At 43.6% G+C, this 57,671-nt stretch carries 48 protein-coding genes and 1 tRNA gene (2 of these 49 running past the window's edge); 28 read left to right on the plus strand and 21 right to left on the minus strand.

Going from position 1 to position 57,671, the window contains the following annotated elements; genetic code table 11:
* The 4 genes from VEJY3_RS19005 to VEJY3_RS19020 form a co-directional block, all read left to right on the plus strand.
* Positions 1 to 159 carry the end of an RnfABCDGE type electron transport complex subunit G gene (locus VEJY3_RS19005; RefSeq protein WP_014234042.1) on the plus strand. It extends 450 nt beyond the left edge of the window, so 159 of the gene's 609 nt are visible here — the last part of the coding sequence; the start codon falls outside the window, past its left edge; its stop codon occupies positions 157 to 159.
* Positions 152 to 832: an electron transport complex subunit E gene (locus VEJY3_RS19010; RefSeq protein WP_014234043.1), complete on the plus strand. Its 681-nt coding sequence runs from the start codon at positions 152 to 154 to the stop codon at positions 830 to 832. Before VEJY3_RS19005 ends, VEJY3_RS19010 begins: the two co-directional genes overlap by 8 nt.
* 2 nt (positions 833 to 834) lie before the next feature.
* Positions 835 to 1,098, plus strand: coding sequence for an RnfH family protein (locus tag VEJY3_RS19015; RefSeq protein WP_014234044.1), 264 nt, complete (start codon positions 835 to 837; stop codon positions 1,096 to 1,098).
* A 136-nt stretch (positions 1,099 to 1,234) separates the two neighbouring features.
* Positions 1,235 to 1,771, plus strand: coding sequence for a flavodoxin (locus VEJY3_RS19020; protein ID WP_014234045.1), 537 nt, complete (start codon positions 1,235 to 1,237; stop codon positions 1,769 to 1,771).
* A 262-nt stretch (positions 1,772 to 2,033) separates the two neighbouring features.
* Here the strand turns inward: VEJY3_RS19020 and VEJY3_RS19025 are convergent.
* A tRNA-Gly gene (locus tag VEJY3_RS19025) sits at positions 2,034 to 2,108 on the minus strand.
* A gap of 403 nt (positions 2,109 to 2,511) precedes the next feature.
* On the opposite strand from VEJY3_RS19025, the gene VEJY3_RS19030 reads away from it, so the two are divergent.
* A complete protein-coding gene (locus VEJY3_RS19030) occupies positions 2,512 to 3,030 on the plus strand; it encodes a DUF4136 domain-containing protein (RefSeq protein WP_014234046.1) in 519 nt (172 codons plus the stop codon).
* 70 nt (positions 3,031 to 3,100) lie between these two features.
* Here the strand turns inward: VEJY3_RS19030 and VEJY3_RS19035 are convergent, their stop codons facing one another.
* From VEJY3_RS19035 to VEJY3_RS19040, 3 genes are all read right to left on the minus strand, one after another.
* Positions 3,101 to 3,424 carry a hypothetical protein gene (locus tag VEJY3_RS19035; RefSeq protein WP_014234047.1) on the minus strand — a complete coding sequence of 108 codons (324 nt, stop codon included), beginning with the start codon at positions 3,422 to 3,424 and terminating at the stop codon, positions 3,101 to 3,103.
* Between the two features lie 20 nt (positions 3,425 to 3,444).
* A complete protein-coding gene (locus VEJY3_RS25040; protein ID WP_237708199.1) occupies positions 3,445 to 3,993 on the minus strand; it encodes a hypothetical protein in 549 nt (182 codons plus the stop codon).
* Positions 3,994 to 4,330: 337 nt separating this feature from the next.
* The gene (locus VEJY3_RS19040; protein ID WP_014234049.1) at positions 4,331 to 4,978 is read right to left on the minus strand and encodes a murein L,D-transpeptidase catalytic domain family protein; all 648 of its coding nucleotides are present in this window, start codon (positions 4,976 to 4,978) and stop codon (positions 4,331 to 4,333) included.
* Positions 4,979 to 5,438: 460 nt separating this feature from the next.
* Here VEJY3_RS19040 and VEJY3_RS19045 point away from each other — a divergent pair, with 460 nt between their 5' ends.
* Complete coding sequence (locus VEJY3_RS19045) at positions 5,439 to 5,840, plus strand: NUDIX hydrolase (RefSeq protein ID WP_014234050.1); 402 nt, start codon at positions 5,439 to 5,441, stop codon at positions 5,838 to 5,840.
* Positions 5,841 to 6,293: 453 nt separating this feature from the next.
* On the opposite strand, the gene VEJY3_RS19050 is transcribed toward VEJY3_RS19045, so the two are convergent.
* Positions 6,294 to 8,666, minus strand: coding sequence for an EAL domain-containing protein (locus VEJY3_RS19050; RefSeq protein ID WP_014234051.1), 2,373 nt, complete (start codon positions 8,664 to 8,666; stop codon positions 6,294 to 6,296).
* A gap of 476 nt (positions 8,667 to 9,142) precedes the next feature.
* Between VEJY3_RS19050 and rbsD the strand changes: the two genes are divergently transcribed.
* The 6 genes from rbsD (at position 9,143) to VEJY3_RS19080 (ending at position 15,163) form a co-directional block, all read left to right on the plus strand.
* A complete protein-coding gene (gene rbsD, locus VEJY3_RS19055; RefSeq protein WP_014234052.1) occupies positions 9,143 to 9,562 on the plus strand; it encodes a D-ribose pyranase in 420 nt (139 codons plus the stop codon).
* Between the two features lie 23 nt (positions 9,563 to 9,585).
* Entirely contained in the window at positions 9,586 to 11,091 is a 1,506-nt protein-coding gene (gene rbsA / locus VEJY3_RS19060; protein WP_014234053.1) for a ribose ABC transporter ATP-binding protein RbsA, read from the plus strand.
* Complete coding sequence (rbsC, locus tag VEJY3_RS19065; protein WP_014234054.1) at positions 11,088 to 12,071, plus strand: ribose ABC transporter permease; 984 nt, start codon at positions 11,088 to 11,090, stop codon at positions 12,069 to 12,071. The genes rbsA and rbsC overlap by 4 nt, the downstream gene beginning before the upstream one ends.
* A 79-nt stretch (positions 12,072 to 12,150) precedes the next feature.
* Complete coding sequence (gene rbsB, locus VEJY3_RS19070) at positions 12,151 to 13,029, plus strand: ribose ABC transporter substrate-binding protein RbsB (protein WP_014234055.1); 879 nt, start codon at positions 12,151 to 12,153, stop codon at positions 13,027 to 13,029.
* 189 nt (positions 13,030 to 13,218) lie between these two features.
* The gene (rbsK, locus tag VEJY3_RS19075; RefSeq protein WP_014234056.1) at positions 13,219 to 14,139 is read left to right on the plus strand and encodes a ribokinase; all 921 of its coding nucleotides are present in this window, start codon (positions 13,219 to 13,221) and stop codon (positions 14,137 to 14,139) included.
* A 16-nt stretch (positions 14,140 to 14,155) separates the two neighbouring features.
* Positions 14,156 to 15,163 (plus strand): substrate-binding domain-containing protein, encoded by a 1,008-nt coding sequence (locus VEJY3_RS19080; protein ID WP_014234057.1) that lies wholly within the window; start codon positions 14,156 to 14,158, stop codon positions 15,161 to 15,163.
* A 513-nt stretch (positions 15,164 to 15,676) separates the two neighbouring features.
* On the opposite strand, the gene cueR is transcribed toward VEJY3_RS19080, so the two are convergent.
* From cueR to yccS, 4 genes are all read right to left on the minus strand, one after another.
* Positions 15,677 to 16,063, minus strand: coding sequence for a Cu(I)-responsive transcriptional regulator (cueR, locus tag VEJY3_RS19085; RefSeq protein ID WP_014234058.1), 387 nt, complete (start codon positions 16,061 to 16,063; stop codon positions 15,677 to 15,679).
* A gap of 312 nt (positions 16,064 to 16,375) precedes the next feature.
* Positions 16,376 to 16,627, minus strand: a complete 252-nt coding sequence (locus tag VEJY3_RS19090) for a YgjV family protein (protein ID WP_014234059.1) — start codon at positions 16,625 to 16,627, stop codon at positions 16,376 to 16,378.
* An 836-nt stretch (positions 16,628 to 17,463) separates the two neighbouring features.
* The gene (locus tag VEJY3_RS25870; RefSeq protein ID WP_014234060.1) at positions 17,464 to 17,625 is read right to left on the minus strand and encodes a hypothetical protein; all 162 of its coding nucleotides are present in this window, start codon (positions 17,623 to 17,625) and stop codon (positions 17,464 to 17,466) included.
* Positions 17,626 to 17,972: 347 nt separating this feature from the next.
* Positions 17,973 to 20,126: a YccS family putative transporter gene (gene yccS / locus VEJY3_RS19095; RefSeq protein WP_014234061.1), complete on the minus strand. Its 2,154-nt coding sequence runs from the start codon at positions 20,124 to 20,126 to the stop codon at positions 17,973 to 17,975.
* Positions 20,127 to 20,514: 388 nt separating this feature from the next.
* Between yccS and helD the strand changes: the two genes are divergently transcribed.
* On the plus strand, positions 20,515 to 22,584 hold the full coding sequence (gene helD / locus VEJY3_RS19100) for a DNA helicase IV (protein WP_014234062.1): 2,070 nt from the start codon (positions 20,515 to 20,517) through the stop codon (positions 22,582 to 22,584).
* A gap of 77 nt (positions 22,585 to 22,661) precedes the next feature.
* Here the strand turns inward: helD and VEJY3_RS19105 are convergent, their stop codons facing one another.
* Positions 22,662 to 23,117 carry a methylglyoxal synthase gene (locus VEJY3_RS19105; protein ID WP_014234063.1) on the minus strand — a complete coding sequence of 152 codons (456 nt, stop codon included), beginning with the start codon at positions 23,115 to 23,117 and terminating at the stop codon, positions 22,662 to 22,664.
* A gap of 71 nt (positions 23,118 to 23,188) precedes the next feature.
* Positions 23,189 to 24,193: a TMAO reductase system periplasmic protein TorT gene (torT, locus tag VEJY3_RS19110; protein WP_014234064.1), complete on the minus strand. Its 1,005-nt coding sequence runs from the start codon at positions 24,191 to 24,193 to the stop codon at positions 23,189 to 23,191.
* 161 nt (positions 24,194 to 24,354) lie between these two features.
* Here torT and torS point away from each other — a divergent pair, with 161 nt between their 5' ends.
* The gene (gene torS / locus VEJY3_RS19115) at positions 24,355 to 27,315 is read left to right on the plus strand and encodes a TMAO reductase system sensor histidine kinase/response regulator TorS (RefSeq protein ID WP_014234065.1); all 2,961 of its coding nucleotides are present in this window, start codon (positions 24,355 to 24,357) and stop codon (positions 27,313 to 27,315) included.
* A 38-nt stretch (positions 27,316 to 27,353) separates the two neighbouring features.
* Here torS and VEJY3_RS19120 read toward each other — a convergent pair whose 3' ends face one another.
* From VEJY3_RS19120 to VEJY3_RS19130, 3 genes are all read right to left on the minus strand, one after another.
* Positions 27,354 to 27,545 carry a hypothetical protein gene (locus VEJY3_RS19120; RefSeq protein ID WP_014234066.1) on the minus strand — a complete coding sequence of 64 codons (192 nt, stop codon included), beginning with the start codon at positions 27,543 to 27,545 and terminating at the stop codon, positions 27,354 to 27,356.
* 18 nt (positions 27,546 to 27,563) lie between these two features.
* Positions 27,564 to 29,924 (minus strand): fatty acid cis/trans isomerase, encoded by a 2,361-nt coding sequence (locus tag VEJY3_RS19125; protein WP_014234067.1) that lies wholly within the window; start codon positions 29,922 to 29,924, stop codon positions 27,564 to 27,566.
* A gap of 323 nt (positions 29,925 to 30,247) precedes the next feature.
* The gene (locus VEJY3_RS19130) at positions 30,248 to 31,105 is read right to left on the minus strand and encodes a LysR family transcriptional regulator (RefSeq protein WP_014234068.1); all 858 of its coding nucleotides are present in this window, start codon (positions 31,103 to 31,105) and stop codon (positions 30,248 to 30,250) included.
* 140 nt (positions 31,106 to 31,245) lie between these two features.
* Here VEJY3_RS19130 and VEJY3_RS19135 point away from each other — a divergent pair, with 140 nt between their 5' ends.
* From VEJY3_RS19135 to yegS, 10 genes are all read left to right on the plus strand, one after another.
* Positions 31,246 to 32,763, plus strand: a complete 1,518-nt coding sequence (locus VEJY3_RS19135) for an arylsulfatase (protein ID WP_014234069.1) — start codon at positions 31,246 to 31,248, stop codon at positions 32,761 to 32,763.
* A gap of 102 nt (positions 32,764 to 32,865) precedes the next feature.
* A complete protein-coding gene (locus VEJY3_RS19140) occupies positions 32,866 to 34,158 on the plus strand; it encodes an anaerobic sulfatase maturase (protein ID WP_014234070.1) in 1,293 nt (430 codons plus the stop codon).
* A gap of 9 nt (positions 34,159 to 34,167) precedes the next feature.
* Positions 34,168 to 35,151, plus strand: coding sequence for a MoxR family ATPase (locus VEJY3_RS19145; RefSeq protein ID WP_014234071.1), 984 nt, complete (start codon positions 34,168 to 34,170; stop codon positions 35,149 to 35,151).
* An 11-nt stretch (positions 35,152 to 35,162) separates the two neighbouring features.
* Positions 35,163 to 36,125: a DUF58 domain-containing protein gene (locus tag VEJY3_RS19150; protein WP_014234072.1), complete on the plus strand. Its 963-nt coding sequence runs from the start codon at positions 35,163 to 35,165 to the stop codon at positions 36,123 to 36,125.
* Positions 36,126 to 36,668: a DUF4381 domain-containing protein gene (locus VEJY3_RS19155; RefSeq protein ID WP_014234073.1), complete on the plus strand. Its 543-nt coding sequence runs from the start codon at positions 36,126 to 36,128 to the stop codon at positions 36,666 to 36,668. It abuts the gene before it with no gap.
* Complete coding sequence (locus VEJY3_RS19160) at positions 36,661 to 37,743, plus strand: VWA domain-containing protein (RefSeq protein WP_014234074.1); 1,083 nt, start codon at positions 36,661 to 36,663, stop codon at positions 37,741 to 37,743. Before VEJY3_RS19155 ends, VEJY3_RS19160 begins: the two co-directional genes overlap by 8 nt.
* Positions 37,736 to 39,466 (plus strand): VWA domain-containing protein, encoded by a 1,731-nt coding sequence (locus tag VEJY3_RS19165; protein ID WP_014234075.1) that lies wholly within the window; start codon positions 37,736 to 37,738, stop codon positions 39,464 to 39,466. Before VEJY3_RS19160 ends, VEJY3_RS19165 begins: the two co-directional genes overlap by 8 nt.
* Positions 39,463 to 40,767: a BatD family protein gene (locus VEJY3_RS19170; protein WP_014234076.1), complete on the plus strand. Its 1,305-nt coding sequence runs from the start codon at positions 39,463 to 39,465 to the stop codon at positions 40,765 to 40,767. The genes VEJY3_RS19165 and VEJY3_RS19170 overlap by 4 nt, the downstream gene beginning before the upstream one ends.
* 50 nt (positions 40,768 to 40,817) lie before the next feature.
* Positions 40,818 to 41,243 carry a bifunctional diaminohydroxyphosphoribosylaminopyrimidine deaminase/5-amino-6-(5-phosphoribosylamino)uracil reductase RibD gene (locus VEJY3_RS19175; RefSeq protein WP_014234077.1) on the plus strand — a complete coding sequence of 142 codons (426 nt, stop codon included), beginning with the start codon at positions 40,818 to 40,820 and terminating at the stop codon, positions 41,241 to 41,243.
* Between the two features lie 109 nt (positions 41,244 to 41,352).
* On the plus strand, positions 41,353 to 42,258 hold the full coding sequence (gene yegS, locus VEJY3_RS19180; protein ID WP_041170397.1) for a lipid kinase YegS: 906 nt from the start codon (positions 41,353 to 41,355) through the stop codon (positions 42,256 to 42,258).
* 17 nt (positions 42,259 to 42,275) lie between these two features.
* Here the strand turns inward: yegS and VEJY3_RS19185 are convergent, their stop codons facing one another.
* A complete protein-coding gene (locus VEJY3_RS19185; RefSeq protein WP_014234079.1) occupies positions 42,276 to 43,898 on the minus strand; it encodes a VRR-NUC domain-containing protein in 1,623 nt (540 codons plus the stop codon).
* An 81-nt stretch (positions 43,899 to 43,979) separates the two neighbouring features.
* Complete coding sequence (locus VEJY3_RS19190) at positions 43,980 to 45,212, minus strand: OFA family MFS transporter (protein WP_014234080.1); 1,233 nt, start codon at positions 45,210 to 45,212, stop codon at positions 43,980 to 43,982.
* A 622-nt stretch (positions 45,213 to 45,834) separates the two neighbouring features.
* On the opposite strand from VEJY3_RS19190, the gene VEJY3_RS19195 reads away from it, so the two are divergent.
* On the plus strand, positions 45,835 to 46,191 hold the full coding sequence (locus VEJY3_RS19195) for a hypothetical protein (RefSeq protein ID WP_014234081.1): 357 nt from the start codon (positions 45,835 to 45,837) through the stop codon (positions 46,189 to 46,191).
* Between the two features lie 83 nt (positions 46,192 to 46,274).
* Here VEJY3_RS19195 and VEJY3_RS19200 read toward each other — a convergent pair whose 3' ends face one another.
* From VEJY3_RS19200 to VEJY3_RS19215, 4 genes are all read right to left on the minus strand, one after another.
* A complete protein-coding gene (locus VEJY3_RS19200) occupies positions 46,275 to 48,131 on the minus strand; it encodes a M48 family metallopeptidase (protein ID WP_014234082.1) in 1,857 nt (618 codons plus the stop codon).
* Positions 48,131 to 48,721: a LemA family protein gene (locus VEJY3_RS19205; protein ID WP_014234083.1), complete on the minus strand. Its 591-nt coding sequence runs from the start codon at positions 48,719 to 48,721 to the stop codon at positions 48,131 to 48,133. The genes VEJY3_RS19200 and VEJY3_RS19205 overlap by 1 nt, the downstream gene beginning before the upstream one ends.
* Before the next feature lie 252 nt (positions 48,722 to 48,973).
* Positions 48,974 to 50,341, minus strand: coding sequence for an anaerobic C4-dicarboxylate transporter DcuC (dcuC, locus tag VEJY3_RS19210; protein ID WP_014234084.1), 1,368 nt, complete (start codon positions 50,339 to 50,341; stop codon positions 48,974 to 48,976).
* A 358-nt stretch (positions 50,342 to 50,699) separates the two neighbouring features.
* Entirely contained in the window at positions 50,700 to 51,824 is a 1,125-nt protein-coding gene (locus VEJY3_RS19215) for a fatty acid desaturase (RefSeq protein ID WP_014234085.1), read from the minus strand.
* A gap of 271 nt (positions 51,825 to 52,095) precedes the next feature.
* On the opposite strand from VEJY3_RS19215, the gene VEJY3_RS19220 reads away from it, so the two are divergent.
* Positions 52,096 to 52,644 carry a GNAT family N-acetyltransferase gene (locus VEJY3_RS19220; RefSeq protein WP_014234086.1) on the plus strand — a complete coding sequence of 183 codons (549 nt, stop codon included), beginning with the start codon at positions 52,096 to 52,098 and terminating at the stop codon, positions 52,642 to 52,644.
* 209 nt (positions 52,645 to 52,853) lie between these two features.
* Positions 52,854 to 54,908 (plus strand): hybrid sensor histidine kinase/response regulator, encoded by a 2,055-nt coding sequence (locus tag VEJY3_RS19225; RefSeq protein ID WP_041170476.1) that lies wholly within the window; start codon positions 52,854 to 52,856, stop codon positions 54,906 to 54,908.
* 214 nt (positions 54,909 to 55,122) lie between these two features.
* Here VEJY3_RS19225 and ylqF read toward each other — a convergent pair whose 3' ends face one another.
* Complete coding sequence (gene ylqF / locus VEJY3_RS19230; RefSeq protein ID WP_014234088.1) at positions 55,123 to 56,067, minus strand: ribosome biogenesis GTPase YlqF; 945 nt, start codon at positions 56,065 to 56,067, stop codon at positions 55,123 to 55,125.
* A 469-nt stretch (positions 56,068 to 56,536) separates the two neighbouring features.
* Between ylqF and VEJY3_RS19235 the strand changes: the two genes are divergently transcribed.
* A protein-coding gene (locus VEJY3_RS19235; RefSeq protein WP_014234089.1) for an ATP-binding protein crosses the window boundary here: on the plus strand, positions 56,537 to 57,671 show its start. Its footprint extends 2,546 nt past the window's final position; 1,135 of the gene's 3,681 nt are visible here — the first part of the coding sequence; it begins with the start codon at positions 56,537 to 56,539; the stop codon falls past the right edge of the window.

Below are 57,671 nucleotides of genomic sequence, written 5' to 3' on the forward strand. Positions count from 1 at the left end.
AAGCGCACTTTAGAGAATACAGGTGTGTGGGCGGTGATAAAGGACGGGGGTGATTTTGACCAATTTAGCGGCGCAACAATTACACCCAGAGCCGTAGTAAAAGGCGTGCATCAGGCGTTGTTAGCGCTTGAATCTTACCAAGGAGCGAACAATGAGTGAATCAAACCAGTACAAAAGCATTATGTCACAAGGTTTATGGGGCAATAACATTGTACTCAAGCAGTCCCTTGCGCTTTGTCCTTTACTCGCCGTAACCAGCAGTGCGACGAACGGCCTTGGACTTGGCCTGGCTACTATGGTCGTGATGGTTGCGGCAAATACGCTTAACTCGATGGCGAAAGGTGTCATCAGCAAAACCGTACGTATTCCGGTGAATGTTATCATCATCGCCACACTGGTCACGCTGACCGATGCATTGCTGAACGCCTACCTCCATTCTCTGCACAAAGTTCTCGGTCTATTTATACCGTTGATTGTTACAAACTGCGCCATCCTCGGGCGTGTCGAATCGTTTGCCAGTAGAAGCGCAGTCATGCCCTCTATAGTGGATGGTCTGTTTATGGGGTTAGGCTTCACTTGGGTACTGACTATGCTCGGCGCGATACGAGAAATTCTTGGCAGTGGAACCCTGTTTAGCAATGCGCATCTACTTTTGGGCGAACGTTTTGCGTTTCTGGAAATGGTCATTATTGATGATTACCAAGGGGTGTTGTTGGTTATTTTGCCGCCGGGAGGCTTTCTGGTTTTGGGCTTGGTTCTGGCGTTAAAACAGAAATACGAATCCATGGTGGCAAACCCAACGCCAGCGTTAGCACATAGCACTAGGGGGTAACTATGAAAGTAAGTGTGGTCTACGCCTTACCGGATGAACAGGTATGGTTGTCGGTCGATGTTGACCATAGCGCAACCGTACTTAGCGCTATTCAGGTTTCGAATATTTTAGATATGTTTCCCGCTATCGATCTCGACAAACAAAAAGTGGGTATTTTTGGCAAATCCACAAAGTTGGATAGTGAGCTAAAAGAAGGTGACCGTGTGGAAATATACCGCCCGTTAATTTGGCAGCCTGACGACGAAGATGAGGATGATGACGATTAATTGTCACCTTTGCGACATTAGGTCAGACATTGTTTGAAAGGAAGTTTTTAACTTATTGAAAATATTTAACTAAATGTGTGGTAGATATTTTGCAGGATATACCTGCCATGACAAAAATTTAAGCAAGGAGCTAATTATGAGCAAAGTGGGAATTTTCTTTGGTACTGATATGGGCAGCACTCGCAAAATGGCCAAATTGATCCAAAAACAACTTGGTGACGAGGTTGCGGATAAACCGAAAAACATTAATCGCGTCGACGCCGATGAATTTGTCAGTTATGACTATCTGATTCTCGGTACGCCAACGTTAGGAGAGGGACAACTTCCAGGACTATCAGCAGATTGCCAAGAAGAGAGCTGGGAAGAGTTTCTACCCAACTTCTCGGACATGGATCTATCGGGAAAAAAAGTTGCGCTATATGGATTGGGCGATCAGGTTGGTTACAGCAACGAATTTGTGGATGCACTTGGTGAGCTATATGATCATGTCGCCAACTGCGGTGCAGAGATGGTTGGGTTTTGGCCCACAGAAGGGTACGAGTTTACGGCCTCTAATGCGGTTGACGGCGATGACTTTGTCGGGTTAGTGATCGACAAAGATAATCAATCAAGTCTGACTGAGCAGCGTATTGCAGGTTGGGTTGAGCAGATTAAAGCTGAAATGGAGCTATGAATAAAAATAAAGCTATTAACCCAATATCAGTAATTAACTGATAGCTTGTGGTTTTTTGTTATTTTGCCGAACTTAACTGTCATAGGCACAACGCCATTCTTGTCGTGAGAGTGGCTTTTTTTATGCAATTTTGTTCTATAGAGCGTATCGGTTTTGGATAATGTGATTAAAGCTAGATTGTCATGATGACGTTACTGACAGTAAATCAATTGCTTTGTTGGGGATGGTGAACAAAAGGATTTAAAACTTAAGCAAGAACGCTTGGAGCGGGCAGCGGGAATCGAACCCGCATCATCAGCTTGGAAGGCTGAGGTAATAGCCATTATACGATGCCCGCGCATCGAAAGGACTCATCTAATATGCCACATTAATTCGAAAAGAAAAGTCTTTTCTCTTCAATTGTTTGTCGATTGCGTAAAAATCACTCAAGATGATGCTAAGGTACTCAATTCGAGTGCTGGTGGGTAATTCTCTTGAGAAAATCAGCACCCAATTGGCTACGACTTTGTGAAACAAGACCTCAGATATTGAACACTTGGCGTTCTTAGTTAAGACTCAATAATGTCTATCTAATTATTTTAAAGTGCGTGATTCAGTAAAAGAGAGATGGCTTACGAATTTGGAAATGTACTGAGTTGGACATCTTGTCGTAGCATAATGATTCATTTTTGTTTTCAGCCGTACAAATGACAACAAAGAAGGCGACGCTGATACTGTCGATAAATCAGAGGAGAATATCTATGTGGAAAGGGTTCTTGTTAGGCGCATTGGGGCTGTTTATGGTCGCATGCACTACGGTAACAACGGATGTCGACAAACAGGCTGACTTTTCATCGTATAGAACGTTCGATTTTGGAGATCAGAATGGTGCGCCCGCAAGCATCGATGCGAGGCGTATTGAACAAAGTATTGCCTCTCAATTAGGAACTAATGGACTGTCACAAGTTTCGAGTGATGGTGATATCTATGTCCATCATGACATTGTTGAGAACACAGAGTTTGTTTCTTCTGGGTCGAACATCAGTTTTGGTTACGGATGGAATCGATTTGGCGTGATTACTTCCAGTCCAGAGCGATATAGAGAGCGTAAATACGGTAATTTGGTTATCGAATTAGTTGATATGAAGGCAAACCAAGTTGTTTGGAAAGGGATATCTAGCCGTAAATTAACGACGTCAATGGACAGTGAGAAAAGGGAAGAGCTAATTGCAGAAGAAATTGCGAAGATGTTTGAACACTTTCCTTACGGCGCTAAGTAGCGAGATTTAAATGTTCATATCGAAAAAGGCGCAGAGAATGCGCCTTTTTGTTTTGGGACGATAACTTCAATTAGTACCCGATGCTATAGAGCTGCTCGCCTAGGTCACGACACTTGCTCTGATACACTTTTAACACATCTGTTGTGTTTTTGTTTGCTGCTTTAAACTCCAGTTCTGCAGAAGAAAGCGTGCTAAAACTAAAATGTCTTACGGACATTAAATAGTTTCTAAAAGAGGCTCTATGCTCTGGTACGGCATTCTGTACGTTCGAAACATTGGCGCATTCCAAAAGGGCTTCGTTGCTCATTTGTTCAAGATTTACGTCGGCGTAAACGACATTAGAGAATGCAGTGAGTAATAAAGTTAAGATAGTTGGAATTGCGAACCTGGTCATAATTTGGGCCTCGAATGGATTCAGGTAAATATAAATGTACCCATGTCACTTGTTGACACGTTTTCTTGATTTCTCTGTTTTTCTTTCGTCAAGTATTCACGGCCATGTTTAAACACATAAAGTAAATTTGCTTCCCTTGTTCCGAGGAGATGATAAAGCGAGCGTTGGTTTTTAAGTTTACCGTAGCTATCTCTAGGTAATGGGGTTGTCACCCAAGCGAGAGAAAGCAATGGAGGCGATAAAAAAGCGATGAGCAACTGATAGTCGGGTTCGAAGCGTAAACTTTGTACATCATCATGCAGAGAAGTACGACGGCATGAAACCAGAGCCAATATGTCTCGTTTATGATGCTGTGAGTACTTATGGGCAACCGAAGGCGAATTATTTTCTAAAGGCCATTGGGGGAAAGCAAAGTCTGGCGTTAAAAGTGATTGTTGAGCCCACTTTGATAAATGATCGGACGTATTGTTCGTTTGGTGATTGTTATATTCATGCGCATAGGCAGACGGCATAAAATCTGGGATCAGAGACAGAGCTATTAGCCAAAACGTACAAATTAGATAACGCAAAAATTAACCCTAATACATCAAAGATTTGTTGCCGATTTTACATACTTATTCATCACCGGCGAGCATCTTGTCTCGGGGCTTTGATGATTAATCAGTATCTGAATGATTTCGTATAGTAACGATAGGAAAGATAGATGAACAGGCTTTTCTCACTGCTTAAGCGGAATTTTAAACTTGAATTGTTTCAAAATACAATCACAGCGACGACTAGTCAGAACAATGGATTAGTATCGATACAATCTTAAGGGAGGACGTTGAAGGAATGGCGTCAGTATTGAAACAGGGAAGAGTGTACTGACTAGAAAGATAAAAGGGAGCTACTGCTCCCTTTCGTTTATTATGCGCTTGCGTAGATGACACTGCCGCCTTTAATTGTGTCGATGATTTCTCGAGACAGATTCTCTGGCAGAGCCGGACAACCCCAGCTGCGTCCTAAATACCCGTTCTTTTTAATAAAAGAAGGATTCGCATATTTAGCACCGTGTACGACGATGTAGCGTTCACGAGCCTTGTCGTTCAGTCCAGAAGTCAGGCCATCTAAACGAAGGGAATAGCCATTGGATCCGTAATAGGTGGTATCAGTTAAAAACGTACCCAAAGAAGTTTTACGTGAATTCACGATATTGGAAAACTTCGTCGCGGTCTTCTTTCCACTATTTACACCATGAGAAACATACGTGTTGTAGATCAGCTGCTTCTTGTTTAAATCAACGACATAAAATCGCTTATCCGTTGAAGGTTTGCTGTAGTCGATGATTGTAAGTAATGGCTTCTTTCGCTTTTTGGTTTTCTTGTAAGCTAAATAGGCATCGTTAAATAGCTTAAAGTCGATAACGCCTTCTAGTTTAGCGTCTTTATATGTTTTTCTAACTTGTTGTTGAGAAATCTGATTCTCTACTTGAGCTTTGCCGTCCGAATCTTTGGCGAAAGCAAAAGGAGAAACAGAGAAAAACGTCCATATCAACAATAAAAATGATTTTTTCATTTTGATCAAATAAAACTCTAGGTGTTACAAATTTGCCGAATGCTTCATGCGTTCAGTAATACTACATGCACATCAATTATATTCTTTCCCAATATTAAGCGTTATACATTAAGCACTTACTCATTGGGATGTTATTAATGTTTAGCTTTTAATGCTAACTTTTTGATATTAAAAAGTTTTTCTTTCATCAAGATAAACTTCAGATTTAATAATAACTTAAATTGCTAACTAATAAAATGGTGAGTAGTGACGTTTATGAAATTCTTCAGATTAAAAACAATGTATAATTATTGCGCATTTTAAAAAATCCCTGAAATTTCAATGCGTTTATTTTTAATAATCTAACGCTAATAAAAATCTCACTCTGTGATCCGAGTCGTAACAAAACATGAGTTTAATCTTGAATGCAAACACTTGCACAGTATAGATTGGAATAAATGATGACAGGTATGAGGTTCAAATGAGAGTGCATGAATGTGTTTCCTTTATATTAGTAAAAGACTCTAAAGTATTGTTGGAAACACGAGCCAAAGACAAAGAAACTGATCCTGGAACTATTGCTATTCCAGGCGGGCATATGGACCCAGGTGAGGACCAGAAGCAGACATTATTTAGAGAACTCAAAGAAGAGCTGAATGTGACACCTCAATCATATGTATATCTATGTTCTCTTTATCATCCCACAATTGAATTACAGCTAATACATTACTATATCGTTAGTGAGTGGGAAGGTAATTTAGAATGTTATGAAGCGGAATCTGTTGATTGGTATACGCCGAATAATCCTCCTGTAGGAACAGAGGTTGATACTATTGCGTTGAAAGAGTTTAGACGACTAAAAGATACATTAAGTTCAATGTAAAATTAAATAAATTAGATTTAGTTAAATGTTTATTTTCAAATAAACTCATGGGAAGTGAGTTATATCAGAAACGTTTGTATTCAAAATTTAGTTTTGAATACAAACGTTGTGAAATATCAAACTGTCGCTTTTTATCTTGTGCTACTTTCCATCTAGACTTTTATGAGCTAATTCTCTTGTGCAGTTTTTCTGTCGGAAGGTAACTTCAGTTAGGGGATTAGTAATATTCGTCAATACATTGATATTTGCTAGTAGGAAGATAAAGTGATTAATAAATGTGGACAGTGTCGGCAATTTACGAGAGAAAAGGCAAACAATAAAGATATATGCGGTGCCTGGGGGCAGCCAACTATAGCGACAAGGTTTGCCTGTGAATTTTTTATGCCCACCATTTCGTCAAAAAACCGCGTTACTAAAGCCCTAGATACGAAACAGAGCTAATTCTACAGTGTCTTATTTGGCTAGTTTGGAAAGCCCGCCAGCAAAGGCCTGAGTATGATTCTGTCGATTGAAGATCATGTGGTTGGATGATTCCAACCATATTTCCAATTCCTCGATACTCATTGGCTTACCAAAAAGATAGCCTTGCATAAAATCGCATTGGTATTCAGATAGCCATTGGCGCATCACGTCATGCTCAATTCCCTCGGCGGTGACGGTTTTATTCTGGGCGTGGCACAAGTCTATAATCGGCTTGATTACATGCCCATTATTGGTTCTCATCAGTGTGAGTAGAAACTCGCGGTCAAACTTAATTTTTTGCACCGGGAACTGAACAAGCTGGGTCAGGGATGTATACCCTGACCCAAAGTCATCAATTGCCAGTCGATAGCCAAGGTTAGAAAGCTCGTCTAATAGTGCGGTCCCTCGTTGGTCAGAGGCAAAAGTCTCCGTGATTTCGAGTTCAATAAACTTAGGATCAACGTCGTACTTAGTTGTATATGTGTGGATGTACTCCGCCATTTCTAAGGAGTTGAGCTCTGCAGAGGATAGGTTGATTGACAAAATAATGTCTTTATCAAATATTTCTCTCAATTGATGGTATTGGGCCGCTGCAGTAGAGAACACCCAACGGTCGACCTTATCGAATAGACCCGTTTGCTCAGCAATAGGGATAAACTCAGCAGGAGGTATTGGCCCGATACCTTCCGCATCCCAACGCAGTAGTACTTCTAAGCCTTCAATTTCATTGTCGTAACGGCTTAAGTAGGGTTGAAAAACTAATCGGAATTCTTTTTCTACATCGGTTTTTCTTAACGCTCGTTCAATTTGGCTTCGTCTTTGTGCTTCTATATTCAAGTCGGCAGAGTAATAGGCGTATTGGTTTTTACCCGCGCGCTTAGCTTGGTACATTGCGGCATCGGCATTAGAAAGAAGTTTTGTAATGTCTGCCCCGTCCTCTGGGAAACGTGCCACGCCAACACTGGCGGTGACAGGGAAGGTATTTGGCCAAGAGTGGCTCAGTGTATTGATAGGTTTTAGCAGTTCTGTCGCGAGTAAATCGGGGAGATTTTCTACGTATTCGTTAGAGCTAAGTAGAATGGCGAACTCGTCTCCGGAAAGGCGCGCACCAAAACAAGGGCTGTTATATTGATGAGAGAACTTTTGACACACATTCTTGATATGGGTTGAAAACACTTTTAATAACGAATCCCCCAACTCATGGCCATATTTGTCATTTACATATTTGAAGTTATCCAGATCAACATAAATGACCCATAAATAATCAGAAGGAGAGGCGAGCTCTTGAGTAACCAGTTGATTGAATCGATGACGGTTAGCAAGTTGCGTTAATTGGTCTGTTTCTGCGAGACGTTTCGTTTTCTTGTAGATGATACTTAGCTCTTCATACATATCGAAGAAGCGTGATGAAAGCCTGCCTATCTCGTCGTTAGTCTCTAACTTCTCAATGTTATCTCGCTTATTTGCTTCGAGCTCCTTAAGTTGCCTGTCGAGTCGAGAAACAGGACGTAATACATTTCGATATAGAACCAGGACGATCAATGTAATGGTACAAAACGCGGCAATCCCAAATGAAAGTGCCAGCTCGAGCCACACTTTGTCGACTTTATTCCACATCAGATATTCTGCTGGAGAGAGGATGGCAAAAAAATGCGGCAGCAGTTCTATCGTTTGAGCAAGAGGAATGTCGAGATAAATCGGCTTATCAGAAAAGGTAATGACGCTATGGGTGTCAAACTCGATATCGTGTTTAATATCACTAAAGGCTTCCAGAGAGACGGTCACAATAACAAAAAATGCATTGCTGGGATCGAAACTTAACGGGTGTTCTCCCGTGCGTTTATCGATCAAATCGTATTGAAGTAGGATACTTTGGCCACTGGAATTATAAATAAAACCTGTACGGCTATAATCGCCGTGTTTTGCAAAGTTGTCTGAAATGTACTCCGTTACTTTAGGATCAATCGACCCGGAAGATTCAAAAAATTGATTTTCTGTGTAGTAGAGGAGTTTTTGTTTACCATTGAGGATAGCCATGTTGGTATCACCATGATAGCCATGGCTTAATACATCCGCTGTTTCATCCAAGCGATTAAACAAAACTCGCTCACGGTAAGGGTTATCGTGATTAATTAAATAATCTTGTAGAACGTCACTTTTACCCAAAGTATAAGCGTAGCTATGAAGGAAAACATTCGCTTGTCGGAATTGCCCCGCAAGTTTCTCCATTTGCAATTGAATATAGCTATCTTCTCGCTTGATGAGTGTGACTTTTTGAATGCTATAGATTATGTAACTCGATACCACCGCACTTAACAAGATCACTGGCGTTACAAGCAAAATTACCCTGCTGCTTAATTTCATTCTTTTTCTTCAGTTCCGTTTGTGTCCTTACAAACGTTGCATACCGATTCGGTAGTTAACGGATGACGTAAGTTCTCAAAGTGTAACTAGATTTTGAGTTTACTGAGCTTGAAAATCTGTCAGCTCTCTGAGAATTGTGAAGCTGCATATCCTTTTCATTGGCCTAATTGGGTTGTTTCTCAGTAATTAGACGTGTTTGTTGCCAACAATTGACTCTTTTAAAGATATGCAATTAAGTGAAATTGCTCTGATATCGAAACGTTTCGATATCAGAGTTGTGATGAAAGTTGTCTTTTTATGTATGTTGAAGCTTCAATTGCAGATCATTCTCACACCTTATAAATCGCTCCCTTTTCAAATTTTTCCTGCGAACTATTATTGCATCGAAACGTTTCGATGAGTTTTCTGTAAATAACCAAAACATCCTAATGCAGACGCTTATCGTTTTATGAACGTGTAACCGAAAGGTCTATGAGATGAAAAAAAGTACCCTTATAAACTCAGATATTTCTTACTTGGTGGCAACGTTGGGTCATACCGATGAAATCACCATTTGTGATGCTGGCTTGCCAATTCCTGAGCATGTGCAACGAATCGACTTAGCGCTCACTCACGGGGTACCAAGCTTTATTGATACCGTTCGAGTGATTTTGTCTGAATCACAGATTGAAGGCGCTATCCTTGCCGAAGAGTTTTGTGACGTTAACCCAGACCTGCATAACGCATTAGTCGAAGAGTTAAGCCAAGAAAGCAAGCGCACAGGCAAGACTATTGAAATTAGTTATGTATCGCACGAAGCGTTTAAAGCTCGCACTGAACAAAGCAGAGCAGTGATTCGCACGGGTGAATGTACACCGTATGCGAACGTTATCTTCCAAGCTGGCGTGGTTTTTTAAGCCAGGGAATGTGAGGACAGATTATGACTCAAGCCATTCTACAACTGAGTGAGATTGAAAAAGCGTTTCCGGGCGTAAAGGCGCTAGATAAGGCGAGCCTTCATGTGTATCCAGGGCGGGTAATGGCGCTTATGGGTGAAAATGGAGCAGGTAAGTCAACCTTGATGAAAGTGCTAACCGGCATTTACCACATGGACTCAGGTAGCATTCAGTACCAGGGTCAGCCCGCTGCATTTAAAGGTCCAAGAGATTCTCAAGAAGCAGGTATCAGCATTATTCACCAAGAGTTGAATTTAATCCCTGAGTTGACCATTGCGGAAAACATTTATCTAGGGCGTGAATTTACTGGTGCGATGGGACGTATTCAGTGGAGCAAAATGTACGATGAAGCTGACAGGCTTTTGAAGCGTTTGAACGTAAAACACAGCTCTAAAACTCTGCTTGGCGATTTAAGCCTCGGCGAACAGCAGATGGTCGAAATTGCCAAAGCGATCTCTTTTGAATCGAAAGTCATCATCATGGATGAGCCAACCGACGCACTGACGGATACGGAAACCGAATCGCTATTTAAAGTGATCAATGAGCTTCGTGATGCAGGTTGCGGCATTGTTTACATTTCACACCGTTTGAAAGAGATCTTCGAAATTTGTGACGACATTACCGTACTTCGTGATGGTAAGTTCATTGGTGAGTGTCAGGTTTCGGATACTGATGAAGACGGTCTTATCGAAATGATGGTAGGCCGAAAGCTTGAAGAACAATACCCACGCATTGATGTAAAACATGGTGAGACGTGTCTTGAAGTGATCGGTTTAACCGGCTCCGGTGTTCACGATGTTAGTTTCACGCTTAAGCGTGGTGAAATCCTTGGTATTTCAGGGTTGATGGGCGCGGGTCGTACTGAATTGATGAAGGTGATTTACGGTGCTTTACCGAGTGAACGTGGTGTTATCAACCTAGACAGCAAAACCATTAACCCAGTTAGTCCGCAAGATGGTCTGGCAAATGGTATTGCCTACATCTCTGAAGACCGTAAAGGCGATGGTTTGGTACTCGGTTTGTCAGTCAAAGAAAACATGTCTTTGTGTGCTCTGGATAAGTTGACCAAAGGTGTCCAAATCCAACACGGTGAAGAAGTGGTTGCAGTAGAAGACTTCATCAAACTGTTCAATATCAAAACACCGACGCGTGACCAAATTATTGGCAACCTCTCTGGTGGTAATCAACAGAAGGTGGCAATCGCGAAAGGATTGATGACCAAACCTAAAGTTCTGATTCTGGATGAACCAACACGCGGCGTTGATGTTGGCGCCAAGAAAGAGATTTATCAGCTAATCAATAAATTCAAAGCCGACGGCATGAGCATCATCTTGGTTTCTTCTGAGATGCCAGAAGTGCTGGGCATGAGTGACCGCATTCTTGTCATGCATGAAGGTCGTATTAGTGGCGAATTCGATGCGAAAGACGCCGACCAAGAAAAATTACTCGCCTGTGCCGTAGGCAAAAAGATTAATGAGGAAGCAGCATGAGTACCAATACCATGAGCAAACCGAACGAAGCTAGCAGCAAAAAGCTGTTCACCAAAGAATGGCTGATTGAACAAAAATCACTGATTGCACTTATATTTTTGATTGTTGTCGTATCATTCCTGAACCCGAATTTCTTCACGGTAGACAACATTCTTAACATTCTTCGTCAAACCTCGGTGAATGCGATCATCGCTGTAGGTATGACACTTGTTATCCTGACCGCAGGTATCGATTTAAGTGTAGGCTCTGTGCTGGCGTTATGTGGAGCATTTGCTGCAAGCCTGATTGCAATGGAAGTTCCCGTGCTGGTTGCCGTGCCTACCGCTCTTTTTGCTGGTGCTGCGCTTGGTGCAATCAGCGGTATCATTATCGCTAAGGGTAAGGTTCAAGCCTTCATCGCAACACTGGTTACCATGACTTTATTACGCGGTGTAACAATGGTTTACACAGACGGTCGACCAATTTCTACTGGTTTTACCGATACCGCTGATGCATTTGCATGGTTCGGTACGGGTTATGCGCTGGGTATTCCGGTTCCTGTATGGCTGATGGTAATTGTGTTTGCTGCCGCGTGGTACCTACTTAACCACACTCGCTTTGGTCGTTACGTTTACGCACTTGGTGGTAATGAATCTGCTACTCGCTTGTCAGGTATCAATGTTGACCGAGTGAAGATGGGTGTTTACGCTATCTGCGGTATGTTAGCGGCGCTTGCTGGCATCATCGTGACATCTCGTCTTTCTTCTGCACAACCTACAGCAGGTATGGGTTACGAGCTAGATGCGATTGCAGCAGTCGTTCTGGGTGGTACCAGTCTGATGGGTGGTAAAGGCCGCATTATGGGTACACTAATTGGTGCGCTTATCATCGGTTTCTTGAATAACGCACTGAACCTGCTTGATGTTTCCTCCTACTACCAAATGATTGCAAAAGCAGTGGTTATCTTGCTAGCAGTACTGGTAGACAACAAAAATAAGTAATTCATAACAATCCAAACGATGTGAATAACACTGAGCCAGTCGACGTGTGCTGGCTCACCCTACACAAAGGACTATAACGATGAAAAAACTCGCAACTCTTATCTCTGCTGCACTTCTTTCCTCAACCGTATCTGTGGCTGCACAAGCTCAAGATACGATGGCGATTGTGGTTTCAACTCTGAACAACCCGTTCTTCGTAACGATGAAAGACGGTGCTGAAGCGAAAGCGAAAGAGCTGGGATACGATCTGATTGTTCTTGATTCGCAAAATGATCCGAGTAAAGAACTATCAAACATCGAAGACCTGACTATCCGAGGCGTTAAAGCGATTCTGATTAACCCTACAGATTCAGATGCAGTATCTAATGCGATTCGCATGGCAAACCGCTCTAATGTACCAGTATTGACACTTGACCGTGGCGCAAGCCGTGGTGACGTGGTTAGCCACATTGCTTCAGATAACGTGATTGGCGGTGAAATGGCTGGCAAATACATTATGGAGAAGGTTGGCGAGAAAGCGAAAGTCATCCAGCTAGAAGGTATTGCGGGTACATCAGCGGCACGTGAGCGCGGCGAAGGTTTCATGACGTCAGTAAAAGGCAGCAACATGGAACTTCTTGCAAGCCAGCCTGCTGATTTCGATCGTACTAAAGGTTTGAACGTTATGGAAAACCTATTGGCTGCGAATCCAGATGTACAAGCCGTGTTTGCACAAAACGATGAGATGGCACTTGGTGCACTACGTGCGGTACAGGCATCAGGCAAAGATGTGGTTATCGTAGGCTTTGACGGTACTGAAGACGGCATCGCTGCTGTTAACCGTGGCAAGCTTGCCGCAACCATCGCACAGCAACCAGACCTTATCGGTGCGTTGGGTGTAGAAACAGCAGACAAAGTTCTTAAAGGCGAAAAAGTCGAAGCTTACATCCCGGTTCCTCTAAAAGTGGTAACCAAATAATTACGGCTTTGGATAAATAATCCTAGTTTCTTTGCTCTCTCCTCCGTTTTATCTGTCGTTAGGCGGAGAGGGCAAGAATAGATGCCTTTGACTTTTTATTACGGCTCAGACGAGAAGTTAAAGTCATCTAATGTATTTTTCAGAAAACAGTTTTTCAAAAAGGGTTCATTCAGAACCGAGGATAACCGTATGAATAAGTTAGTAGTGTTAGGTAGTGTAAACGCTGACCATGTTCTTCAAGTGCCTTCTTTTCCTCGCCCAGGCGAGACGCTTCATGGTCGCAACTACCAAGTTATTCCTGGCGGTAAAGGAGCAAATCAAGCCGTTGCCGCAGCACGTCTGAATTCTGATATTGGTTTTATTGCTTGTGTTGGTGATGATTCATTCGGGATCAATATTCGCGAGAATTTTAAGATGGATGGCATCGACATTAGTGCGGTGAAGATGCAGCCAAACTGTCCAACTGGTATTGCGATGATTCAGGTAGCAGATAGTGGTGAGAACAGTATTTGTATTTCGGCAGAAGCGAACGCTAAGCTGACCGCTGAGGCTATTGAGCCAGATCTGGAGCGCATACGCCGCGCTGAATACTTGTTGATGCAACTTGAGACACCGATATGTGCCATCGAGAAAGCGGCGCGTGTAGCAAAATATGCAAAAACGAACGTGATTCTTAACCCAGCACCTGCGCGTGAATTATCGGACGAATTATTAGCGTGTATCGATGTCATCACTCCAAACGAAACCGAAGCAGAAGTCCTGACTGGCGTGACAGTGACGGATAACGATAGTGCTCAGGAAGCGGCCAACATCCTGCATAGTAAAGGCATTGAAATCGTGATGATTACCCTAGGAGCGAAAGGCGTTTGGTTAAGTCAGAATGGTCGTGGCGAGATTATCCCTGGTTTCCGCGTTGACGCTACCGATACCACGGCAGCAGGCGACACGTTTAATGGGGCATTCGTCACTGGTTTATTGGAAGGTTTGTCTTTAGAATCAGCAATTAAGTTTGCACACGCAGCGGCAGCCATTTCAGTTACGCGCTTTGGTGCACAGACGTCTATCCCAACTCGTGAAGAGGTGGACGCATTCTTAGCTGAAAACCAATAAGTAAGGAATTTATAACATGGCAACGATGAAAGACATCGCGAAACTGGCAGGGGTATCCACTTCTACGGTGAGCCATGTTATTAACAAAACTCGCTTTGTTAGTGAAGAGATCTCAGAGCGAGTTAATAACGCCGCAAAAGAACTCAATTATTATGCTCCATCAGCGTTAGCGCGCAGCCTTAAGGTCAATCGAACTCAAACTATTGGTATGTTGGTAACAACCTCTACCAACCCGTTCTTCGGTGAAGTCGTAAAGGGTGTCGAACGCAGTTGTTACCAAAAAGGTTATAGCCTTATCCTATGTAACACCGAAGGGGATAACGAACGTATGCGTCAATCCATTAGTACGCTGCTTCAAAAGCGTGTTGATGGTTTGATTCTGATGTGTGATTCATTGGAAGGGGAGCGTATTGATGTGTTCGAGCGATACCCTGATATCCCGGTTGTGGTTATGGACTGGGGACCAATGCTTTTTACCAGCGATAAGATTCAAGATAACTCGCTGCGTGGCGGATATCTTGCAGTGAAGCACCTGATAGATTGTGGTCATAAGCAGGTCGGCTGTATCACTGGCCCTCTGATCAAGCATCAGGCCCAAATGCGATATGAAGGTTACAAACGTGCCATGCTTGAAGCAGGCTTGACGTTTAATCCCAACTGGATCATCGAATCGGATTTTGAATGTGAAGGTGGCTATCAGGCTCTGAAAAAGATGTCTGAAAGGGGAACGCTACCGACTGCTATCTTCGTCTCTAACGACATGATGGCGATGGGGGTGATCAACGCGGCTAACGAGCTTGGTATCAACGTGCCAGAGGATCTTTCTCTCATTGGTTACGATGATATACATATCGCCAAATTCATGTCTCCATCACTGACAACCATTCACCAGCCTAAGTATCGATTGGGGCAGGCCGCGGTTGAAACCTTGGTCAGACGGCTAAACGACAAATCAGCGGAAGCAGAAGTTGTCCAATTAGAGCCTGCGTTAGTCGAGCGCAAGAGCGTAAAAATGCTTTGTTAGCTCCATTTCTCTAACTGTATGAGTTCGTTTTTTATATCTTTGATAGATATCAATTTTTAAAATTTATGGTTTAATTTTATCCGTTAACTGACAATTTTTACAATAAATGTGACTTTTTGCCAGAAAATGAATACGTACATTTTCATAAGTTGATAAAATATCTATTATTACCGCCTATAAATAATAATATTGTAATTAATGGGGTAATTGGATGGGTTTTGCTCTAGTTCAAAAATACGCTCAGTATTCTGTAAAACGACCATGGTGTCATCGTATTAGTGTAGCACTCGTCTTTTTTGTCTTTTTGTTTAGTAGTTACGGTCTTCTGGCGCACGAGGAACTATCATACTTGCTAGGGATTTTTGTTACTTTTGCAGCGACCGGACTGTTTGCATCCGCATCGGCGTTTAAGAAAAGATACCCAATTTCAAAATCGTAGCTTAAGTGCACGACTAGTTTGAATTATTAAAGGAGGGCTCGTGTCCTCCTTTTAGTTTATTTGGGAAAATGAACTTATTTGGTCAGTTCGTCAATGATAGGACAACGACTTTTAGCATCACCAGGGCAGGAAGATACCCAGCTTTCTAGCTGTTGCTTCATCTCTAGCAGGTGCGCTATTTTCTCTTCCACTTCTTTTAATTTATCCATCGTGCGAGCTTTAACTTCACTGCTTTTTCGATTTGGGTTGTGCGCGAGTTGAACAAACTCTTTGCACTCTTGCAGTGAGAATCCTGCATGTTTTGCGCGTGAAACCAGGTTGAGCTCTTGGATGTGGTTGTCAGAATACTCTCGATATCCAGAATCACTGCGAGCCGGTGGTGAAATAATCCCTTTATCCTCATACAGACGGATAGACTTAGAGGAAAGGCCGGTCAGTTTGGCTACAGCACCAATATTCATAATTCACCTCTTCATTCAAGATAGCGCTTAACGCGATTATATACCCAAATAGATTCAATATGCAGGAGTTAGAGTGAGGTCTTTGGGGTAAGTTCCGGTAAATTAATGAGTTATTTAAAGCTTTTCGAAAGATGGCCTGCCTGTCTCCTTTGGTATAGATAACGTTTTTGATGATCTATATGCTTCTCATGTCGGTGTGTTCTCACGTCGAGAGACCATAGAGCTTCAATGGATGAAATGATAAAACGCAAAAAAGCCCGCTAACAGAGGTTAGCGGGCTTTTTAAATACTGTATTTTTAAGACATCGGTGTCTATTGAGCTTTTTCAGGCTCTAAGTTGCTTTTTTCCTGATGCATTTTAGCTAGGAAGTACACGTTAACACATGCAATAAAGCCGTTAGTTAGTACAACTGGCCATGAATCAATCATAAGGCCGTAAGCGGTAAATAGACCACAACCGATAAAGTTAAGGATACGAAGTTTAACGATGTCTTTCATAGTAAGCGAGATAGCAACCATGATAGAAGCCGCATAACCTAGAATTTCAACCATATTCATTTCCATTTTTTGACCCTCTTTAAATCTGCCGAATATGTCGGTACCAATTCTTCTCTTCTTGAGATTATTGAGGAAGCTCCGTGCCTCGAATGGTCTTTATGTTGGGCGTACTATAACAACGTACATAACGTGATAAAAGCCTCAAAATTGGGGAAAGTGAAGGTTAGCGATTACGCAAACGTTTAATAAGAAAATTATTGATAGCATTATTCATTTGTTTGATTGTGCTGATGAGATCAATAGTTAAAACGTATTTGAAGATGCTTGAATGGTTCACTAAAATAGAAAATGATAATTATTTACATTTGTACTGTTATGTTGAACCTTGCTATTAGCCTTATTCTTTCTTTTGCATTAATCCGTAGAACACACCCAAGTTCTTGGAGTGCTGAGTTGCATATTCTGTCGCATCTGATTTGTGCATTGTTTCTGCAACCGATTTATATTATTCCCTATCTTATGGTTACGTTTTACTCATCCCCTTTGCTGATAAAACTGTCTAAGCGTACGAGTTTCTACAGCGTTATATTTGGCTTTTTGCCACTACTGGTTGCATCGGGAAGTTTTGTTTTCACCTGAAGCAAGCATGTCTAAAGGGTTGCCCTGAAAGCTAAAGCTTCAATACGGTATTTGGTGACAAAGTGAGTTTGATACGACAATAAATCAGTGAGGCTTAACGAGTATTCATTTGGAGAGGGGGAGTTAACGGAGGTGCAGGTTAGGACTCTGCTCTGCTGCTCTAAGTATTAAAAAGCGTTACTTTGTACGTGCTACAACGAGGGTAAGTATGGCAGAACACTACGCGAATTGAATTCGTGATCAGCGATATCGAGGAAACAAGATTAAGAAAACAGTTGTGAAATCATCTCACGCTCTTCCGAAGAAAGCAGTGGAGAACGTTTTTTGTCTAGGGTCTTGCTAATTTCACCCTGAAGAGACTTAAGCTGACTGTCCGTTAAATCACTCAATTTTTGTTTAAGCTCGTTAAATTGCTGTTTGTTCATATCACATTCCTCGTTGTACACAGGTTTATCCTTCATTACCTATTTTTAGGGCCTCCATGGCCATACAACAAACTTATTCACACAAGGCTAGATTAGAGCTCAATCGCATTATTTTTGTCCGAATATTGTCAGGGTGTGTCAAGTGAAGAGTCAAAATGTGACGAAATTGTAAGGTGATAAAACTGGTTTGTAGGAAGGTGCGTAAATATGTAGGAATGGTTACCTGCATGGCTTGAGCGCATGTTAAGTTCAAGAACGCTCGCTTTGATTGATGTATTTATTCGATAAAAAAGGGAAGCTAACAAGCTTCCCGAGTTAAAGAGCAGATCAGTGAGTCGCGAATACAATCAGTTCACGCGAACAGCGAATTTACTTGCCAGTGAATGTAACTCCGGCAACATGCGATAAATAAGGTGGAGTTGTTGCAATACCATTCGAGCCGAGCTGTCATCTTCGTCCCGCCATTCATTTAAACGTTGTTCCAGACCTGCGTCTTCAATATCCGAGAGATCACATGTTTCACAGTGCTGGTGAAGCTGCTGATGAAGAACATCCAAATGCTGATGAATACAACGGTGGGCGTCTAACACTAATTTATGAATGGAGTTATCGTCGATACGTGTACGATGTGCACCCAATGCAGAGATATAGTTCAGCATAGCGTGATTGAGAGTGAGAAAACGGAAACTTTCATCAACTGCGGTTCTGTATTTCCCTGGCTCAGCAAGCATGGTACTGATAGCGGAGGTGAGCGTTGCGTCACTATTATGTGCCTGACGACGTGCGATACGATAACTTAAGCTGTCTTTTTTACCGACTCGGTATTGACCAATGATCTGTCCAAGGTATTGCTTGTTTGCATCAATCGCATCTGACATGACTTTATGAAGTCGTCGGGACTGCCAGTCAGGAAGAATAAACATGACCGCCCCTACCGCAAGCATACAACCAATAATTGTATCGGCCAGTCGAGGCAGTACAACTGCGTAGCCTTCGCCTAGCTGGTTGAACAGGAACAATACGAGCAGGGTGATAAAGCCAGTTGCATAACCATAATTGTTCATTCTAAAGGCGAAAAACATCACACCGGAGACGACAACGAACACCAATTGGCTTTCTTGCGAAGGAAAAGCGGTGAGCAGCATCACGCCAACTAATAAGCCTGCCAACGTCCCAATTACTCGGGCTGTAAGCTTCTGGCGCGTTGCACTGTAGTTAGGCTGACATACAAACAAGGTCGTTAAAAGAATCCAATATCCGCGGTCAAAATCAAACGCCTGAATAATTCCATAACCAAGCGTTAATGCAATCGACATACGTAATGCATGGCGAAACAGTAGGGAGTCTCGATGGAGGTTCGCTGAAATCCGTTGCCACATGGCTTTTAAAGTATGTGGATTGGTGTCGTCCAGCATATCTTCTTCAAGTCTTTCTGCATCAGGGTTGTTGATATTACTCAGCTGTTTTTCAACAGTAGCTAAGTTATTGAACAGGTAAGTAAGCTGACCTAATAGTCGTTTCCAGTGACTCTGCTTTTGTTCTTCGAGATAGTTAAGGGAGTTTTGAACCTCAGCTAAAGCGAGAATGGATTCATTGGTGTGAGTGTACTCGTTACCAAGTTGAATCGCCTGAGCTATATCCCGGCACGCTCGCGCTTGAGATTCCAGCAGGTACTTAAAACGAAATAGGACATCCGAACGTTCAAACTCAGTTGCCAGATCTTGATAACGATAATGACTGGAACTCACGCGCTCGTGAATGTCTTGGGCGATAAAATAGATATTTAAAAATCGGTCACTTGGACCATCGATATGACCGCGTTTCGAGCGGTTAAGCAGCGTGGCTTTACAAGCATTGAGAGCCGTCACTGTCGCTGCGTTGAGGCGTGCAGCTTCAATCCGCATAGGCTGCGGTTCAAGGTTAATCACCGGATGGAAAAGCTTTGCCTTAGCGTCCAGGTAGTTCGCCATTTGGAAAAAAACGTTCGCCAGGTTCTGTTGTACGGGCTGCAGCGGCCAAAAAATCTGCCATATCATCGACATGAAGTAATACCATGCCGCACCAGTTAACAGTAGCAGTGGTTGGAACCATAGATTTGGGCTTTCATGGGCGCCAAGCATGGTATAGATGGCGATAAGCAAGGATCCAAACGCAATACTGGCGTACTTAGGGCCGATTGCACCAAGCATGATGAACCCGAACGTAGAGATAAATAGTCCGATGGCAAATAACAACGGAGTGTTGAACAGAATTTCAATTGAAAACGCGGCAACAGCAAAACAGATGAACGTTAAGATTAGCGCTTTTATTCGTCCGGTAAAACTGTCGTCACTTTCCGCCAGCGCTGCGGCGATAATTCCCAATATTAGCGGCGTAATCAATGTATTTTGACCGAAATACCAGGCAGGTATGACAACACCTAATAAAGTTATCAGTATAAGAATACTGTAGTTAACGGTTTTGTTAGCCCAATAGAGGCGAAATTTAGAAGTTGCTTGCACGTTGCGCCTTAGATTTCCGATAAAAAACGGACAGTTATACCCGTATATCCCGAGGTTGTTTGGATATCATACCAACTCCACTATAGCGTTTTTATGATTTAATTTAAGAAAAAAGATAGCTTGCTTATGAAATGACCAGAAAGAGCCTCGATATTAGCGTGACTAGTTAAACGCTTAATCTTTAAGGCTTCCTGAGTTGATAATTTCTTTACGTAAGCATGATGTTTTTAGGTTGATTAGTGTTAGTAATGTTCACAAAATCAGCAGTAATGTGAAATTTATTTAAGAATGTAAACCAGATGCTTATTTCAGTGCGTCGCATTGCTACAATTTGATGTTCTAAAATGATATAAATCGAAAACTTATCACTCGAAAAGGCGCACATTTCATGCAGCTTACTGCCACCAGCAAAGCACAGTTTTTTATTCAAAATGAGTATTATCATGTCGAAATAAAAGAGAACAGTGTTTTATTAAGTTCCATAGGCAGTGAAGAGCATATTCCGTTTACCGTGTGGAATGGCAAAGTTAACGTCAAGCGTGGTTTGCTTTGGAGCTCGCTACAATTCTTTTCTCACGAACAAGATGGGAAGCAGCGAAGCTGGCTGGTGCAGGGGTTACCATGGCCACAATGCAGAAAATTCGCGCTTGATGCGGTGCGCCAGTATCAGGACTGGCACAACAATCAGTGTAAAAAGTTAGCCGAATACCTTCCTGTATGGGAAGAGGAGCTCTATAAGTTAAAACACCTGCCTGCTTATCTTTCACACTCCCAGGTTACGTCCTGGGTTGAGCGTTTAAACCAAGATCTCGTGGAAATTAAAACGACTTTGGAAGAAGCAAAATTACGCATGCCGAACCGCATGGCAGAAATTGAACCTTGGCTTGTTGATACTTCTGAGACGTTAGAAGAGCGAAATCGAGAGTGGTTGGAGAGTGAACGTCCAAACTGGGAGGTGCTGTTCAGCCGTATTGAGTCTTCACCATTGAACCTGTCTCAGCAATATGCCGTACTGCTCAACGATGATCACAATCTTGTGCTCGCAGGTGCCGGTTCTGGTAAAACTAGCGTCCTTACCGCACGTGTCGCTTATTTACTTCAAAGCCATCAGGCACAATCTGAAGAACTGCTAATGCTTGCTTTCGGGCGTGATGCCGCAACAGAGATGAAAGAGCGCTTAGTTGAAAAAGTAGGTATGGCGGCAGAGGGCACTCGTGTAAACACCTTCCATCAATTAGGGTTGTTCATACTGAATCAAGTCGAACCACAGTCCGTGGAGATCAGCCCATTAGCGTTGGACGATAACCAACGTACGGCGTGGTGTATTGATTGGCTTAAAAAGCATTGGATGACGCCAACAAACTTCAAGCGCTGGCAAAAGCATTTGGACAAGTGGCCTATAGCCTATTTGAAAGGGGATGACGAGCTGGGTAGCCATTCTGAGAACCCTAAACTGATTGCGTGGTTGGACTCACAGCTGTCACATCTGGCGGCGGTCGGATTAACCAAAAAGCAGGTTCAAGAAAAACTGGTCGATCATCAAGAGTATACTCGATTAAATAGTGAGCTCGCGCTGTGTTGGCCATGTTTTACTGCCTGGCAAAAAATGCTCAAAGAGACAAATCAGGTTGATTTCCCAACGATGATCAGTCGAGCGACTGAGTATGTAAAAAAAGGTAAGTTTGTCGCTCCGTGGCGCTTTGTTATGGTCGATGAGTATCAAGATATCTCTCCTGATCGTTTAGCGTTAATAGAAGCGCTGTGCGAATCCAGTGAGAAACAAGCCGGTGCAACATTATTTGCAGTAGGGGATGACTGGCAATCCATTTATCAGTTTGCCGGAGCTGATGTTGATCTGATTACTGGCTTTAAAGACAGATTTGCGTATTCGACGGTTCATCATCTTGACACAACTTATCGTTTTAACAATCAGATTGGTAACGTGGCAAATGCGTTTGTACAGCAAAACCCGGCACAGTTACCTAAGACTCTAAATAGCCACAAACAACGTAAGCAAAAAAGTGTCCACACCGCGCCAAGTAACCAAGTGGAGAAAATCCTCGACCAGTTAAACCAACAGGCGAAGCAAACTAAGTCGGTGTTGCTGCTTGGACGTAATCATTATCATAAACCAGATCTATATGATGACTGGTTGAGACGGTTCCCGAACCTTGATATTCGCTTTATGACATGTCACGCGAGTAAAGGGCGTGAAGCGGACTTCGTGATTATCCTGTCGGTAGATGAAGGGCAATTCCCAGCGAAGAAAAAGCAAGTCCATATTGATGGTGCCTTGACGGAATCTAACGATAAGTTTCCGCATGCCGAAGAGCGCCGATTATTCTATGTTGCGATTACCCGAGCGAAAGAAAAAGTCTGGATTACCCATACAGGCGCAGGTTCTGCGTTCATTCAGGAGCTGGTTGCAGGGGACTACCCAATCATTACTTCGCGCTAAATAAAATAGACGCCGTTTGAAATAACAAAGGCGATACTCGGTATCGCCTTTGTTTTATCTAAAATATCGGGCACAGATTATGTGCGCTCGCTCAGATAGGCTTCATAGTCTGGCACTTCGATATCGACTTCTTGTTCGATAAGCGGAGAGTTGAAAATGAATTTTGCAGTTGCACGGTTGGTCGCAACTGGAATATTCCAAACGCTGGCAATACGAAGAAGCGCTTTTACATCTGGATCATGTGGTACGGCATTCAATGGATCCCAGAAAAACACCAGTACGTCGATTTTACCTTCCGAAATCAAAGCACCAATCTGTTGGTCACCACCCATAGGGCCGCTGATCATATTTTTAATCGCTAAGCCTGTTTCTTTACTTAACATATGCCCTGTTGTCCCTGTCGCATACAGGAAGTGGCGTTGAAGTTGTTCTTTGTTTTCTTGTACCCAGCGAAGCAGTTCAGGTTTGCAGTTATCGTGCGCAACTAAAGCCACGTGCTTGTGTGCAGGCATGGTACGAGTTGTTTTTTGCATCAAGTTATTTCCGATTCAAAATGATAAAGTTATTTTTGGTGTATTGGTTAATGAAACACTTTTTTAATCGATCAATCAATAGGCTTGACGCTGAATGTTGGCCTATATTCGGATGGGGATAACGATTCCTGAATTGTATCTTCGTCAAGCGTTGTTGGTGTCAGTGGTATGATGCTCGGTGACGCATGTTTTTCATAAGGTAAGTCTCTCAAGTAGCGTGTTGCCTGAATGAGGGATAGTCGACCTTGCTCAACCATTTTATCCGTTGCTGCAAAGAGTACCTTATTACGCAGTAAGCCACGATAAACGCCGTGACTTAAATAGACGGAAACCAAGCCAATCTCACTCGCTTTATCGGCACTGCGCAGCTCACTGATCGCTGCCTCAATGGCCACTGCGCTTCCAACAATGTAGTCAATATTGCCTTGGTCAATGACGCGTTGCACTAGGTTACGCTGTAACTCTTTGTCGTTATCCGCCCACAGAGTAGTAACAACGTGGATATCGCTGTCTTTTATGGCGTCGTAAAAGCCCGTCGCTACCGGTTTTGTTCCACCGCGAGTGCGCGGGCCAAGCAACAAAGCGATATTGGTATTGCCAGAACCTTTGGGATGACGTTCGGCTAAATACTTTCCTGCTTCATGTCCCATCCAATACCAATCCACTCCGACTTCACCTTTTAGCAGAGGACTCTGTTTTTTATCTAGAATGAGCTGGTTGACTGTTGCGAATACGGGGGTGTCACCCACTAAATTGGTTAAGTTGTGTTCATAGGCATGAGGGTCGACCGTACCCAAAATGATGGCGTCGGCACCCCATTGATGACACAGCTTGAGTTGCTGTTCCTGACGGTGTTTAACCGGATATCCACCGGCTTCTAATACGCGAAGGTGAACGCCTTGTTTTTCTGCTTCAGAAACCATGCCGTAATTGACAGACAACCAATACGAATCTTTTAGATGTGGGTAAATGGCACAAATTTTTTCTTCTGCTAGCGACGGTAGGGATGCGAACAATGCTCCGGCGAGGACGAAGTGTTTGATAATTGAGCGAAGCAAGCTTTGATTAATAACCATGGATGAAGTTCGTTGGCTTAGATTGAGTGAACAATGCAAAATATAACGTATTATACCCAAATATCCTCAGGATATTTATTTTAGCAATATCACTGTGAAGCTTTCATATTGAAATTATTTGAGTATATTTCGCCAAACACGAATAGTAAGGTCATTAAAATATGCTGCTAGCAACCGCAAGTATCGGTCGTAAGCTTTTGCTCTCTTTTATTGCGATGGCAATGTTGGTCATGTTGTCTGCATTGATCGGCATGTCTGGCTTTTCGATGGTGTCGAAAACGGAAAGGAACGTGGTTGATTCTGCGATTCCTGCCATGATAGAAGCCCGACAGGTCTCTGAGCTAAGTTCTCGTATTATTTCTTCTGTTCAGACGCTGTCTAACGCCAAAAATGAATTTGAGCGACAAGCCGCAGGACGAGCACTCTTCGACCAACTAGAGGTGTTGCTTTCTCATATCAAAAAGCTTGGCAGAGACGCGTTTGATTCCCAGCTACTCAATACATTAGAAAGCCATGTTCAACAGGTTATTAATAACCTGGGTGATTTAGGCACGTCGGTTGAACGTAAGCTCTATCTCGCCAAAGAGATAGAAACTCGAGTCGAAGAAATGCGCTTGCTTAGTGAGGAACTGGAACAACTGACCCGAACTCAAGTGCAAAACACCAGCACTGTCGCTGTGGCGAATGTGACTCACATTTATGGTCTGCTGGAAGCAAACAAAAAAGAACAGGCTTACCAAGCTCTGGATGCGTTGGTTGAAGTCGATTTGGATCTGACCGAACGGTTGCATGAGTTTCATCTGCTGGCGTTTCAGGTTCTCAACCAAATTGAAGAAGCGCGTACGCTGACCAATCTAGATCGTATCCAACAAGTTCAGGCGGACTTCGCTAATAACCTTCGAATTATGAAGAGGCGCGTGCAGGCGGTGGAAGACCCGACGTTGTCGACACGAATGGGGCAGCTGCTTACGGATCTTGGTGAACGTCAGGTCGTCTTTAGCATCTTAATGCATCAATATGAAAATAATGAGCAGTCTCAACAATTAATGCAAAGAACACTGGAGCTATTTGCTGAACTTAACAGTACCGTTAATAAGTTGGTTGATGATTCCAACACTGCCACGTCGGTTGCGATAGATGAAATGACCAGTTCACTCACATTTGCACAATGGTCATTGGCGATTATTTCGGTGGTTGGCCTCATAGTGGCTATTTTAATTGTTTGGCGTGTTGTTTATGTGTCGGTGCTCAAGCGACTTGGGGAGTATTCATCAGCGTTGCTGTCGGTGGCGCAAGGCAACTTAGCAGTGGATCTGACAGTCAAAGGAAAAGATGAACTCGCGCATATGGGGCGAGCTATTATTACCGCAAGAGACACCGCTCAGGCGTTAAAAGTCGTCGCAGAAGGAGAGGCGAAGGCGAAGAAAGAACTCGAAGAGCATAAAGAACACCTTGAAGAATTGGTAGAGCAACGTACTTCTCAGCTAAAGCAAGCCAATTACCGCTTGAATGAAGAGGTATTAAACCACGCTAAAGCACGTAAGCAGGCAGAACAAGCTAGCCGAGCTAAGTCTGCTTTCCTTTCTACGATGAGCCATGAAATACGTACACCTTTGAATGGGGTACTAGGAACCGCACGTTTGCTCATGGATTCAGGCTTGAATCCACTGCAAAAACGCTATGCCGACATCATCAATCGAAGTGGTAAAACGCTACTTGCCATCATCAATGACGTTCTGGATTACTCGAAAATAGAAGCCGGCCACCTCGAAATACGTCATTCAGACTTCGACTTGCATCAACTGGTGCAAGACACTTACCAGCTAATGGAAAGTCGTGCCAAAGAAAAGAACTTGTTGTTCTCTTACCATATTGAAAGCGATGTGAATAAGTACTGGAAAGGGGACGCAACACGGATCAGTCAGGTGCTGAATAATCTGGTTGGTAATGCGATAAAATTCACCCAGGAAGGGGAAATTGATATCTATGTGTGCCTCAATCCTGAAGACGAAACACAAGTTCTGTTCGAAATTTCCGACACTGGTATTGGTATCGCGGATAAAGAGCAAACATCGCTGTTTGATGCCTTTACTCAAGCCGAAGGTGGATTGAGTCAAACTGGTGGAACGGGGCTTGGCCTTGCGATCAGTAAACGCATTATTGAAGCAATGGATGGTACGTTGGCGTTTGAATCAGAAAAAGGCCAAGGCAGTCGTTTTTGGTTCTCGTTGCCACTCGAAAAGAGCGACGAAGTAAAAACAAATGCGGTTGTAAATACGCCATGTGAAGTGAAAGCCAAAGTATTGCTGGTTGAAGATAACGAAGTAAACCGAGTGGTTGCGGAAGGTTTTCTGCAGAGCATGGGGCACGAAGTCATCATGGCTGAAAACGGACTTCAGGCAGAAAAAATATTAGAACAGCAGGATTTCGATATAGCGTTAGTCGACATCAATTTACCTGATTGCAACGGCGCCGATTTAATTCAGCGTCTTAAGTGCATTGAACAGAATAAGCCTCAACGACAAGCGAACTCGCCCACACCGATGGTTGCGGTTTCTGCTCATGTATTTGAAGAGGAAGTGGAACGCTATCTGGAGGCAGGGTTTGATGGTTACTTACCCAAGCCATTAGTGAAAGAATCTCTTGAAGTCATGATTCAAGAGCAGTTAGACGGCAAACCGTTGTTATTGGGCCAAAGAGAGCAGGGTTCATCGCATAAAGAACCCGTTTCCACAGACGATGTTTTGATATCTGTAGATAATAACCCGCTTGCTGCTGAAGATATTATTTCACCACACGTTGTGCTTTCTGATATGAAGATTTTGGGCAGAGAAAGAATGCTGCACATTATTGATTTATTCCGAACCAGCAGCCTGGATGCTCTCAATCAATTAGAGATAGCCGCAGAGAAAGATGACACACGTGAGGTGAGGTCCTTAAGCCATAAACTCAAAGGAAGTTCGGGTAGTTTAGGCTTAAACACGCTAATGAGAACGCTGCAGAGTATCGAAGCTGCAGAGGACCCGCTAGAGGCGTACAAGCAAAAGAAAAGGGTGCTTGCTGATCAAGTAACCGCATCGATAACCGCGCTTGATGAACTGATAGTGGATCAACGACTATGACAAAAACAAAAACCTCCGGAAGGTGCCGGAGGTTTCTTCTATTCACTCATGTCATCTTCCCACTCGAACCGAGTGTCTAGAGCATAAGGGTCATCGTCAAAAGGATGATCCACTCTGCCTCGCAAGTATTCGAGTTGATGCTCAAGCATATTGACCGTATCGTAGTCTCCCTCTGAACAGGCAACGTAAATCTGTTGCTCCAGAGCGGCAATGTTATCTCGGATACCCATGAGAACCCCCTTAAATCGTCATCGATTCTCAAAACGATTATAGTCAAGTAATCCAAATTCGATCGGTTGATTTGTACGGTACCAATGATGAAGTCGATCGCTGAACGGCCAGAACTTTTGTGAGCTACGACGAATCGCAAAACGATCCAATAACTTAACGTAATCCTCTTCATTTTGAATATTGCTGAATTGATCGACAAAATCTTTTACTTGCGCTTCTTCTATCGAAAAAAACGCAGCGGGATAACTTCCAACCACACCACGGACGATGGTCATATCATCTTCTGAGAAGTTGCGATTACTTTCTTCATCGAACAAGCTGGAGATATTTGTATGCGCATTATTGTGGAGCAGGGTAAAGAGTTCATCTTTCCCAGACTTGCTGCGCACCATCAACATTGTTATTTGAGGCACTGGTTTTAACCCTTCACCACGTACCTGTCCGATACGTTTAATTTGCTGCTCATTCCCCTCGGAGAGCGCTGTATTGGTGATCTCATAACGAGGATGCAGAATCGGAGACAGATCTTCTTTCAGCTTGTTAAGCAATTCAGACTTCGGATCATCCGTTTGGTAAACAATGCTTGTCGGCTGATTAAACGGCTTAACATTTCTCAATAAGAAATCCGATAATTGAGGGCTTTGGTCTTGATACCAGCTGGATTGTAACTGGTGACGCATGTCTGCCGGTAATAATGAGATAAAGTTACTTTCGCCTTCCATACGCAGAAAGTCCATAAACATACGCGTAATCAATTGGTGGCCAAAGTTGCCGTAGACATCAAACCCGGCTACGAGCAGGTAATGGACTCGTTCAAGCAACACGTAATCCATGACCCAGACCGTTTTAGGCTGGTCGCCCACTAAACCTTGCACAACCGAAGCACTGTCAAAATGGCGGAAAACGGTCAGAGCAGCATTAGTGTTGGTTCCATCACCATCCCAGATAACGTCTGTAGACAGGTGCTCGCCATGTTTGAACCAATGGTTTGCAAAGTCCGACTTCGCTTCAAGGTAGCGAGCTTGTTGGCGAGAGTATTTAACCCAGTTCGCTACAGGCAGCGTGTTGCTTTCTAACTCGCTCGGCAGCTTTAAGTTTTCTGCTTGTGAGCGATAAAACTCGTTCACTTCAGGAATATCGCTTTTATCTGGATCGAGGAAGAATACCCAGAAACGATCGTTAATGACATTGAGTGCCAACTGACCACGGCAAACCGGACCTTTAATAAACGCCATAATGGTATTTTGCGCATTGTCGAGCATGAACTTAAAACGCGACTTCACTGGAATGTCAGTAAATGAAGTCATTGGGTTCGCGGCAACTTCTGGTTCATAGCTAGGTAGCTCATTGACCGTATAGTCAGGTTGAATAAACCACTTTTTCCAATTGTCGATACGCTGTTGATTTAACGCATATGGCATATGTGTTTTGTCTACAATAGTGCCTTGCTCTGGAATGATTCGGTAGTAAACACGTTCCGTGTTTGGATCATCATATGGACGACGAGTTGAAATACGTTTTACAGGCTGACCCGGAGGGGTCTGGGAGCGAACCAGAGAGAAAAAGCGACGGGTCGGCTTATCGTTTAGCTCAGAGAAATACAAATGAGATAAGAACAGATGCTCATAGATGTAGCGCGCCATGAGCTGGTTCTTGAAGTCATCCTGATTCAGTAACGATTCGTACTTAGTAATCTCGGCTTGTTCATGCCTGCTAATCGGCGTGTGGCTATTCATGACTGCGCCATTTTCCAGCCAGGTCATCAATGTAAGATACTCAGAGTCTGTCAGGTTTGGCATGCCAAAAGGCATCCCCCAAGTCGGGTTGTCTTTCTCATACTGCTCATATTCTTCGATGGTCGGGCAGGTTTGTTCTCTGTCTATCGAAAAATCAAACCCTTCCAACTGAACTTGATCGGGCAGAGGATGACGTTCTTTTTGCACTAACAGTCTTGCGATTAAGCCTGCATCCAAGTTCGCAGCCATGCTTTGCTCACGTTCATTTAAGACCGGGTGAAAGCCGGCATCACGCCATTCTTGAGTGGTTTCTGCGTCTTCAAAAAGACGGGTGGGTGCTACCGCAGTAAGACGTGTGCCTTCATAAACCAGCTTTTTCGTCGCGCCTCTATCAATGCCCTCCACTGATGAGAGTTTCAACTGACAAGGTGCGTCGTAGCACGCGTGACAAACCACGCAACGATTATCCACGATCGGCTTTACTTTGTTTTGGAAAAAGTTTGCATGCTGTGTTTCAGCACTCGCGGTACGCTCTCGTACCAGTTGAGGGCCAAAAAGCACGTCGTAATTCAGACCAGCATAAGTGGCACAGCCAGCAAAGAGACTAACAATGCAGAGTAAAAGAATGAGGCGCAAATTCATGGAGTTACTTGGGTAAATGAAGTTTAAACTCATTAAAGCAAAATAACAGATTAAATACCAAAGATTACAGCAAGGTGTTTAGAGTAAGGAGCCTAAATCAACCCGAAAGATAAACCGATTCTGGTTCCATAAACAGGTTGGTACGCCATATACAATTTGTTGCAAATAGTTAATTTATATACTATAAACTTTGTTGCATTGCGTTTGGTTTGTTCAGAATTTGTTACTACATAGTCAATACAGTAGTAGAGCCGATGCATGTATTTTGAAAAGTTGTATCAACGGACAAAAGTCAAAGATCGGCGTTTAGTTGAATGATGGCTTTATTGCTTGAATGGCTTGCCATGGGCGGCGACAAGTAGCTCTTTAATTTTTTGGCGCAGGGCAAGATGAGCAGGATTGTCAATTTCACGCTTGTGATAGACAAACTTGTAAGGGATGGAGTGAATCGAAATAGGGCAAGGGAGCACTTGCAGATTCAGCGCCTTACTCCATTTATTTGCAAACGATTTAGAGACGACGCCCAAGCAATCTCGGTCGGCAACATATAAAGCCATGCCAGCTAGCGAAGATGTCACTAAATCGACTTTTCGTTCCTGTATCTTTTCTTTAGCAAGTTGCTCAAACCCAGTCATGTTTTCCCATTTTCCAGAAAACAGACAGTGTCTTTCTTCATAAAACTGTTGTTTTGTAAGTGTTCCTTGGATTCTGGGATGGTCTTCTCGGCAAATGACTACCGCTTCTTCTGAGTATGCATCTTCAATAACAAATGCAGAGTCTTTTGTTATGACTGTATCTATAGCTAAGTCGACTTTTTGTTGCCTTATGAGCTCAAACAGAATGTATTTTTCCGGTGGAGATTCATAAAACACCACGTTTTCAATAGGAGGCATGCTATGTAGCAAAATCTCTGAGCAGCATACTTCAAAATGGTTTTTATCAGATATTGCACTATCAATGATACTTACCGCTTGCTGAAATTGAGGAAGCAATTGATGTGCGGTGGAAGTAAGAGCTATTCCGCGGCCTTTTTTAACGAATAACTGTTTATCTACGACTTGTTCTAAACGCTTTATCGCTGCGCTTACTGCAGGTTGCGTCAACCCAAGTTGCTCCGCTGCCTTTGTGTAGGATTGGAACTCGGCGACGACCAGAAAAGTTTGGATAAGGTTTAAGTCCATAACGCTACTCATAAATTAGATTTATAGATCAACTAATCCTGACGGTATTTATCGTCTGAAATTAGTGCTTTATCTTATAACAGTAATGGTATTGGAATGCGAATGCCATTTTAATGCATCAGCGAACTTTTGGAGAAAATATGAAAAATGCGACCAAAACGAGCAGTAAAAAACTCGTACTTAACGCATGTACTTTAGCGCTAGGTGCTGCTTCTGCAACCGCATACGCAGCTGACAAACCGAACATCCTTGTTATCTTTGGTGATGACGTTGGTTACTGGAACCTCAGTACCTATAACCAAGGGATGATGGCTTACAACACACCGAATATTGACACGATTGCTCAAGAAGGTGCGAAGTTTACTAATTTTTACGCCCAGCAAAGTTCCACAGCAGGCCGTTCAGCATTTATTACCGGTCAGATGCCTAAACGTACAGGCTTGTCTAAAGTAGGCTTGCCTGGCGCACCTGAAGGTATTTCAAAAGAGGACCCAACGATTGCAACCATGCTTAAAGAGCTTGGTTACGCAACGGGTCAGTTTGGTAAAAACCATTTGGGTGACCGAGACGAGCACTTGCCAACAAACCACGGCTTCGATGAGTTCTTCGGTAACCTTTACCACTTAAATGCGGAAGAAGAACCAGAGAATGTTGATTACCCTAAAGATCCAGAATTCAAGAAAAAGTTCGGCCCTCGAGGCGTGATTCACTCGTATGCAGACGGCAAGATTGAAGATACTGGTCCTCTGACCCGTAAACGCATGGAAACCGTCGATGGTGAATTCCTTGATGCGGCAGAAAGTTTCATCGAGAAACAAGTAAAAGCGGATAAACCATTCTTTACTTGGTTCAACACTACTCGTATGCACAACTTCACTCACGTTCCAGAAGAATATCAGGGCAAAACAGGCGCTGGATTCTACGCTGATGGTGTGAAACAGCATGACGATCAAATCGGTCACCTGCTTAATAAGATTAAAGAGCTAGGCATTGATGACAACACTATCATCGTCTACACAACAGATAACGGACCAATGATCAATTTGTGGCCAGACGCTGGTATGACTCCATTCCGTTCTGAGAAAAATACGGGCTGGGAAGGTGCATTCCGCGTTCCTATGCTGATTAAATGGCCAGGGCAAATCGAAGCCGGTAAGACGTTTAACGGTATGATGTCACTGGAAGACTTCTTCCCGACATTGGTTGCCGCGGCAGGTAACGATAAAGTAACGGACGAATTGCTCAAAGGTAAGAAAGTTGGCGATATGAACTACAAAGTTCATTTAGATGGCTACAACCAATTACCATACATTACTGGCAAATCAGAGGAATCAGCTCGAAATGAGTTTGTTTACTGGAGTGATGATGGTGACCTGCTGGCACTGCGTCAAGGTAAGTTCAAGTTCCACTTTATGATCCAAGAAAATGAAACGGGACTAGAAATTTGGCAGAAACCATTTACTAAACTTCGTGTACCGAAGATCTTTGACTTGAGCATTGACCCATTTGAACGTGGTGATACGGGCATGGGCTACAACACTTGGATGTATGAGCGCTCATACTTAATGGCACCAGCGATGGAAGAAGTAAAACAAGTGATGGATACCTTTAAAGAGTTCCCACCACGTATGGAAGCAGGTTCATTTGTTCCTAAGTAACCTTGCACTTAAGCTAAGACTAGAATAAAAATGAATGGCGCTCTCAGGAGCGCCATACTTAAAAAAGAAAGTAGAAAAGCCAACATTCAAAAGAGAGGCTGCATGAGCAAAACTTCACCACGTCATTCTACGGCTATGCCAATTGTTCCGATGAAAACGGCATTTAAATCCGAGCAGGGAAATGAACGCCGCTTTCATGTGATGGCGAAACCCGGCGGCGCAAAGTGCAACATTGACTGCCAATATTGCTTTTACTTACACAAAGAAAACCTGCTTCATCAACCAAAACAACCCAAGATGGATGATGAAACCTTAGAGGCGTTTGTTAAGAGTTATATTGAGAGTCAAGATGGCGAACAAATCGTATTTTCGTGGCAGGGCGGTGAACCGACACTGCTTGGGTTAGATTACTTCCGTAAAGTGGTTGAGCTACAGAAGAAATACAAACCTAGTGGCACTCGTATCGAAAACGATTTACAAACGAATGGTATCTTACTCAATGATGAGTGGTGTGAATTTTTATTAGCGAATAACTTCCTGGTCGGCTTATCTATCGATGGTCCAGAAGAGCTGCACGACAAATACCGTAAAACGCGAAGTGGTAAACCGACTTTTCATCTGGTGATGAAAGCGGTAGAAAAACTTCAGCGTCACGGGGTACGGTTTAATGCGCTGGTGACGGTTAACCGCCACAACGTTAAGTACCCTGTGGAAATTTATCGATTCCTCACTCGCGAGTTGGGCGTGACTTATATTCAGCTTGCGCCCGTGGTTGAAGCGAATGACTTTCACACTACCGCGCCTCAGTTCTGGAACGAACAGATGATCCCTGTCATGGGGAGCGAGTTAGCCAAGCCTGGACATCCAATGTCAGTGGTAACGGATTGGTCGGTGGACCCTGATGATTGGGGCAAGTTCCTTAGTGAAATGTTTGTTGAGTGGGTGAACAATGATCTCGGCCGTGTGTTGGTCAACCTGTTTGAAACGGCGGTTGCTCAGGTGATGGGTAAACCAGCGCAACTCTGCATTACCTCAGAGTTCTGCGGAAAGGGCTTAGCGATAGAGCACAACGGTGATGTGTACAGTTGTGACCACTACGTTTATCCCGAATACAAACTTTCCAATATTCACGAACATTCGTTGAACGAGATGGCATTCTCTACGCGTCAGTTTAGCTTTGGTATGGCAAAGCGAGATTCATTGCCGGACTACTGTAAGAAATGTCCTTACCTTAAATACTGTTGGGGCGAATGTCCTAAAAATCGCCTTATTAAGACGCCGGATGGTGAAGAAGGGCTGAATTACCTTTGTTCTGGTATTCGCCGTTTCTTCGATGACACCTTACCTATGCTGGTGGGTCTATCTCAGATTTTACAACAACAGAATTCTAAGTAAGGAAGACGAATGAACAACGCGCAGCAAGCAATTAATAAGCTGATTGAAGAGACAGAGAAAAGCGTCATTGGTCAAAGCCACGTGGTGCAAGCGTTGGTGATTGGTTTATTGACCAATGGACATATTCTGTTGGAAGGTTTACCGGGTACCGCAAAAACGCGTTCAGTAAAATCATTAGCCAATCTTCTGAACACTAGTTTCGGTCGTATTCAGTTCACGCCTGATCTTCTACCTTCGGACGTCACGGGTACCGAGGTTTATCAGGAGTTAGATGGCAAACCGCAGCTACATTTTCAGCCGGGTCCCATTTTTAACAGCATTGTCCTTGCCGATGAGGTTAACCGTGCTCCTGCCAAAGTGCAGGCCGCGCTGCTAGAAGCCATGGCTGAAGGCACAATAACTGTTGGCGATAAAACGCATGTGTTACCCGATCTATTTATGGTACTAGCGACGCAAAACCCGATCGAGCAAGAAGGGACGTACCCTCTGCCTGAAGCGCAAATGGACCGCTTTATTATGAAGGTTACGGTGGACTACCCGGAAGATGCTGCTGAGCGCGAGATTATTCGTTTGGTTCGTAGTGAAGAACTTGGGGCGGAAACCAGTTCCGAGTTGGTTACGCCGCAGCATATTGAGCCCGATTTGGTTTTAGAAGCACGCCGTCAACTGCCCGATGTCGCGGTTTCTGAATTAGTTGAAGACTATATTGTCGCGTTGGTGATGGCGACTCGTAAGCCAGAGCGTTATGCAGACTCGCAATTATCTAAATGGATTGAAATTGGCTCCAGTCCCCGCGCTTCAATTTCGTTGGATAAGTGTGCTCGCGCCTATGCTTGGCTTCAAGGACGTGACCATGTCACACCTGATGATGTCCGTGCTATGGTCCCATCAGTATTAGGACACCGATTCTCACTCACCTATGACGCGCTAGCTGACGGTGTGGATCATCAACGAGTCGTTGAGGAATTACTCGATTACGTTGAAATCGGATAAGTGGTGGCAATATGGCAAAGCCGATACTTGCTCCTAAACCTGAAGAGATAGATCACCGTTTATATTGTGATTACGCAAGGCTGGTGCGATTACAAGCGCAAGCTGAGTCGTTTAGTTTACTCCCTCACCTGAAAGCTGGCAGTGTGTTATCCGGCCGACACAACTCTCTTTTTCGCGGTCGCGGACTGAATTTTGAAGAGTTGCGTCATTACCAGTTAGGGGATGATATTCGTAATCTCGATTGGAAAGTGACGATGCGCACGGGCAAGCCTCATGTGCGTAGTTATACCGAAGAAAAAGATCGCAATGTCATCGTCTGTGTTGATCAACGCAGTGCGATGTTTTTTGCTTCCACAGAGGTGATGAAGTCGGTGGTTGCTGCAGAAGTTGCAGCAATGTGTGGGTGGCGAGTATTAAAAGATGGTGACCGAGTAGGATTTGTTATTGCTTCCCATCAAGCCCTGTTTCATTCAAAGCCACAGCGTTCGCAAAACGATCTTTTAACACAGCTAAAACACTTATCACGGGCGAACCAATCCCTTAGCGTTGATTCGGTCGATTCCGAAAAAGTAACGTTTAGTCGCTGGGTTGAACTGATAAAGCGAATGAAGCTCAAACAATCCACGCTGATTTTTATTAGCGACTGGAGTGACTGTGAAGAGCAGCACCTCGACCACCTGAAACAGCTTCAACAGCACAACGACATTCTCGCCGTGATGGTCAGCGATCCACTTGAACAAACACTGCCAGATGACTTAGCAACATCAAAATGGGTGGTTGGTGATGGTCAATATCAGCTCAATTTGGATAGTAAAGCAAAAGTGGAAGCTGCAAGCGCAAAACTGGAAGCGAAAACAGATGTGCAGCGTCAATCTTTAGCGCAACTGATGGCAATTAAGCATCTGCCTTACATTGAGCTTGATACCACTGGCCAGCATGTCAAAGAGTTTCAAAAATTGGTAGGAGGGCGCTAGATGAGTGATCTTCCGCAACCCCCTGGCTCTTACATTCTGAGTGAGCTACATGACGTACCCGTACCGCCCAGTGTCAGCTGGTATCCGCAAACTGTCGGCTGGAAAATTCTAGCTGTGATATTCGTGCTGGCTTTAGTGTACATGGCTTATCGCATTCTGAGTAAATGGTGGATAAACCGCTATCGCAAGGAAGCATTGGATATGATCAGTCAGATTAATCCAAGCGATAGTGACATGCCGAAAACGCTATTCTCGATTCTAAAAATTGTTTTGATTCATATAGACAGCCGCAATGCCAGACTGTTTGATGGTGCTTTTCTTTCTAAACTTGACGAGCTGGAACCGAAAAAACAGGCTTTCAATGATGAAGTTTCCACATTGTGGCTCAAGAGTATCGTTAACCCCAAAATCGAGCTTACGTATCAACAGCGAGTGCTTTTGATCGAGAAAGCAAACTTTTGGGTCAAAGAGCATTCGCATACGTCTGGCTCAAATATATCAACGCCAGGAACAGAGCCAAAGCAAGGTGGTCAGAATGAATGATCTCCACTCTTTTATGGGGCTGTCTGGCTTTGCGTTTGCGCACCCTTTATGGCTGATTATTTTACCCCTGCCACTCGTGGTTTATTATCTGGTTCCTGCTTACCGCACTAAACAGACAGCGATTAAAGTCCCGTTTTTTACCCAACTGGTTGAAGCCATTGGTGAAACTCCGTCAGAAGGTGCAAGCCAGCTAACGCCAAGTTGGTGGCAGCGCGCAACGTTAATTCTCTCTTGGATATTGGTTGTCTGTGCGATGGCTAAGCCGACGATTCTGGGTGAGCCGCAAGTTCGTGAAAGCCTTGGTCGAGATGTCATGGTTGTGGTTGATCTTTCGGGCTCAATGGCTGAGGCTGATTTTACCTCGCGTACGGGTGAAAAAATCTCTCGCTTAGAAGCCGCCAAAGAAGTATTGGCAGATTTCGTGCAGTCACGTAAAGGCGATCGACTTGGTTTGGTGCTGTTTGGTGACGCTGCATTTGTGCAAACCCCGTTTACTGCTGATCAAAGCGTGTGGTTAGAACTGCTTAATCAAACTGACGTTGCGATGGCTGGGCAGAGTACGCACCTTGGAGATGCGATTGGGTTAGCCATAAAAGTGTTTGAGCAGAGCGATAAGGCTCGTAGTGAGTTAACGCAAGCGACGAAGCGTGAAAAAGTTGCGATTGTATTAACTGATGGCAACGACACTGGCAGTTTTGTTGAACCAATAGACGCGGCAAAAGTGGCAAAAGCGAAGAGTGTTCGCGTGCACGTTATCGCGATGGGCGATCCGCAAACCATTGGTGAAACGGCGCTTGATATGGACACGATTACACGAATCGCGGCTGAATCAGGAGGCGAGGCATTTGAAGCGCTCAACCGGGACGAGTTGGCAAAGGCCTATGAAGAAATCAGCCTGCTTGAGCCAGAGTTGTATGAAAGTACGACCTATCGGCCCAAACAAAGTTTGCACCATTACCTGATGGTCTTGGTGGTATTGATGCATTTGCTCGCGTTCAGTGTGGCGACACTCAGACGAAGAACCAAAGCACGCTTTTCGATGGGGAAAGTATCGGTAGGAGAGCACGATGTTTGATTCTCTCAGCTTAACGCAATTTTTTACTCAGTTTCATTTCATTCGCCCTTTGTGGCTATTGGCGCTGATCCCGATGGTTTTCCTGATTTGGCTACGCTGGCATGAGGAGAGCAAACCAAGCTGGAAAGACATCCTGCCCGATCATTTACGTGAGGTACTGACAATAGGTGAGCATGGCTGGCGGAAACAATTGCCACTAAAACTCCTGATGGTCAATGTATTCATCGCTATTTTAATTTGTGCGGGCCCAAGTTGGCAGCGAGAGGCGTCACCATTTGGTGAGGACAAAGCGTCAATGCTGGTGGTTTTGGATAATAGCGACTCTATGTTGCAAAAAGATCTGCCGCCAAGTCGCTTAGAACGTTCTAAACAAAAAATCCGTGATCTACTCGCTGCAAGAAAAGGTGGTAAAACGGGGTTGGTGGTGTTTGCGGGAACTGCACACGTCGCTATGCCGATCACACAAGACAGCGCTGTTTTTGACCCATTCCTCGCGGCAATTGACCCTGAAATTATGCCGGTTAAAGGTAAACTCGCGGAGCAGGCATTACCTCTTATTGACCAGCAATTACAAGGATTAGCCGGCTCAACGGTACTCTTAGTGACAGATGGTGTTAACCCTGCCACCATCAGTAAGTATGAAGATTATTTTGCCGATAAACCTTATCAGCTGTTGATACTGGCCGCTGGCAACCCTGATATTGTCAGTAATAATCCGATCGATCTCGATTCGCTGCAAACACTTGCAAGTAAAACTGATGGAAGACTTATTGAAGTAAGTGTTGATAACACAGACATTCAGCAATTGAGCCGTTATGTAGAGCGTAATATGCAGCTTAATGGTGAGTCTTCTATGCCATGGAAAGACATGGGGTATGTGCTTTTGTTTCCTATTGCATTGATTATGCTGATCTGGTTCCGAAAAGGTTGGCTAGTTCAATGGTGCTTGATCGCAATGGTATCTGGAAGCGTGATGATGCCCGGCGAGGTAATGGCTGAAAATGTATCGCTAAAAGCCGAAGAACCTCAAGTTGTACAAAAAGTGACGACGTTCGACAAAGCCGCCCAGTGGTGGTGGGACTTGTGGCTGACACCTGATCAACAAGGACAACGGTTGTTCAACAAACAAGCGTATTTGGATGCGGCAAAGCATTTCTCAGATCCGTTACGAAAAGGAACCGCTTATTACTATGCCAGTGAATTTGAGCTAGCCCATAGCGCGTTTTTAGAAATGCAGAATGATCCTTCGGAAGAAGTCAGAGACTTTGGTTTATACAACGCGGCCAGCGCATTGGCACGTCAACGTGAATACTTGGCAGCGAGAGACTTGCTTCAATCATTGGCGAACAAACCAACACTAAGCCAAGCGTTACGCCCTGATGTTGAGCATAATTTGAAAGTCATCGGCGGCATTGTTGAGGACATCAATCAGATGAGTGAAAGTCAGGCCGGAACGGAACAAGAGATGTCGACTGAGCTTGGTGATAATCCGCAAACAGCAGAAGGGGCGGAAGAGCAAACGTCGCAAGAAATGATGATCAAAGAGACACTGAGTGCCGCAGACATATTAGGCAATCAAGAGGTGGCAGATAAGTGGCTAAAACGTGTCGAGTCTGATCCAAGGGATTTTCTACGTGCAAAATTTCAAATTCAACTCAACTCGCCGGCAGCGATTGGTACTACTGATGAACGTGGTAATGATAACGAGGAGATAACGCAATGATGGAGCTATTTCGACGCGTTATGAGCCGTTACCTGCCTTGCTTCTTCATAGTATTGACCAGTTTCTGTACAAGCGGTTTGGTGATTGCCCAAGATATCAATCAGTTACAGCGCAATCATGATGTGGAGATAAAAGCGTGGGTTGGTAAAGCGACAAGTAACGAGGAAAATCGTAACTCACCCAACTTCAGTGTCAACGAGCAAGTCATTCTGACTATAGAGGTGGCGACGCCGCGCTGGTTTACTGGCGGCACGCGGATTGGCTCTGTGGAAATTCCGGATGTGATTGCCAAACAACGTAACCAACTGGCAACCAATTTCACTGAGAGAAAGGGTGGGCAAACCTGGTCGCGCCAACGTTGGGAAGTGACGTTGTATCCTCAAGTATCGGGTGATTTTGTCGTTCCTCCGATTGCTGTGAGGGTTCAGGTTTCAGCACCTGATGGAAAAAACGTCTCAGGAACCCTTTACACGCAGCCAATTCAGTTTTCAGCATCGTTACCGTCTGGCTTATTGAGCGACAATACCCAGTGGTTTACTGCGACACATGTCGACGTAAATCAAGAGTGGGAAACGTCTTCTGAACCGCTAAAAGTTGGCGATGCGATCACGCGAAAAGTAATGATAACCGCACAGGACAGCTTGTCGGTATTACTACCTAACCTGCTAAAAGGTGAGTCTAACGATAGTTATCAAACTTACTTGCAGCCTCACCAGCTTACCGATACACAAACGCGTGGAGACTATCAATCTACCCGAACTGAAGAAAGTGTGTATGTGATTCAGCAGGGCGGAGAGTTCTCGTTACCTGCTTATGAGTTCCAATGGTGGAACAGCGAAACGCAGCAGCTAGAAAGCATCGTGATTGAAGGACAATCATTTCAAGCAAAACATACGTTAAAGTCGTTTGTTAAAGCCTATTTCGTCTGGATTATCGGTCTGGTGAGCACTTTGGTTTTGGGGGTTGTTTTCTTTCTAGCCATCAAGCGTTATTACCGTTCAAGGCCAATTCCACCATGGCTGAACTTGCATCGATTACTCAAAGAAAGTCGCTGGGGAGAGGCGAGAGCCGCCCTTTACAGGCAGTTACGAGTGAACACTTCTGAATTGGAGATGCGCCATGCAGATTCCAGTGACTCATGGCAGAAAAGCTCATCTCGAATGCAAAGTGGAGAACGCAGTTCTAGCCTGATCAAGTCGATGTGGCGCAAAATTCAGACGAAACAAAATCATCTTAAACTTCGCATACCAAAAGCTTTACCTCAATTGGATAAGTTAAAGCAAAGAGATGGTATTGAATAAAACTGAGCGCTACTATAGTCCTTTGTTTTTCATTAAAGAATAGATGTTACATGAGCCAAGAATTTATGCGCCGTGCGTTGGAGATTTCTCGAAATGCACTACCAGCGTGTCAACCTAATCCACCAGTAGGCTGTGTTTTAGTTAAAGACGGTCAGATCGTCTCCGAGGGCTACACTCAGGCTATCGGTGGAAATCATGCCGAAGTGGAAGCGTTGAATGGATACAAGGGAACGTTAGAGCAGGTCACCGCTTATGTGACACTTGAGCCTTGTTCGTTTGTTGGAAGAACGCCTGCCTGTGCGGTGACATTGGTAAATACTGGCATCAAAAAGGTTGTCGTTGCCATGCTCGATCCCGATCCTCGCAACAGCGGCCGTGGTATCGCTATCTTAGAGCAAGCTGGTGTTGAAGTAGAAGTCGGAGTTTGCGGTGAGGAAGTGAGTGCGTTTTTGACGCCGTATTTGGGTAAATCTTAGTTATTTATCAAACAGACCACTTTAACCGTTTTAAGTAGGGAGTTTTTGTCTACACTCTCGAAAGTACCGAGCAGTAAGAAACGCTACTAAGCCACAGAGACGGATTTCAATGAAAACAATACGAGCGATACTAAACGGCAAAAAGGCTGGCATACCCGAGCTAAGAAACGCGATTATGGAGACGCGTGAGCAAGGCGTCGACGTGCAAGTTCGTGTGACTTGGGAATCCCTAGACATGCCACGTTTAGTTAAGGAAGCCGTAAATGAAGGGATTACGCGTATTGTTGTTGCAGGCGGCGATGGGACGATCAATGAAGCAGTTTCGGCGATTGCCCAAATTGAAGACGACCAGCGGCCTGAACTGGCGATAATTCCACTTGGTACCGCCAATGACTTTGCTACTGCCAATCGTATTCCTGTTTCTATTTCTGACGCCTTGCATTTGGCTGTGAATGGACAATCCGTTTCTGTTGATTGTGTAAAAGCGAATGATCGTTACTTTATCAATGTCGCTACGGCAGGGTTTGGTGCCGAAATTACCACTGAAACACCAGTCGAATTGAAGAATTTTTTAGGTGGCGGAGCTTATACTCTGACAGGTGTGGTAAAAGCTCTGGGCTTTAAACCGTACGATGGAACCATCACAGTCGATGACGGAAGCTACGAAGGTGGGATATTACTCGGTGCATTCTGCAATGGCCGTTTGGCGGGCGGTGGCCAGTCGTTGGCCCCAAACGCGATGATCAATGATGGTTTAATGGATTTAACGCTGGTTTGTCCATTCTTACCTCATGACTTGCCTAAAGTAATCGAAGAGATCAATAACCCAAGGATTACAGGCGAGTTCGTTAAGCACACACGGACAAGCTGGTTGGAAATTGACTTCCCAAATCCATTACCTCTGAATTTAGATGGGGAGCCATATCGCTCGCGTAAAGTACGTTTCGAAGTGTTACCTCAAAGCATTCAGTTAGTCCTACCGAGTGACTGTCCGTGTGTTGGTACATCTGGATAATCCCCTTATTATCCTCACTATGTGGTTGTTTTGGCAGTCACGTAGCAGACTGAAAACGGTACCTTAAGTCGGTTAAACTCTTTGATCCAGCGCCATTGGTTGTCTTGTAGTTTATCGCCAGGGCCTTTCACTTCTATCCATTCAAATTGATCTCCCTTAAATGCAATTAGGTCCGGCATACCATTACGGTAGAGCTTGAGATCACGGAGTTGGACGCTGAATAGATCGACTAGCATTGACGTCGGAATGGTTGTGAGTGCATGTTCGATAAGCGCTTTACTTACCGCGCCCCAATGAACGAACGGATTGCTTATCCCAATCTTGGCATCGTATCTTTCTATTAACTGTTTTGTATTTCCAGTTTCGAGGCTATTGAACGCGGATGTGATTAACTTTTCGCGTTTAGAAGCAAAGTCACTGTGATACAAATCGAGTGGGCGATGTTGGTAGGCGTTTATAAAAGCGCCTTCTACGGGAGCAAAAATGGCGTCCCAGAAGGTTAAACCAAACAGTGCATTGAGCAACGTATTCTCTGCATAAAATACTTGCCAGCCCAATTTTTCAAAGTGTTCCTTGGTGACAAGTTCGACACGTTGTTGGGATAAATCCAGTTCGAGACAATGTTCATTGCATTGTGGCTTGGGTGTTCTTGGTACCTTTTGTCCAAGTTTTCGCTTTACGCGTTGTTCTAGCTTTTGTGTCACTTCAAGCTCGGAGGCATTGATAGGTGCTTCTAACATGTTTGTGACAATGTCACTCAGTCGTGTATCTTGATCCAATTTATCATAAATGCGTGCGCGGCGTTCTCTACTCGGTGGGAGTTGGGTTTGCTCAAAAAGCGCCAGTGCGATTTCAAGTTCATTGATACGCTCGTAGTCTCTTGCTATGTCGTTAAGCATGTGTTCACGCTTTCTATCCACGTAGTCGTGCTTGACTGCGTCTGGCATGGCTTCAATGAGCAGATCAAGGTTGGTCTTATCTTTACGATCAAATTGCCAGTACAGGTTTGAGAGTTGACTGAGTTCAATCAATCTATCAATTTGCTCTCGCGAATCAAAAAATCGGCGCTCTTTGCTTAACTGATAGTGTTCGAACTGATGCAAGCCAAGATCATCGAGTACGAACTGGCTTAAATCCTGATGAGTATTGGCGAAGAATAACGTGAGCAAGACATCAATCATATGAGCGGCATTCAGCCGGATCACAGAAAATTCTAGTAAATCAAACTGATCGAACTCAGTATTGCTCAAACACTCAACGAGATTGTCTTTTTTCAGTGATTTAGGTAGCTCAGGGTAAAGCGCAGAGATTTCTGACTTGGTCAGTAAGTGAGTCGCTAACTCTTGGTGGGAAAGCGCAGGGGATAGCTCAATAAGTCCCGATTGTTCGAGCTCTGACAGGGCTTGGTGAAGAGAGGGAATTTCCTGATAATTGAGTTTATCACTGCGAAACCAACACCCTTGACGGCTATACAGTCGCACTAACAGGCATTGTGATGGTTTGCTCAGTTGCTCGAATGTTGTGAGCCAATGGTGCTCTTCCTCTAGTAATAAGTCACTGTACCAATGCGTAGCATGTTGGGTTAGTTTGAGGAAATTATCTAAATAGTAATCTGGTGCAAGTTCGACAGGTTTTTGCATAATTCGACAGGATTTTTATACCGATAACAAAAAAGGCTTAACCAATAGGTTAAGCCTTTTCAACATCAAATCAATCCACAATTATGCGATTTTAAGCTTCGCAACTTTTGCTTCAGTTAGTGGCTTAGTGATGAATGCTAATACGATACATACTGCCATCATTGCTGCAGAAACGGTGTAAGCCAGAGTGTAACCTTCGCCATTCGTCATTGAGTAACCAACTACAGCTGCACCAATAGCGCCACCAATACCCCATGCTGTGTATAGCACACCATAGTTAGTTCCGTAGTTTTTCAGACCGTAGAATTCTGCTGTAAGAGTAGGGAATACAGCCAGAAGTGTGCCGTAACCAACTGCTGCGATAGCGGTACCAATAATTAGGGTAAACTCTGAATCGAACGTTGCGAACAACGCCATGTTGACGCCTTGCAGGATGAAAGCAAGCAGAAGCGTGCGAACGCCACCAATTTTGTCTGCAAGCATACCAGCAACAACACGACCACCTGAGTTGAATACTGCAAGAATAGACGCCAGGTAAACCGCGTTAGGCAGGTTAGCTTGAACACTTGCAATTGTCGTGATGTTACCGATGATCATAAGACCAACAGAAGCTGCAAACGCATACATGATCCATAGTGAGTAGAACTGTGGCGTTTTCAGCATCGCTTTCCAGGTTAAATCGTCAGACTTTTTAAGCGCTTTAGGTGCTTGGCCTTCTTTTACTTTAGGCTCTGCTGGCGTGTAATCGGCTGGTGGGTTGTTAATGGTTGCTGCAAGTGGAACGGCAATCGCCAGGACACCAACACCAAGAATCATAAAGCTGGTTTGGATGCCCAGGCTTTCGATCAATGCAGATGTTACAGGCGCTAGGTAAATAGCTGCCAGACCAAAACCTGCTGCGATGATTCCGTTAACCATACCTTTCTTAGAGGCGTGGAACCATTTCATTGCAGAAGGTGATAAACATGCGTAACCAAAGCCGATACCAGCACCAGTGATCACACCGAAAGTGATGTTCAGCATCAATGGTGAGTCAACAAAGCCAGATGCGATCATGCCCAAACCTGTTAGAACCGTACCAAGAATAAGGATCAAACGTGGACCCATGCGGTCTTGTAGGATGCCTGCAACAAGAAGACAGATAGAGAAAGTGATGGTTGCAGTTGCGTACGGTGCAGAAGCTTCCGCAGCTGTCCAACCGGACTCAGTTACCAGTGCCTTATTGAATACACTCCAAGCATACAGGATGCCAAGACAAAGGTTGATGCAGAAACCTGCTAGCAGGATACGCATCGCTTTATCAATCTTACTCATTTTTTCTCTCGGTTAACTCTTTGTCGGGAGTATGGAACCAATCGCTGACAATCAGCATTTGGAATTCCTTCTCTCCAGCATTAAAGAGTGGTGGGTTTAAAGGTGTTTTTTATAAAAATAAGTTTGCGTTTTTCAACATTTGACGCAATTGGCGCGGATTATAACCAATAAATATGTGATTGGAATCTCTTTTTGAGGTTGGTTTTAAAATTTATTTGAATCTATAAAACCATGTGCACCTCTACGGCGATAGATGTAAATAACTCGTTAATTGGGTTGGGTGGTGTCGTTGTCTTGTTTGATGCTGTAAAGAAATTAGGTGAACATGTTGAAATTAGATATTTAGTTCACATTTTTAGAGAAAAGTTACGAAACATTTCTGTGTTAACACTTTGTGACAAGATTGCCTAAAATGAGAGCTTCTAAAGCTAAGTATTGGATACAAAGGATTTATAAGGATTAAGTTGTTAACCTTTTGTAATAAGGTTATTTGGTTGGGTGGTCTGTACATAAAGCGAGCAAAAAATGTGCTTGTAATAGCATGCAAAATGAGCAGAATATAGCGAAAAATGAGTTTTCATTTATGAAGGGATGCTTTTTTCGATTTATTGTGAGGTAACTTATGAAACTGTTCCTAGTGCTTTTCGCTTCTGTTTCTGCAGGTGTGGCATCGGCAGAGCATTTCCATTCATTTATGTTAGGTCTTTCTATCGCTTCCTTGGCTGTTGGTAGCTGCTACTTTTTCGCTTTTCGTAGCTCTCGCTTCCCGCAACTTGCGCTGTTCTTGTTGATCTGTGGCATGCTGTCTAAATTGGCAATTACCGTTACTGGTGTAATGTGGGGTATGTCTGCGGAACTGATTACTTCGCCTATAGTGTTTGCGTTGTCTTACTTCTTCTTCTCTCTGGCAGTAACGTATCTGTGGTTTAGTTACCGCCAAAGCGTTACACGAGTTCCAGAGCGCTTTAAAGCCGCGTAAAAAAGATAATGTTAGTAAAACGCCAGCGATAATTCGCTGGCGTTTTGCTTTTTGTTTTAAAGGCGAAAAACAAAGATACGTTTCTAACCAGATATCGTTAGTGGCGGTTCTGGTACTTCAAGGAAGCAAGCCACAACGCGATAAAGCTCACCTTCTGCGACCGTAACTTCACCATCAGACTCGATTGCGAGTCGACATGCCTTAACAAACCTTTCTCGTTCTTTTGGTTTTAACTGCAGTAGCAGTTCTAACGCAGCACGGCTCAAACTCCAGTTGTTATTCGCTTTTTCTAAATCATGTTTAGGAAACCCCAAACAAGCGAGCGCAGAGTGGTACGCGTATTGTGCATGATCCTGTTGGGAGTGGCTAACCCAAGCCAGTTCCCTGAGCAACCAAAACACACTTTCTTTTAGCTGTTTTAATGTTTTTTGCTGCTTCGTATTCCCAAAAGAAACAAGTAACTGTTTTTCCAGCAAGTTGATCACGCACCATTCTGCCAGCGAGTAATCATTATCAGTTTGAGAAAGATCACGCAGCACTTCACAAAGTCTATTTCGCTGACCTTCGCTAAGGGATTTAAGGGCGGGTATTGCTAATTCAAGCAAAGGAAAGCGGAGATGAAGCGGTATATCGTAATCGAGCCAAGGGAGTAGCTTCGTTTGAGAGGAAGGCGGTATGTGACATTTTATCATCTCTCGTTGAATATCACTGCCATCGAAGATGATAAGGAAAGTAATGAAGCGTGCGCTGTAGGGCTCACGAGCAAGGTCCACAAGTTCTGAAGGTAGTTGTTCAATTAACCGCTGGCCTGCGTCATTGAACTGAACGGGCGCTGTATCTGGCTTGTTGGGAGTTAGTGGTGCGTTTTCCGCAAATCCGCTTATTTGAGCACCAGTAAAAGTGGCACTGCTATTGTCAGTCAGGTGCGAATAGTTTCCATCCCAGTTCGGGTCAATACGGCGAATTCTTTCATCAAGCGGTGGGTGAGTTGCAAACAAACCAGAAAATCCGGAGAGCTTACTTTGTCCAAACATCATATGACTCATTTCGTCACTTGCTTTGGTATCAAGTGTCGAGCCGTGAGAATTGCTGCCTATTTTCTTGAGTGCGCCTGCTATCCCTTGATCGTTGCGCGTAAACTGAATGGCACTCGCGTCGGCTAAAAACTCACGCTGACGAGAGATCGCGGCTTTTATCATAGAACCAAACAGTGTGCCCAACCAACCCAGTATCAGACAGACGATAGCGATCAGTAGAATGGCGGCATAACCTTTGCTGGAATCTGAAGAGCTACGAGAAAGTCCCCGAGATGTACGGTGAGAATTATCCAGTACTAAGTGGCCAAAATGAGCGATACACGTAATGCCGAATAAGACACCAATCAGTCGAGTGTTGAGGCGCATGTCGCCATTCAGGATATGGCTAAATTCATGCGCGATGACGCCCTGAAGTTCATCACGATTAAAGCTATCAAGGGCTCCCTGGGTTACGCCAATGACAGCGTCGTCGATACTCATACCTGCTGCAAAAGCGTTAATTCCTTGTTCTTCTGCCATCAAGTAGACAGAAGGAACAGGAATGCCCGAAGCAATTGCCATCTCTTCAACGACATTAAGCAGTTGCCTGTGCTTCGAATCTAACGTATCTGGCGAAATAAGTTTGCCTCCAATACTTTCTGCCACTCCGCGTCCACCATTTGAACTTAGCTCGCTAAGCCGAATGAATGAACTAACGAAGACAACTAACATTACTCCGGCAAAGCTTAACAAACCATAAGTTATGACGTTTTGGGTATCAAATGGCTTACCAGTGGTGCCAAAATAGATACCAATCGATGCAATACTAACCAGACTGGTGATGGCTAATATTGCCAACACAAACAGCATGACTAAAAGCCCGGTTCGCTGACGCGCAGTATCTTGATGGTGAAAAAAATCCATTAAAACTCAACCTTCGGCGCTTCTTGGATGGCTTCGCTATTAGCAAACTCGAGCAATTTACCGTCCTGGAATCCAAATATGTTGGCAAAAATGACGGGAGGGAAAGTTTGTTTGTAGATGTTATAACTGGTTACTGAATCATTAAATGCCTGACGTGCAAACGCGACTTTATTTTCTGTACTGGTCAACTCTTCTTGCAGTTGGCTCATCGTCTCATTGGCTTTTAGCTCTGGGTAAGCTTCAACTACAACATTAAGTTTACCTAGAGCGCTTTGTAACATGCCTTCCGCTTGGCTAAGTTGGCTTATCGCAGCATCGCTGTCTGGCGCTTCACTCGCTGCCTTAAGACCAGATAATGCTTGGTTTCGTGCTTGAATTACACGTTCGAATGTCTCTTTCTCATGCTCCATATAGCCTTTTGCGGTGTTGACTAAATTTGGAATCAGGTCGTATCGGCGTTTGAGTTGAACTTCGATTTGAGCAAAGCTGTTTTTGAATCGGTTTCGCAGAGTCACCAGTTTGTTGTAGATGCTAATGGCGTATGCCGCGATAAGGAGAACAATAACAATAAAGACGATCAGTGCAGTCATAATCAGTTCCAGGTTTCGAGTAAGTTAGGTTTTTTATATAAGCTGCTGACACAGTAAGCAAACTCTAACGCGAATACCGTTGCACATACGCGAAATATGTCACGTGTTGAATAATGTTAATAGGTTGTGAGAGTGATTGGAAAGACAGGGAAGAGGTAATAGAAGACTGGAGTAGCACTGCGATAAATGAAAAGGCCCGACGTTACATCGGGCCTTTGTGATTTTTGAAACTAGATGTTGTCAGCAGACGTACTAAGCACTCATTGGTACCAGTACCATTGTGCCTATGATTACTGTTACCAAGCCTGCCAGTACAGGTACAGAGGTACGTTTAACCACTTCGAATGGGCTTATTTTCGCCATGCCAGATGTGGCTACGATGACGCCTGATACCGGAGAAATCGTGCGACCTAGATTCGATGCTTGCAGCATTGGGATGATTAAGAACGCAGGGTTCAGGCCCATTTTCGCTGCCAGTGAAGGAGCAAGTTCAACGAAAGCATAGAATGGTGCGTTACCAGAGCCTGTAGCGATTGCTGCCGCAACAGTTAGGGCTGTCAAAATCAGCATAAGAGCAATGCCGCCAGCACCAGCCTGATCCGCTAGGTGAAGTAGGTTATCAATTGCGCCAATAGACATCAGACCTTGTGCAAATACACCAGCAGCAACCAACAGCATTACTACGCCTTTAAACGCGTCGGCCATACCTTCGTAACAAGAGTCCAGATCTTCCAGAGACTTTTTGCCGTCAAACTTGTTCACAACGTAATGAATAATCGCACCCAAGAAAATAGAGCCAACCACGATGGTATAGATATCCAGACTTAAGCCTGGGATGGTACGGCCATTGAAGAGAAAGACACCGAAGATTGGCAAAAACGGCAGTGCTGCGTAAAACGCCGGTGCATCAGCTTTGATTTCTGATACATCAATTTTTTCCATTGGCGTATTTTCTTTCTTATCCAGATACTTGTTCCAGAAGAAAGCAGCCGCAGCCATGACGATGATGGCGCAAATCGATACAGGTAGAACGGTTTGCACAGCAAATACATCAAGAGCCAGTCCTGATTTCTCTGCAGCGATAACCACATCGCCTGAAGTCGGAGAAAGAATGATCGCGGCTGGTGACGCACAGACTGCAACGGCTGCTGGGCGCGAGATACCCATCGCTACCATCATCGGGAATAGCGTCGCCATCAAAAGTACACCTAAACCAGTCGCTGAGCTTACTGCTAGAGACATCAAACAAGCCACGATGTACGCTGCAACTAAAAGAACATAAGGAGACTTAATGACAGAAAGTGGTTTCGAGAACTGTTTTACTACTACGTTGTTGGCACCGATGTGTGTCATGTAAGACGCAAAGCCACAAAGCAGCATAATCTGCATGCCTAAGCCACCACCACGGTACTGAAGCATGTATTTAACGTATTCTAATGAGTCCGTTACCATGTTTCCTGTTGAAGTGATGCTTGATGGCAGAACTTGGTGGCCTAATACGCCAGTCAAGAGAAGCAAACTAATACCTGCGGTTAAAAGCACTCCAGCTGCTTTATAGCCTTTGACAATGAAATAGCCCACGGCAATGGTCACTATTAAGCCAATTAAGAGCTCTAGCATAAGTGTCTCCAGATGTAATGAAAAAAAGGATGAAACTGTGTCAATTTATGACAGAGAATGTACAGAATTCTGGTCTGTGGCACGAGTTGAATCTGGGACTTACATGATCTAAAACAAATTATAATTTAATAAGTAACGACGATTTATTATTTTGTTTAATTATGGATTAATAGGTGATATATGCTGAATTGTATGGTTAATAAAGAAACAAAACACTGAGGTTGATTTGCAATTAAAACGACTTGGTGTCCAGAAAGTATTCAAAAAATGCAGTTGAAAGCGGATTGTGAATTAAGAGGGATATAAGAAGCAAAAGCCCCGATAACTCGGAGCTTTTTAACTGGTGGTCGGGATAAGGTTACGCGTATTGACGAACCATAAGGTTCCAGCTGTGCTGTTGTCTTTCAAACTCGGCTTTGATCTGCTGATACTTCAATTTGCAGAGTGAGTATTCATACTTTTTCACTACGTCTGCGGTCTTTTGACTGAACAGCTCTTTTCGAACCTCATAGTACTCCTGCATATGATGAACGAGAGAATCAAACTCTTGCTGAAGTTGGTCGAGAATCGGTTGTGTATTCGGCCTTGATTCTAGCTTTTCTTTAGTTGTCTTCAACAATTGGGTAGCCCGCGCTTTTTCTATTCTGAAAGTCGGCGTTGTACGTAATTTCGAGGTTAACCCTAACCAAGAGCAAGATTTAATCAGCCATTTGGTTGGGTCGTAATGCCACCAATATACGCCGTTACGGTAGTCATTCTCAAAGATGTGATGAAAATTATGGTAACCCTCGCCAAAGGTAAAAAAGGCCAGGATTCCATTATCACGCGCTGTATTTTTGTCAGTAAACGTCTGTTTACCCCAAACATGAGCCAATGAATTGATAAAAAAGGTCGTGTGGTGGCTCATAAATAGGCGAACGGCGCCCACAACCAGTAGCATTCCCCATACATCACCATAAATAAGTCCCAAGGCAACGGGAAAGCCGATATTTGTCACTAGCGCAAGTGGGACATAGTAGTCGTGTTGCCACATCACAATCTTGTCGCGTTTCAGATCACGACAGTTAGTGTATTCATTTTGCTTGGACTTATTGTAATCACGTAGCATCCAGCCAATGTGTGAGTACCAGAAGCCACGCTTGGCTGAATAGGGATCTTTATCGTTGTTATCCACGTGTTTGTGATGGACACGGTGATCGGACGACCAATGTAATGCACTGTTTTGTAGAGAAAACGCACCGCCTATAGCAAATACGAAACGTAAAATTGGATGAGCCTCATACGTTTTGTGGCTCCAAAGGCGATGATATCCCGCAGTAATCGATAAGTTGGTAAAACTGAACGCAATAATGCCCCAAATCAAATGTTCCCAGCCCAACCCAAAGCGGTAGGCATACCAAGGTGCAACAATGAAAGTAAGAACGAAGCTGGCCGAAAATATTAATATATTCAACCAGATAATAGGTGGTCTGTTTTGAGTCACAGTGTTTTCCTGACTTTGAGCTAACAACTGTGCGCTAGAATATCAGCGTACACGTGTAAGTCAAATTGAAGTTATACAAATGTGATGATTCTTGTATTGTATTCTCCATAAACTTGTCGGCATATTTTGCTTTTAATTAAATAATGAGTAGTATTAAAAAATGAGCTTTGGCTTAAGCTATGGAAAATCTACCAGTAAATAAGGTCTAAATTAGTGAAAAAGACCAAATTATGGCGGAAGAGCAGGATTTATAAGAATATAGGAATACGTAATGGATTTACGACTAGCGGAATATAAGGACTACGAGCGCATCGCGCATCTGCATGCAGAGAGTTGGAAACGTCACTATCAAGGCATCCTCAGTAGCAGTTATTTAGACAAAGATGCTTTGGATGATAAAATGCTGATTTGGCAGACCCGTCTTACCAACCCTCCGTTTAATCAGCACATCGTACTTGCAGAAGAGGGTGGTCTTTTAATTGGCTTTGTTTGCATCTTTGGTAACCATGATTTTGAGCGTGGAACTTTTATTGATGCATTGCATGTCGACGACGCGTTCCGTAGCCGTGGTATCGGAAAACAACTCTTACTTGCCGCCGCTGAATGGCAGCAACAATTCTTCAAAGACAGTGGCTTATATCTGGAAGTCGTTTCACAAAATACTTCAGCAATTGAATTTTATCGCCATATCGGTGGGCGAGAGTGCCAGGAGCGTATTTGGCGCGCACCGGGAGGCACGGAAGTGATGGAAAAAGTCTTTAGTTGGCCGAGTGCGCAAGCTTTGGTAAATGGCATTGAAGATCATGTGGTCTATTCGTAGTTATCGCATTATCTTATGATGTTATATGCATAAAGAGCAGCAGGTCGCTGCTCTTTTTGTTGGGCAAGAACAAGATTGTTTAATATTTATACCATTCCATACTGTATATCGTGGTTGAGTCCTATATAATCACCAGCCCAAAAAGATAATAACAATGATAATCAGTGACAGATATGGAATATCAGAGTAAAGCAGGTAAGTTGGGTTATATGGATGCGATGCGTAAAGTCTATCAGTACGCAGAGCCCAACCTCACACTTGTTGGCTGGCTAGGTTTTATTGGTTTCCCTCTATATTACGTGGTTTGGGAAATGATGTTTCCACAAACTTATGAAAACTTACCGCTGCGTTTGTTCTGCTCACTATTATTCTTAGGCATTATCTTCAGAAATCGTGTCCCGTCGGCTTTGCATCGTTACATTCCCATTTATTATCAGGTGACCATTACGATCTGCTTGCCATTTTTCTTCTTCTATATGTTGTTGATGAATGTTTGGTCCGAAGTTTGGGTAATGTCGTTCATGTGTGCGATTTTCCTGCACATTTTGTTAGTACATGTCACCAGAGTTATGTTTGCACAGACCTTTACTGGAGTTGCGCTAGCGACGTTTTTTGCCTGGATATCAAAAGGTTTCCAAATTGACATTGCAATGGATTGGGCACATATTCCGATCTTTTTGTTTATCTATGTTTTTGGCAATATGTTCTATGTCCGAAACCAAGTTGAACATGAATCAAAAGTGTCATTAGCCAAATATTTTGGTGCAGGCATCGCTCATGAAATGCGCAACCCTCTTAGTGGTATTTCAACGTCTATTGAGCTGATGCGTTCTATATTGCCAGGTAAGCAAATGGCCGATAGCGATCAATATCTTATGACGGGTAAAGATATCGCGCTGCTAAATGAAGTCAGTCAAGACGCCAAGAGCATTATTCATTCAGCGAATGAGACGATTGATTTATTGCTTACTTCTATTGATGAAAATCGTATTTCGCGTTCCACTTTCAAAAAGTATTCCTCTCGTGATGTTGTAGAGCAGGCGATAGACAGTTTCAGCTATGAGCGTTCGACAGACAAACGCATTATTTCTCTGGATGTGCGGGACGAATTCTGCTTCTTAGGTAGTGATACACTGCTTCAATATATAATGTACAACCTTTTGAAGAATTCTTTTCATCACCGTAGCTCCGAAGATTTCCATATTCTTGTAGAGCTAAAAACTGAAGAGTCGGTAAATAAAATCATTGTGACGGACAATGGTGCAGGTATCGCGTCTGACGTGATTCCCAATATTTTTCAGGACTTTTACACCACTGGCAAATCAAAAAGCTATGGTCTCGGGTTGCCATTCTGTAAAAAGGTGATGTCCTCATTTGGCGGTAGCATTGAGGCGAAGTCCGTTCTCGGTGAGTGGTCTCAGTTTACTTTGAGCTTTCCGCGCTTAAACTCTGACGTTGTCACAAAGATCAAACAAGAACTCACTATGTTGAAGAAGGTTCTTGTTGTGTCGAATCAGGACATACTTCTCTCCAGAGGTTATGAGACGAGCAGCCAAATGGGTTTTTCGCTGAAGTGCATGCAAGTAAATGAAGCACTTGATCACAAGCAGAATGATTGTGATTACGATGCGATTTTTATTGATTTACATAGTTTAGACAGCGCTGTTGAACAGCTCCAGCAATTTGAATCCTTGTTCGCCTACAGCGAAGCACGCATCGTCTATTTATTTGAGCGTCATCCAGTTCCAATAGAATATCAGCCAGTTAATGAACCGATATGGGTAGAAACGCAAGCCTGGTTGCTTAATACAGCAAATACCATTGACCAAATTCTTTTTGAGCCACAGGATACCACGGTCTCATCAAACAACAGTGAAACCGTGCCGTCGGTGCACTCGGACAGACACACAATTATGGTGGTCGATGACAACGAATCACTACGAAAATTTACCGCTATATTGTTGGAAAAGCAGGGGTTTGATGTCATTCAGAAAGAAGACGGACAACAAGCGGTCGAAGCGTTAGAAACAGAGAGTATCGATGTGATTCTCATGGACATTGAAATGCCAGTGATGGATGGGATTGAAGCCTCAAAAGTGATTCGAAACTCTAACAAGCGTTATGCATCGGTCCCTATTATTGCTTATACAGGAGATAGCACAGGCATTACTTTGGATAAAATTGACTCTTCCGGTATGTCTGATTTCATCGTGAAACCAGCCGATAAAAGCCGCTTACTCGATAAAATAGCTAGTTGGGTATAATACCAATCTAAATAAGTATTTAATCATTCTTGCTAGGTAAAATCGCTGATAGCTGCGTTATAGATTTTGAAATTAGAATAACTAGTTACTGCAATCTATGCCTTGCTCTAAGTGATTTTTCCAGCGCAATTAACAGACCATCTACTTATCCAGATTGGTATAAAAAAGCTCAGCATTAGGCTGAGCTTTTCGGTATAGGGTTTAAAGAGTGGAATTAACGCTTGTTACGCAAGTAGCGTTTACGTCGTTCTTCTTTACGTTTGGCTTTTTCTTCTTCTTTACGCGCGGTTTCAACTTCCACTTCGATAAGCTCTTGCGTAATCATTTCTGGACGTTCTAAAGTGATTTGGCCTAATGTTCCCTGACGTAACTCATGAAGCAGAATTTCAGATACTTTGTGCAGATCAACACGGCCGCCTGCACGTAACGCGCCTCGACGACGACCAATCTCTTCCATGATTTCGATATCAGATTCTGGAAGCTCTTCAATTTGATAACGTTGTTTCAGCTTCTCAGGGTATTGAGCGGCTAAGTATTCGATGGTGTAAAATGCCACTTCATCATATTCCATCGCGGTATCTTTCACGGCACCTGTTGCAGCAAGACGAAAACCACTGTGCGGGTTTTCTACTTTTGGCCATAAAATTCCTGGCGTGTCAGATAGAACAATACCGTTTTGAAGGTTGATACGTTGTTGGCGACGCGTTACCGCAGGTTGGTTACCCGTTACGGCGATCGTACGACCTGCAAGCGTATTGATGATGGTTGATTTACCAACGTTTGGAATGCCCATTATCATGGTACGAATGTTTTTGCCGATTTCTTCGCGGTGAGGTGCAAGCTTACGGCAAAGTTCCATAATTTTATGAACTTCCTGAGGCTCAGACGTTGTGATAGCCATCGCTTTCACATTCTGTTCTTGCTCAAGGTGATCTATCCAGAGCTGAGTCATTTCTGGGTCTGCCAAATCGCGTTTGTTCAATACCTTAACGACCGGCTTGTCACCACGAATCTGAGAAATCAAAGGGTTTTCGCTACTAAAAGGAATACGGGCATCCAGTACTTCGATGATCACATCCACTTGTGGGATCGCTTCTTCGATCTCTTTACGTGCTTTGTGCATGTGGCCGGGAAACCACTGGATTGAGTTATTAACCATTTGAGTTACTACCTTAAATTCTGTGCTCATACGGGGTACGTTTACTAACCTGAATACTTGGCGGAACGCTTTGATATGGCCAGTATACTGGAAGTTGTAAGTATCTTTCCTATGTACCGCAGAGTTGAGCTTCATTCTGCTGTTAATCGTGTAGTTTATCACGTAATCCCATTAAGCACTCAAGATGATGGCGAAAAACCGTTTACTCAGTATTAAGTGCCGAATATTTGAGCTTACAGTTATTCATCCTCATCTTTACAAATGTAAGATGCAATCTGGTTAATATTATTTGCTGAGATATTGAGCGCAAAAAGAATGTAGTCAAAGGTGGAAGATTCTGTAGGAATGTACTTACTAATTTTAAAATAATTCTTATATATCAATAGAATATGTATGTTTTGTTGTGGTGTTGATATTTGACTTTTGAGCCCCTCAGATTAATCTGACTTCCCAATCAGAGGAAGTCTTTATGTTGAGCATTTTAAGAAAACTATTCTTTCTATCCGTTACGTTATTTAGCGTTGCGGTTTCTTTTAATGCACCTGCGGACTCAACGATTAAAGAGCAAAAAGACACGGTGGTTGTTGGCGTGATTACTCAGCACAACGCCGGTGACTCAATGCTTGATAGTATTGGTCCTTTCTATGACATCAACCTTGATTACCTGACCAACATTTCAAAAGCGCTTAACTTCAAGCTAGAGCTTCGTCCTTACAAACATATTCCTCCTTTGTTAGCTGACGTAGAGAGCGGAGTCATCGATGGCGCAGTTGGGTTTAGCAAAACAAGTGAAAGGGAAGGTCGCTTCCTGTTTTCGCAGCCATTCTTTTCAAGCACCATTGCCGTTTGGTATCAAGATGCCAGCCTTAAGCAACGATCAAATCAGGAAATTCACTGGGTTTGTGTTGAAGGCAGCTCATATTGTCACAACCTTAAATCTCAGGGGTTCGACAACATCAGTTATGCCAGAACGCGATTAGAAGCCTTTGAAAAGGTCCGTTCTGGTCAAGCGAATGCACTCATTTCTACTTATGTCGCGATCAACCAATATCTTGATCAGCACAATATCGTTAAAGGTTTGGTAGACATACCAGAATGGCTGAATCATGAAGACGTGAGTTTCATTACTTTGCCGGAAAATCAGGACCTTATTAATCGAATCAATAAGATCCTAAATTGGGAGAAGAGCGGGAAAAATATTCGTTCTGTTGCTTCCCAGAACCCTTACCACATCAACGACAAGCTATTAGTTGAGTATCGTAAGCATTTAGGTGTTGAGCACAAGATTACTTACAGCAGCAGCGAAGAAGCGTATCCGTTTTTATTTAAGAATGCGCACTCTGATCATCTGGATGGTTTTCTTCCAGACTTCATCGAGTTAATTCAATCTAGAACTGGTTTATCATTTAAATTTGTTAAGCCAAAAACGAGCTTAAGTAGTGGCTTGACCGCTTTTAACTCTGATCTTGTCCCTGTGGCTTATGTTGATGATGCACCGGTTTCTGACTGGTTGGTGACAAAGCCCTTTATGCGTAACAACTTCGTGTCTATCCGAACGGAAGAGCGCAATGTCGATGTGACCGAAAGCTCCAAGCTTGGCATTT

The organism is Vibrio sp. EJY3 (assembly GCF_000241385.1).
GTDB lineage: Bacteria > Pseudomonadota > Gammaproteobacteria > Enterobacterales > Vibrionaceae > Vibrio > Vibrio natriegens.

What these genes read in the sequence shown, in the direction of transcription:
- VEJY3_RS19200 (WP_014234082.1), bottom strand. Translation starts at nt 48,131, where the DNA reads ATGGATTTTTTTCACCATCAAGATACTGCGCGTCAGCGAACCGGGCTT.
- VEJY3_RS19170 (WP_014234076.1), top strand. Translation starts at nt 39,463, where the DNA reads ATGATGGAGCTATTTCGACGCGTTATGAGCCGTTACCTGCCTTGCTTC.
- VEJY3_RS19160 (WP_014234074.1), top strand. Translation starts at nt 36,661, where the DNA reads ATGAATGATCTCCACTCTTTTATGGGGCTGTCTGGCTTTGCGTTTGCG.
- VEJY3_RS19155 (WP_014234073.1), top strand. Translation starts at nt 36,126, where the DNA reads ATGAGTGATCTTCCGCAACCCCCTGGCTCTTACATTCTGAGTGAGCTA.
- VEJY3_RS19080 (WP_014234057.1), top strand. Translation starts at nt 14,156, where the DNA reads ATGGCAACGATGAAAGACATCGCGAAACTGGCAGGGGTATCCACTTCT.
- yegS (WP_041170397.1), top strand. Translation starts at nt 41,353, where the DNA reads ATGAAAACAATACGAGCGATACTAAACGGCAAAAAGGCTGGCATACCC.
- cueR (WP_014234058.1), bottom strand. Translation starts at nt 16,063, where the DNA reads ATGAATATTGGTGCTGTAGCCAAACTGACCGGCCTTTCCTCTAAGTCT.
- VEJY3_RS19040 (WP_014234049.1), bottom strand. Translation starts at nt 4,978, where the DNA reads ATGAAAAAATCATTTTTATTGTTGATATGGACGTTTTTCTCTGTTTCT.
- VEJY3_RS19145 (WP_014234071.1), top strand. Translation starts at nt 34,168, where the DNA reads ATGAACAACGCGCAGCAAGCAATTAATAAGCTGATTGAAGAGACAGAG.
- VEJY3_RS19105 (WP_014234063.1), bottom strand. Translation starts at nt 23,117, where the DNA reads ATGCAAAAAACAACTCGTACCATGCCTGCACACAAGCACGTGGCTTTA.
- VEJY3_RS19135 (WP_014234069.1), top strand. Translation starts at nt 31,246, where the DNA reads ATGAAAAATGCGACCAAAACGAGCAGTAAAAAACTCGTACTTAACGCA.
- VEJY3_RS19165 (WP_014234075.1), top strand. Translation starts at nt 37,736, where the DNA reads ATGTTTGATTCTCTCAGCTTAACGCAATTTTTTACTCAGTTTCATTTC.
- helD (WP_014234062.1), top strand. Translation starts at nt 20,515, where the DNA reads ATGCAGCTTACTGCCACCAGCAAAGCACAGTTTTTTATTCAAAATGAG.
- VEJY3_RS19120 (WP_014234066.1), bottom strand. Translation starts at nt 27,545, where the DNA reads ATGGGTATCCGAGATAACATTGCCGCTCTGGAGCAACAGATTTACGTT.
- torT (WP_014234064.1), bottom strand. Translation starts at nt 24,193, where the DNA reads ATGGTTATTAATCAAAGCTTGCTTCGCTCAATTATCAAACACTTCGTC.
- rbsB (WP_014234055.1), top strand. Translation starts at nt 12,151, where the DNA reads ATGAAAAAACTCGCAACTCTTATCTCTGCTGCACTTCTTTCCTCAACC.
- rbsC (WP_014234054.1), top strand. Translation starts at nt 11,088, where the DNA reads ATGAGTACCAATACCATGAGCAAACCGAACGAAGCTAGCAGCAAAAAG.
- VEJY3_RS19140 (WP_014234070.1), top strand. Translation starts at nt 32,866, where the DNA reads ATGAGCAAAACTTCACCACGTCATTCTACGGCTATGCCAATTGTTCCG.
- VEJY3_RS19090 (WP_014234059.1), bottom strand. Translation starts at nt 16,627, where the DNA reads ATGGAAATGAATATGGTTGAAATTCTAGGTTATGCGGCTTCTATCATG.
- VEJY3_RS19010 (WP_014234043.1), top strand. Translation starts at nt 152, where the DNA reads ATGAGTGAATCAAACCAGTACAAAAGCATTATGTCACAAGGTTTATGG.
- VEJY3_RS19185 (WP_014234079.1), bottom strand. Translation starts at nt 43,898, where the DNA reads ATGCAAAAACCTGTCGAACTTGCACCAGATTACTATTTAGATAATTTC.
- VEJY3_RS19175 (WP_014234077.1), top strand. Translation starts at nt 40,818, where the DNA reads ATGAGCCAAGAATTTATGCGCCGTGCGTTGGAGATTTCTCGAAATGCA.
- VEJY3_RS25870 (WP_014234060.1), bottom strand. Translation starts at nt 17,625, where the DNA reads ATGAACAAACAGCAATTTAACGAGCTTAAACAAAAATTGAGTGATTTA.
- VEJY3_RS19125 (WP_014234067.1), bottom strand. Translation starts at nt 29,924, where the DNA reads ATGAATTTGCGCCTCATTCTTTTACTCTGCATTGTTAGTCTCTTTGCT.
- torS (WP_014234065.1), top strand. Translation starts at nt 24,355, where the DNA reads ATGCTGCTAGCAACCGCAAGTATCGGTCGTAAGCTTTTGCTCTCTTTT.
- rbsA (WP_014234053.1), top strand. Translation starts at nt 9,586, where the DNA reads ATGACTCAAGCCATTCTACAACTGAGTGAGATTGAAAAAGCGTTTCCG.
- VEJY3_RS19150 (WP_014234072.1), top strand. Translation starts at nt 35,163, where the DNA reads ATGGCAAAGCCGATACTTGCTCCTAAACCTGAAGAGATAGATCACCGT.
- VEJY3_RS19190 (WP_014234080.1), bottom strand. Translation starts at nt 45,212, where the DNA reads ATGAGTAAGATTGATAAAGCGATGCGTATCCTGCTAGCAGGTTTCTGC.
- VEJY3_RS19205 (WP_014234083.1), bottom strand. Translation starts at nt 48,721, where the DNA reads ATGACTGCACTGATCGTCTTTATTGTTATTGTTCTCCTTATCGCGGCA.
- VEJY3_RS19035 (WP_014234047.1), bottom strand. Translation starts at nt 3,424, where the DNA reads ATGACCAGGTTCGCAATTCCAACTATCTTAACTTTATTACTCACTGCA.
- VEJY3_RS19050 (WP_014234051.1), bottom strand. Translation starts at nt 8,666, where the DNA reads ATGAAATTAAGCAGCAGGGTAATTTTGCTTGTAACGCCAGTGATCTTG.
- VEJY3_RS19220 (WP_014234086.1), top strand. Translation starts at nt 52,096, where the DNA reads ATGGATTTACGACTAGCGGAATATAAGGACTACGAGCGCATCGCGCAT.
- VEJY3_RS19130 (WP_014234068.1), bottom strand. Translation starts at nt 31,105, where the DNA reads ATGGACTTAAACCTTATCCAAACTTTTCTGGTCGTCGCCGAGTTCCAA.
- VEJY3_RS19045 (WP_014234050.1), top strand. Translation starts at nt 5,439, where the DNA reads ATGAGAGTGCATGAATGTGTTTCCTTTATATTAGTAAAAGACTCTAAA.
- ylqF (WP_014234088.1), bottom strand. Translation starts at nt 56,067, where the DNA reads ATGGTTAATAACTCAATCCAGTGGTTTCCCGGCCACATGCACAAAGCA.
- rbsK (WP_014234056.1), top strand. Translation starts at nt 13,219, where the DNA reads ATGAATAAGTTAGTAGTGTTAGGTAGTGTAAACGCTGACCATGTTCTT.
- rbsD (WP_014234052.1), top strand. Translation starts at nt 9,143, where the DNA reads ATGAAAAAAAGTACCCTTATAAACTCAGATATTTCTTACTTGGTGGCA.
- VEJY3_RS19195 (WP_014234081.1), top strand. Translation starts at nt 45,835, where the DNA reads ATGAAACTGTTCCTAGTGCTTTTCGCTTCTGTTTCTGCAGGTGTGGCA.
- VEJY3_RS19020 (WP_014234045.1), top strand. Translation starts at nt 1,235, where the DNA reads ATGAGCAAAGTGGGAATTTTCTTTGGTACTGATATGGGCAGCACTCGC.
- dcuC (WP_014234084.1), bottom strand. Translation starts at nt 50,341, where the DNA reads ATGCTAGAGCTCTTAATTGGCTTAATAGTGACCATTGCCGTGGGCTAT.
- VEJY3_RS19030 (WP_014234046.1), top strand. Translation starts at nt 2,512, where the DNA reads ATGTGGAAAGGGTTCTTGTTAGGCGCATTGGGGCTGTTTATGGTCGCA.
- VEJY3_RS19225 (WP_041170476.1), top strand. Translation starts at nt 52,854, where the DNA reads ATGGATGCGATGCGTAAAGTCTATCAGTACGCAGAGCCCAACCTCACA.
- VEJY3_RS19015 (WP_014234044.1), top strand. Translation starts at nt 835, where the DNA reads ATGAAAGTAAGTGTGGTCTACGCCTTACCGGATGAACAGGTATGGTTG.